This is a genomic window from Mammaliicoccus stepanovicii, from assembly GCF_002902525.1.
Lineage (GTDB): Bacteria > Bacillota > Bacilli > Staphylococcales > Staphylococcaceae > Mammaliicoccus > Mammaliicoccus stepanovicii.
In genome coordinates this window covers 1-57,671 of record NZ_PPQZ01000018.1, presented here as the reverse complement: position 1 = coordinate 57,671, position 57,671 = coordinate 1, and the positions used below count along the sequence as shown (strand labels likewise).

General features: G+C 32.5%; 52 protein-coding genes, 1 riboswitch and 1 other annotated feature (1 of these 54 running past the window's edge). Of the genes, 27 read left to right on the top strand and 25 right to left on the bottom strand.

Going from position 1 to position 57,671, the window contains the following annotated elements:
* Positions 1-722: the start of a histidine ammonia-lyase gene (gene hutH, locus CD111_RS03935; protein WP_095085181.1), read on the bottom strand. 763 nt of this gene lie to the left of the window's left edge; 722 of the gene's 1,485 nt are visible here — the first part of the coding sequence; the start codon lies at positions 720-722; the stop codon falls past the left edge of the window.
* A gap of 90 nt (positions 723-812) precedes the next feature.
* Positions 813-1,250 (bottom strand): hut operon transcriptional regulator HutP, encoded by a 438-nt coding sequence (hutP, locus tag CD111_RS03930; protein WP_095085180.1) that lies wholly within the window; start codon positions 1,248-1,250, stop codon positions 813-815.
* A 220-nt stretch (positions 1,251-1,470) separates the two neighbouring features.
* Between hutP and CD111_RS03925 the strand changes: the two genes are divergently transcribed.
* Entirely contained in the window at positions 1,471-2,283 is an 813-nt protein-coding gene (locus CD111_RS03925; RefSeq protein WP_095085179.1) for an NAD(P)H-hydrate dehydratase, read from the top strand.
* Between the two features lie 60 nt (positions 2,284-2,343).
* Here the strand turns inward: CD111_RS03925 and gyrA are convergent, their stop codons facing one another.
* The 11 genes from gyrA to dnaA form a co-directional block, all read right to left on the bottom strand.
* Positions 2,344-4,932, bottom strand: a complete 2,589-nt coding sequence (gyrA, locus tag CD111_RS03920; RefSeq protein WP_095085178.1) for a DNA gyrase subunit A — start codon at positions 4,930-4,932, stop codon at positions 2,344-2,346.
* Positions 4,933-4,965: 33 nt separating this feature from the next.
* Complete coding sequence (gene gyrB / locus CD111_RS03915) at positions 4,966-6,888, bottom strand: DNA topoisomerase (ATP-hydrolyzing) subunit B (protein WP_095085177.1); 1,923 nt, start codon at positions 6,886-6,888, stop codon at positions 4,966-4,968.
* 22 nt (positions 6,889-6,910) lie between these two features.
* Positions 6,911-8,026 (bottom strand): DNA replication/repair protein RecF, encoded by a 1,116-nt coding sequence (gene recF / locus CD111_RS03910; RefSeq protein ID WP_095085176.1) that lies wholly within the window; start codon positions 8,024-8,026, stop codon positions 6,911-6,913.
* 2 nt (positions 8,027-8,028) lie between these two features.
* Positions 8,029-8,259: a S4 domain-containing protein YaaA gene (yaaA, locus tag CD111_RS03905; RefSeq protein WP_269457379.1), complete on the bottom strand. Its 231-nt coding sequence runs from the start codon at positions 8,257-8,259 to the stop codon at positions 8,029-8,031.
* 321 nt (positions 8,260-8,580) lie between these two features.
* Positions 8,581-8,985 carry a disulfide oxidoreductase gene (locus CD111_RS03900; protein ID WP_188350573.1) on the bottom strand — a complete coding sequence of 135 codons (405 nt, stop codon included), beginning with the start codon at positions 8,983-8,985 and terminating at the stop codon, positions 8,581-8,583.
* Between the two features lie 15 nt (positions 8,986-9,000).
* Positions 9,001-9,735 (bottom strand): DsbA family protein, encoded by a 735-nt coding sequence (locus CD111_RS03895; protein WP_095085174.1) that lies wholly within the window; start codon positions 9,733-9,735, stop codon positions 9,001-9,003.
* A 124-nt stretch (positions 9,736-9,859) separates the two neighbouring features.
* A complete protein-coding gene (locus tag CD111_RS03890) occupies positions 9,860-11,107 on the bottom strand; it encodes an ABC transporter permease (RefSeq protein WP_095085173.1) in 1,248 nt (415 codons plus the stop codon).
* Positions 11,100-11,999: an ABC transporter ATP-binding protein gene (locus tag CD111_RS03885; RefSeq protein ID WP_095085171.1), complete on the bottom strand. Its 900-nt coding sequence runs from the start codon at positions 11,997-11,999 to the stop codon at positions 11,100-11,102. The genes CD111_RS03890 and CD111_RS03885 overlap by 8 nt, the downstream gene beginning before the upstream one ends.
* A complete protein-coding gene (locus CD111_RS03880; RefSeq protein ID WP_095085170.1) occupies positions 11,983-12,243 on the bottom strand; it encodes a helix-turn-helix transcriptional regulator in 261 nt (86 codons plus the stop codon). Before CD111_RS03880 ends, CD111_RS03885 begins: the two co-directional genes overlap by 17 nt.
* A gap of 125 nt (positions 12,244-12,368) precedes the next feature.
* The gene (gene dnaN, locus CD111_RS03875; protein ID WP_095085169.1) at positions 12,369-13,502 is read right to left on the bottom strand and encodes a DNA polymerase III subunit beta; all 1,134 of its coding nucleotides are present in this window, start codon (positions 13,500-13,502) and stop codon (positions 12,369-12,371) included.
* Between the two features lie 165 nt (positions 13,503-13,667).
* Positions 13,668-15,008 carry a chromosomal replication initiator protein DnaA gene (dnaA, locus tag CD111_RS03870; RefSeq protein ID WP_095085168.1) on the bottom strand — a complete coding sequence of 447 codons (1,341 nt, stop codon included), beginning with the start codon at positions 15,006-15,008 and terminating at the stop codon, positions 13,668-13,670.
* 554 nt (positions 15,009-15,562) lie between these two features.
* Between dnaA and rpmH the strand changes: the two genes are divergently transcribed.
* The 8 genes from rpmH to CD111_RS03830 all read left to right on the top strand — a co-directional run bounded on the left by rpmH (position 15,563) and on the right by CD111_RS03830 (position 23,538).
* Complete coding sequence (gene rpmH, locus CD111_RS03865; RefSeq protein ID WP_095090028.1) at positions 15,563-15,700, top strand: 50S ribosomal protein L34; 138 nt, start codon at positions 15,563-15,565, stop codon at positions 15,698-15,700.
* Positions 15,701-15,795: 95 nt separating this feature from the next.
* Positions 15,796-16,140 (top strand): ribonuclease P protein component, encoded by a 345-nt coding sequence (gene rnpA / locus CD111_RS03860; RefSeq protein WP_095090026.1) that lies wholly within the window; start codon positions 15,796-15,798, stop codon positions 16,138-16,140.
* 29 nt (positions 16,141-16,169) lie between these two features.
* On the top strand, positions 16,170-16,937 hold the full coding sequence (gene jag, locus CD111_RS03855) for an RNA-binding cell elongation regulator Jag/EloR (protein ID WP_095090024.1): 768 nt from the start codon (positions 16,170-16,172) through the stop codon (positions 16,935-16,937).
* 112 nt (positions 16,938-17,049) lie between these two features.
* Complete coding sequence (gene mnmE, locus CD111_RS03850) at positions 17,050-18,429, top strand: tRNA uridine-5-carboxymethylaminomethyl(34) synthesis GTPase MnmE (protein ID WP_095090022.1); 1,380 nt, start codon at positions 17,050-17,052, stop codon at positions 18,427-18,429.
* A 15-nt stretch (positions 18,430-18,444) separates the two neighbouring features.
* The gene (gene mnmG / locus CD111_RS03845; protein WP_095090020.1) at positions 18,445-20,319 is read left to right on the top strand and encodes a tRNA uridine-5-carboxymethylaminomethyl(34) synthesis enzyme MnmG; all 1,875 of its coding nucleotides are present in this window, start codon (positions 18,445-18,447) and stop codon (positions 20,317-20,319) included.
* Positions 20,320-21,036 (top strand): 16S rRNA (guanine(527)-N(7))-methyltransferase RsmG, encoded by a 717-nt coding sequence (gene rsmG / locus CD111_RS03840; protein WP_095090018.1) that lies wholly within the window; start codon positions 20,320-20,322, stop codon positions 21,034-21,036.
* Between the two features lie 41 nt (positions 21,037-21,077).
* A complete protein-coding gene (noc, locus tag CD111_RS03835) occupies positions 21,078-21,917 on the top strand; it encodes a nucleoid occlusion protein (protein WP_095090016.1) in 840 nt (279 codons plus the stop codon).
* Between the two features lie 166 nt (positions 21,918-22,083).
* A complete protein-coding gene (locus tag CD111_RS03830; protein WP_095090014.1) occupies positions 22,084-23,538 on the top strand; it encodes a carbon starvation CstA family protein in 1,455 nt (484 codons plus the stop codon).
* 110 nt (positions 23,539-23,648) lie between these two features.
* On the opposite strand, the gene CD111_RS03825 is transcribed toward CD111_RS03830, so the two are convergent.
* The 5 genes from CD111_RS03825 to CD111_RS03805 are packed head-to-tail and all read right to left on the bottom strand — an operon-like array spanning position 23,649 to position 30,730.
* Positions 23,649-24,395 (bottom strand): cyclase family protein, encoded by a 747-nt coding sequence (locus CD111_RS03825; RefSeq protein WP_095090012.1) that lies wholly within the window; start codon positions 24,393-24,395, stop codon positions 23,649-23,651.
* A gap of 21 nt (positions 24,396-24,416) precedes the next feature.
* A complete protein-coding gene (gene metE, locus CD111_RS03820; protein ID WP_188350571.1) occupies positions 24,417-26,666 on the bottom strand; it encodes a 5-methyltetrahydropteroyltriglutamate--homocysteine S-methyltransferase in 2,250 nt (749 codons plus the stop codon).
* The gene (locus CD111_RS03815) at positions 26,660-28,498 is read right to left on the bottom strand and encodes a bifunctional homocysteine S-methyltransferase/methylenetetrahydrofolate reductase (protein WP_095090006.1); all 1,839 of its coding nucleotides are present in this window, start codon (positions 28,496-28,498) and stop codon (positions 26,660-26,662) included. The genes metE and CD111_RS03815 overlap by 7 nt, the downstream gene beginning before the upstream one ends.
* The gene (metC, locus tag CD111_RS03810; RefSeq protein WP_095090004.1) at positions 28,455-29,627 is read right to left on the bottom strand and encodes a cystathionine beta-lyase MetC; all 1,173 of its coding nucleotides are present in this window, start codon (positions 29,625-29,627) and stop codon (positions 28,455-28,457) included. Before metC ends, CD111_RS03815 begins: the two co-directional genes overlap by 44 nt.
* Positions 29,624-30,730 carry a PLP-dependent transferase gene (locus tag CD111_RS03805; RefSeq protein WP_095090002.1) on the bottom strand — a complete coding sequence of 369 codons (1,107 nt, stop codon included), beginning with the start codon at positions 30,728-30,730 and terminating at the stop codon, positions 29,624-29,626. The genes metC and CD111_RS03805 overlap by 4 nt, the downstream gene beginning before the upstream one ends.
* Positions 30,731-30,801: 71 nt before the next feature.
* Positions 30,802-31,113: a binding site (T-box leader), on the bottom strand.
* 179 nt (positions 31,114-31,292) lie between these two features.
* Between CD111_RS03805 and CD111_RS03800 the strand changes: the two genes are divergently transcribed.
* The 5 genes from CD111_RS03800 to CD111_RS03780 all read left to right on the top strand — a co-directional run bounded on the left by CD111_RS03800 (position 31,293) and on the right by CD111_RS03780 (position 35,282).
* Positions 31,293-32,129, top strand: coding sequence for a ParB/RepB/Spo0J family partition protein (locus CD111_RS03800; RefSeq protein WP_095090000.1), 837 nt, complete (start codon positions 31,293-31,295; stop codon positions 32,127-32,129).
* 11 nt (positions 32,130-32,140) lie between these two features.
* Complete coding sequence (locus CD111_RS03795; RefSeq protein ID WP_095089998.1) at positions 32,141-33,025, top strand: mechanosensitive ion channel family protein; 885 nt, start codon at positions 32,141-32,143, stop codon at positions 33,023-33,025.
* 23 nt (positions 33,026-33,048) lie between these two features.
* Positions 33,049-33,246 (top strand): DUF951 domain-containing protein, encoded by a 198-nt coding sequence (locus CD111_RS03790; protein WP_095089996.1) that lies wholly within the window; start codon positions 33,049-33,051, stop codon positions 33,244-33,246.
* A gap of 3 nt (positions 33,247-33,249) precedes the next feature.
* Positions 33,250-34,350: a redox-regulated ATPase YchF gene (ychF, locus tag CD111_RS03785; RefSeq protein ID WP_095089994.1), complete on the top strand. Its 1,101-nt coding sequence runs from the start codon at positions 33,250-33,252 to the stop codon at positions 34,348-34,350.
* Positions 34,351-34,613: 263 nt separating this feature from the next.
* Positions 34,614-35,282 (top strand): exotoxin beta-grasp domain-containing protein, encoded by a 669-nt coding sequence (locus CD111_RS03780; protein ID WP_095089992.1) that lies wholly within the window; start codon positions 34,614-34,616, stop codon positions 35,280-35,282.
* Positions 35,283-35,435: 153 nt separating this feature from the next.
* Here CD111_RS03780 and CD111_RS03775 read toward each other — a convergent pair whose 3' ends face one another.
* Positions 35,436-35,762 (bottom strand): DUF3784 domain-containing protein, encoded by a 327-nt coding sequence (locus CD111_RS03775; RefSeq protein ID WP_095089990.1) that lies wholly within the window; start codon positions 35,760-35,762, stop codon positions 35,436-35,438.
* A 259-nt stretch (positions 35,763-36,021) separates the two neighbouring features.
* On the opposite strand from CD111_RS03775, the gene CD111_RS03770 reads away from it, so the two are divergent.
* The 5 genes from CD111_RS03770 to CD111_RS03750 all read left to right on the top strand — a co-directional run bounded on the left by CD111_RS03770 (position 36,022) and on the right by CD111_RS03750 (position 39,704).
* On the top strand, positions 36,022-37,164 hold the full coding sequence (locus CD111_RS03770; protein ID WP_095089988.1) for an FAD/NAD(P)-binding protein: 1,143 nt from the start codon (positions 36,022-36,024) through the stop codon (positions 37,162-37,164).
* 166 nt (positions 37,165-37,330) lie between these two features.
* Positions 37,331-37,624 carry a 30S ribosomal protein S6 gene (gene rpsF, locus CD111_RS03765; protein WP_095089986.1) on the top strand — a complete coding sequence of 98 codons (294 nt, stop codon included), beginning with the start codon at positions 37,331-37,333 and terminating at the stop codon, positions 37,622-37,624.
* A gap of 31 nt (positions 37,625-37,655) precedes the next feature.
* Positions 37,656-38,183: a single-stranded DNA-binding protein gene (ssb, locus tag CD111_RS03760; protein ID WP_095089984.1), complete on the top strand. Its 528-nt coding sequence runs from the start codon at positions 37,656-37,658 to the stop codon at positions 38,181-38,183.
* Between the two features lie 53 nt (positions 38,184-38,236).
* Positions 38,237-38,479, top strand: a complete 243-nt coding sequence (gene rpsR, locus CD111_RS03755; protein ID WP_025906198.1) for a 30S ribosomal protein S18 — start codon at positions 38,237-38,239, stop codon at positions 38,477-38,479.
* A 388-nt stretch (positions 38,480-38,867) separates the two neighbouring features.
* Positions 38,868-39,704 carry a M48 family metallopeptidase gene (locus CD111_RS03750; RefSeq protein WP_197696914.1) on the top strand — a complete coding sequence of 279 codons (837 nt, stop codon included), beginning with the start codon at positions 38,868-38,870 and terminating at the stop codon, positions 39,702-39,704.
* A gap of 325 nt (positions 39,705-40,029) precedes the next feature.
* Here the strand turns inward: CD111_RS03750 and coaA are convergent, their stop codons facing one another.
* Positions 40,030-40,932: a type I pantothenate kinase gene (coaA, locus tag CD111_RS03745; RefSeq protein ID WP_095089982.1), complete on the bottom strand. Its 903-nt coding sequence runs from the start codon at positions 40,930-40,932 to the stop codon at positions 40,030-40,032.
* Between the two features lie 280 nt (positions 40,933-41,212).
* Entirely contained in the window at positions 41,213-42,070 is an 858-nt protein-coding gene (locus CD111_RS03740; RefSeq protein WP_095089980.1) for a hypothetical protein, read from the bottom strand.
* A gap of 210 nt (positions 42,071-42,280) precedes the next feature.
* Between CD111_RS03740 and CD111_RS03735 the strand changes: the two genes are divergently transcribed.
* On the top strand, positions 42,281-43,798 hold the full coding sequence (locus CD111_RS03735) for an SLC13 family permease (protein WP_095089979.1): 1,518 nt from the start codon (positions 42,281-42,283) through the stop codon (positions 43,796-43,798).
* A 55-nt stretch (positions 43,799-43,853) separates the two neighbouring features.
* Here the strand turns inward: CD111_RS03735 and CD111_RS03730 are convergent, their stop codons facing one another.
* Both CD111_RS03730 and CD111_RS03725 read right to left on the bottom strand, forming a co-directional pair.
* Entirely contained in the window at positions 43,854-45,194 is a 1,341-nt protein-coding gene (locus CD111_RS03730; protein ID WP_095089977.1) for a sodium-dependent transporter, read from the bottom strand.
* 187 nt (positions 45,195-45,381) lie between these two features.
* The gene (locus tag CD111_RS03725; RefSeq protein WP_095089975.1) at positions 45,382-46,041 is read right to left on the bottom strand and encodes a nitroreductase family protein; all 660 of its coding nucleotides are present in this window, start codon (positions 46,039-46,041) and stop codon (positions 45,382-45,384) included.
* A gap of 96 nt (positions 46,042-46,137) precedes the next feature.
* Here CD111_RS03725 and CD111_RS03720 point away from each other — a divergent pair, with 96 nt between their 5' ends.
* Entirely contained in the window at positions 46,138-47,169 is a 1,032-nt protein-coding gene (locus CD111_RS03720) for an NAD(P)H-dependent flavin oxidoreductase (RefSeq protein WP_095089973.1), read from the top strand.
* A 31-nt stretch (positions 47,170-47,200) separates the two neighbouring features.
* Here CD111_RS03720 and CD111_RS03715 read toward each other — a convergent pair whose 3' ends face one another.
* Both CD111_RS03715 and CD111_RS03710 read right to left on the bottom strand, forming a co-directional pair.
* Positions 47,201-47,857, bottom strand: coding sequence for a GNAT family N-acetyltransferase (locus CD111_RS03715; RefSeq protein ID WP_095089971.1), 657 nt, complete (start codon positions 47,855-47,857; stop codon positions 47,201-47,203).
* Positions 47,858-48,008: 151 nt separating this feature from the next.
* Complete coding sequence (locus CD111_RS03710) at positions 48,009-49,424, bottom strand: DUF2382 domain-containing protein (RefSeq protein WP_095089969.1); 1,416 nt, start codon at positions 49,422-49,424, stop codon at positions 48,009-48,011.
* Between the two features lie 252 nt (positions 49,425-49,676).
* Positions 49,677-49,779: riboswitch (purine riboswitch) on the top strand.
* Positions 49,780-49,885: 106 nt separating this feature from the next.
* On the opposite strand from CD111_RS03710, the gene xpt reads away from it, so the two are divergent.
* The 6 genes from xpt to CD111_RS03680 all read left to right on the top strand — a co-directional run.
* Positions 49,886-50,461, top strand: coding sequence for a xanthine phosphoribosyltransferase (xpt, locus tag CD111_RS03705; RefSeq protein WP_095089967.1), 576 nt, complete (start codon positions 49,886-49,888; stop codon positions 50,459-50,461).
* Between the two features lies 1 nt (position 50,462).
* Entirely contained in the window at positions 50,463-51,731 is a 1,269-nt protein-coding gene (locus tag CD111_RS03700; RefSeq protein ID WP_095089965.1) for a nucleobase:cation symporter-2 family protein, read from the top strand.
* 34 nt (positions 51,732-51,765) lie between these two features.
* Complete coding sequence (gene guaB, locus CD111_RS03695) at positions 51,766-53,235, top strand: IMP dehydrogenase (RefSeq protein WP_095089963.1); 1,470 nt, start codon at positions 51,766-51,768, stop codon at positions 53,233-53,235.
* Positions 53,236-53,254: 19 nt separating this feature from the next.
* Entirely contained in the window at positions 53,255-54,799 is a 1,545-nt protein-coding gene (gene guaA / locus CD111_RS03690; protein ID WP_095089961.1) for a glutamine-hydrolyzing GMP synthase, read from the top strand.
* A 654-nt stretch (positions 54,800-55,453) separates the two neighbouring features.
* Positions 55,454-55,690 carry an HTH domain-containing protein gene (locus tag CD111_RS12925; protein ID WP_095089959.1) on the top strand — a complete coding sequence of 79 codons (237 nt, stop codon included), beginning with the start codon at positions 55,454-55,456 and terminating at the stop codon, positions 55,688-55,690.
* Between the two features lie 240 nt (positions 55,691-55,930).
* On the top strand, positions 55,931-57,671 hold a 1,741-nt coding region (locus CD111_RS03680), incomplete at its 3' end, for a lectin-like domain-containing protein (protein ID WP_420866064.1).

Genomic DNA, 57,671 nt, shown 5'->3' with positions numbered 1-57,671 from the left:
TGAACGTGTTCATCATAAGCATCAACTATACCGTTTAATGCTTGGTGTGTTAATGAAGCAATCCATTCAGAATGATACGCGATATTCTCCGCTTCTATATATGCAATAACACCTTGTGCCGTCATTGCTTGTGTACCATTTATTAATGCTAATCCTTCTTTAGCTTGTAACGAATGTGGCTCTAAACCTAATTCATGTAATACTGATTTAGCATTTAATATTTCACCCTTGTAGCTCACATCACCTTCACCAATTAGTGCCAATGCTAAATGTGATAATGGAGCTAAATCTCCAGATGCACCTAAAGATCCTTGTTCTGGTATGACTGGAACAATTCTTTCATTAATAAACGTAACAAGAAGATTAACTAATGATTCTGTTACCCCAGAATGACCTTTCAACATAGTATTTAAACGCAGGACCATCATAACTAATGAAACATCGTTAGGAAATGGTTTGCCAATACCACAAGAATGAGAACGAATTAAATTAACTTGTAAGTCGTTATATTTTTCTTGTTCAATAAGTACATCACTGAATAGTCCGAATCCTGTCGTAATACCATAAACTGTTTCTTTATTTTGAATTATTTTTTCAACTGTTTTTCTACTTTTTCTGACATTAGATAACGCTTCTTTAGATATCGCGATATTCCCTTCTTCTTGTAAAAATACTTTAATATCTTCAATCGTTAAATCTTTACCATTTAATAATAAAGTCACTTAATACACTCCTTTTGGACACAAAAAATACAACAAACTATCATTTGTTGCACCTTTCTCATATCTATTGTCTATTAGGCTATTTATGTCTTATATATGATTTATTCCTAGTCCAATTGTTTCGTGTTCTTTACCTTTGATAGGAGCGCCAATAGTCCCATATAAACTTACAGCAATCCATTCGCCTTCTTCTTGATCTTCATATGGACAACCTCTGACTACAGCAAATTTTAAACCAACTGTTCTCATGATTTCACCGATTGATAATTCACCTCTAGTAATACCATTTACTGCTTCTAATATTGCATGGTATAAAGCATGCGTTTCTCGATAGTGGCTTTCTGAAATAATACCTTCTCTTCTAGCTGCTGTCTCAACAGAAGAAATGATTTTATTCAATGACATCGTACCTATCTTTCCAACAATTATCTGCATTTGTTCACACTGTGGCATCAATTGCTTAGCTGTTTCTTTATTTGTTAATGTTAACAATGTCGCATATTTACCAATTGAAATCTGTTCTGTCATGGATAAACTCCTATCATGTCTAATATCTAATGTCTAAATTTACATTAAGTATACGCTTTCATTATTTTTCTGACAATACCTTTTGCGATATCCGTAACACACTGATTGATTAACAAATTACTAAACTAAAGGATTCTTTAATTATATTTAAAATTATACTGTTCATTTTGAAATATAAGTGGCATAATAAGTCGTACAATTAATTGAAGGTGGGGTAGTAATGAAGACAATATCTTCCGTAACAATTCCAAAAAGAGAACACCAATCACATAAAGGTGATTATGGTAGGATATTATTAATTGGTGGTAATGCAAACTTAGGTGGCGCTATTATGTTAGCAGCAAGGTCTTGTGTATTCAGCGGTAGTGGTTTGATCACTGTATCAACACATTCATCCAATTTCGCTGCATTACATTCTCGTTGTCCTGAAGCAATGGTTTCAGATATAACAGACTTAAAAAAACTAGCTAAGTTGATAGAACAATCAGATTGTATATTAATTGGCCCTGGTCTAGGATTAGATTTTAAAGGTAATAACACGTTAACGTTCTTATTCCAAAATATACAGCCACATCAGACTTTAATCATTGATGGTGATGCCATTACAATCTTAAGTAAACTAAAGCACACTCTACCTGAATGTGAAATCATCTTCACACCACATCAAAAAGAATGGGAAAGATTAAGTAATATTCCCATTGAAGAACAAACTTATGAAAGAAATAAAGAAGCGGTTAAATCTTTAAATGCTACTGTTGTACTTAAAAAACATGGTACAGAACTATTCTTTAAAGATCATGAATATAAATTAACAATCGGTACACCAGCTATGGCTACTGGTGGTATGGGTGATACGCTAGCAGGTATGATAACAAGTTTTGTGGGACAATTTGATTTAGAAGAGGCAGTTATTAATGCGACATATATTCACAGTTCTATCGGTGAAGAATTATCAAAAGATATGTATGTCGTTCCTCCTTCTAAACTTATTGATGAAATACCATATGCGATGAAGTCATTTGAAGAACAATAAATAGACACCCCGTTCAAAATCTAATTGATTTTGAACGGGGTGTCTTAAGTTTAAATAATATTATTCATCTTTATCTTGTTCTTCGATATCTTCATTTACTCGTTCCATGAAGTCTTCTCTTAATTCTTCTTTACCTTCTGCTTCACTGTCTTGTGTTTCTACAGTTTCCTCTAGAACACCTTCAACAGGAGATTCTGCTATTTCATCTTCATCTGGTTCAACTATTGCAACTGTTGCAACATGTTGATTTTCTCCTAAACGGATTAATCTAACACCTTGCGCGCTACGACCATTTTGAGAGATGTCAGATACATGTAATCTGATAATTACACCTGAATTAGTAACAATCATTAAATCTTCGTCACCAGTTACAGTAGTAATACATACAAGATTACCATTTTTCTCAGTTAATGTAGCAGTTTTAATACCTTTACCGCCTCTGTTAGATATACGATATTGATCAGATGATGTTCGTTTTCCATAACCTTTTTCAGTTACAATCAATACTTCATCTGGTTCTTCTTCATCCGTAATATCCAATCCAATAACTTCATCGCCATCGCGTAATGAGATACCTCTAACACCAGCTGCAGTTCTACCTAATGGACGTAATTTTGTTTCATCAAATCTAATTAATGAAGCATGTTTCGTACCAATTATAATTTCTTTTGTGCCATCCGTCAGTCTAACTGCAATTAACTCATCGCCTTCTTTAAAGTTGATTGCAATCTTACCATTTTTATTGATACGTGAGAAATTAGATAATTTAGAACGTTTTACAGTACCATGTTTAGTCGCAAACACTAAGAAGTGTTCCTCACTTGATAAGTCTTTCACTGCTATCATAGTACTAATCATTTCATCTTTATCTATTTCTAAAGCATTTACAATTGGAAGTCCTTTAGACTGTCTAGACATTTCAGGGATTTCATAGCCTTTTAGTTTATATACTCGACCTTTATTCGTAAAGAATAATATGTGGTCATGTGTACTTAGTGTCACTAATTGACTAACAAAATCATCTTCAATCGTATTCATACCTTGTATACCACGTCCACCTCTATTTTGTGAACGATATGTAGATACTGGTAATCGTTTTATATAATTATTATGGCTTAATGATATAACAATTTGCTCTTCCGGTATTAAATCTTCATCTTCAATCTGATCTAAACCAGCTGCTGTTATTTCAGTACGTCGTTTATTGCTATATTTTTCTTTAATTTCAGTAATTTCTTCTCTGATGATTTCAAGAAGTTTTTCTTCATCGTTTAAAATTTCTTTCAATTCTTCGATGAGTTTAAGTAAATCTTGATATTCTTTCTCAATTTTACCACGTTCTAAACCAGTTAAACGACGTAATCGCATGTCTAATATTGCTTGCGCTTGACGTTCAGATAGTTCAAATCGATTTTGTAATCCTTCCATTGCTTCTGAATCACTTTGAGATTCACGAATCAATGCAATGATTTCATCTATATGGTCTAGAGCTATTCTTAAACCTTCTAGTATATGTGCTCTATCTTGAGCTTTTCTTAAATTATATTTTGTACGTCTAGTTACGACATCTTTTTGGTGTTCTAAATAATGATATAGCACTTCACGTAATCCTAATAATTTAGGCTTACCATTAACTAAAGCAATCATATTTACGCCAAATGATGTTTGTAACGGTGTTTGTTTGTATAAATTATTTAATATGACATTTGCATTGGCATCTTTTCTAACTTCTATAACAATACGCACGCCAACTTTTAAACTTGTTTCATCCCTTAAATCTGTAATACCTTCGATTTTTTTATCTCTAGCTAATTCAGCAATTTTTTCAATTAATCTTGCTTTGTTAACTTGATACGGTATTTCTGTCACAATAATGCGCTCTTTACCATTTTTCATGACTTCTATTTCTGTACGTGCTCTCATTAATATAGAGCCACGACCAGTCTCATAAGCGCTTCTAATGCCACTTCTACCCATAATTAAACCAGCAGTTGGGAAGTCTGGACCTTGAACGATATCCATTAATTCATTTGTAGTAATTTCTGGATTATTACTTAACGCAAGGACACCATCGATAACTTCATCCAAGTTATGTGGTGGAATATTTGTAGCCATCCCTACAGCAATACCAGATGTACCATTTACTAATAAGTTAGGAAATCTTGCTGGTAAGACTACCGGCTCTCTTTCATTACCATCGTAATTATCTTGGAAATCAATTGTGTCTTTATTTATATCACGTAATAATTCACCAGTAATCTTTGCTAGTCTTGCTTCTGTGTAACGCATTGCCGCTGCGCCATCACCATCCATTGAACCAAAGTTACCTTGTCCGTCTACTAATGGATAACGATAACTAAAATCTTGTGCCATACGTACCATCGCTTCATAAATTGATGAGTCACCGTGAGGGTGATACTTACCCATAACATCACCAACGATACGTGCTGATTTTTTATAAGGTTTATCTGCAGTCATACCTTGATCATTCATACCGTATAATATACGGCGATGAACTGGTTTTAGACCATCCCTAACATCTGGTAAGGCACGTGAGACAATAACACTCATTGCATAATCTAAAAATGATTCTTTCATTTCTTTACTGATGTTACGTTCACTCACTCTTGATTGAGGTGTTTCTGCCATTAATCATATCCTCCTTAAATCGTAAATAGTGCTTTAAATATCTAACGTTGCGTATTCGGCATTCTCTTCTATGAATTTACGACGAAACTCAACAATATCTCCCATAAGCATTTCAAATGTTTCATCCGCTTCAATTGCATCTGTAAGTGTTACTTGTAGCATTGAACGATGTTCAGGATTCATTGTTGTATCCCATAATTGATCAGCGTTCATTTCTCCAAGACCTTTATAACGTGCTATAGACAATTTCGGTGTTGAGCTTAACTCAGCCTTTAAGTTGTCTAATTCTCTGTCATTAAAGACATAATATTTTTTCTTACCTTGTTCTACTTTATATAATGGTGGCTGTGCAATATATACATAACCAGCTTCAATAAGTGGTCTCATAAATCTGTAGAAGAATGTTAATAACAACGTTCTAATATGTGCACCATCGACATCGGCATCTGTCATAATAACTAATTTATGATATCTTGCTTTACTAATGTCAAATTCTCCACCGATTCCAGTACCTAAACCTGTAATCATTGCACGGATTTCATTATTTCCAAGAATACGATCAAGTCTTGCTTTTTCAACATTTAAAATTTTACCACGTAATGGTAGTATTGCCTGAGTTCTAGAGTCACGACCTAATTTAGCAGACCCTCCGGCAGAGTCACCCTCTACAATATATAACTCACATTCTTCTGGTTTTTTACTAGAACAGTCAGCCAGTTTACCAGGTAAGCTAGAAACTTCTAATGCTGATTTACGACGTGTCACTTCTCTTGCTTTTTTTGCTGCAAGACGTGCTCTAGACGCCATAGTACCTTTATCAACGATAATTCGTGCTACATTTGGATTTTCTAATAGAAATCTTTCAAATAACTCTGAGAAGAGTTTATCTACAATTCCTCTTACTTCAGAATTCCCAAATTTAGTTTTAGTTTGTCCTTCAAATTGAGGATCACCATGTTTAATTGAAACAACTGCAGTCAGACCTTCACGAACGTCTTCACCAGATAGTTTCTCTTCATTTTCTTTAAGGATTTTGTTCTTAAGTCCATAACTGTTTATAACTCTTGTTAATGCACGTTTGAATCCATCCTCATGTGTACCACCTTCATAAGTATGAATGTTGTTAGCATAAGTGAGTAACGTTGTTGAGAAACCACTGTTATATTGCATTGAAATCTCTACTTCAACATCATCTTTACTATCGTGTATATAAATCGGTTCATCAAATAAAACTTCTTTAGATTTATTTAACATTTCTACATAAGATTTAATTCCACCTTCGTAGAAATATGAATCTTCGGCTATATTGTCTTCGTCTCTTTCATCTCTTAAAGTTATTTGAATACCTTTATTTAAGAATGCTAATTCACGAACACGTTTTTGTAATGTTTCATAATCATACTCTGTCGTTTCTGTGAAAATTTCCTCGTCTGCTTTAAAACGAATCGTCGTACCTGTATGATCTGTTTCACCAATTTCTTTCAAATCAAATGATGGAATACCTCTTTCATATGCTTGATGATGAATTTTGTTGTTAAGATGGACATATACTTCTAGTTGTGAAGAAAGTGCATTTACAACTGATGAACCAACACCATGTAATCCACCTGATACTTTATATCCTCCACCGCCGAATTTACCACCAGCGTGTAAGACCGTTAATATAACTTCAACAGCAGGGCGTCCCATTTTTTCTTGAATGTCTACGGGAATACCTCTACCATTATCAGTTACTTTTATCCAATTATCTTTCTCAATTACGAGTTCAATATGATCAGCATAACCTGCTAAGGCTTCGTCGATACTGTTATCCACGATTTCCCATACAAGGTGATGTAAACCTCTTGAAGCTGTAGAACCTATATACATACCAGGGCGTTTACGTACTGCCTCTAAACCTTCTAATACTTGTATCTGATCTGCACCATAACTTACTTCGTTATTTTGTTCTGACACGTATTTCCACCTTCACTTTCATCTACTCAATAATATTGCCTTTAGATACGTTAAATACCTTGGCATTCTTCATAATTTCATGTTCAATTCCATCTACAGATGTAGTCGTAACAAAAGTCTGAACCTTCTCTTGTATTGTGCTTAATAAATGCGTTTGACGTTTATCATCAAGTTCGCTAAGTACATCGTCTAATAACAATATTGGATATTCACCAACTACTTGATTGATTAATTCTATTTCTGCAAGTTTGATAGAAAGTGCAGTTGTTCTTTGTTGACCTTGTGAACCATAAGTTTGAACATTCATATCGTTGACGTGAAAACTAATATCATCTCTATGTGGTCCAAATCTTGCACTTCCACGTTCAATCTCTTTATCCATTGATTCGTTTAACATTTCATAAAATGCCTCTTTTAATTCTGATTCATTATGAATTGTTTCAGACAATTTGATATTTGGTTCATACTGAAGCTTTAACATTTCGTTATTACTCGTAATTCCTTGATGAATTACTTCAGCGATTTTCTCTAGTTCGCTTATAAAATTAGCTCGTTTCAATGTAACTTTTGCAGCTGCGTCTGCAAATTGTTCATTGAATACTTCTAGCATTGTTCTGTCTTTCATCTTTCCAATTTGCAATTGCTTAAGGTAATGATTTTTTTGTTTAAGTAATCTTTGATAATTTGACAAATGACTTAAATAGACCGCAGACATCTGACCGAGTTCCATATCAATAAAACGTCGTCTGATTTGCGGACTACCCTTAACAATATTTAAATCTTCAGGTGCAAACAAAACTACATTCAAATGTCCGATATATTGTGTTAATCGACTTTGCTCAAGATGATTTACTTTCGCTTTCTTGCCCTTTTTCGTAATAATTAACGATATAGGCATAGTTCCATGACGATAACTTAGTTCACCTTCTATTTTACCATACTCTTCACCAAACTGTATGAGTTCTTTATCATTCGAAGTCCTATGACTCTTAGCCAATGCTAAAGTATAGATAGATTCTAACAAGTTAGTCTTTCCTTGAGCATTCTCGCCAATTAATATATTCACATTCGAATTAAATTGAAGTGTGCATTTATTATAATTTCTATAATGTGTTAAAGTGAGTTTTTGTAATATCATATTTATTCACTTTGATGGTTAATGCGAAATTGACCTTCAGAAGGTATTTCAATTAAATCACCATCATGCAATTTTTTTCCACGACGAATTTCTCGCTCGCCATTAATCAATACTTCTTCATCTTGGAGGAACCATTTAGCTTGACCACCCGTTCCAATGACGCCTTCATTTTTTAGGAATTGACCTAAAGTTATATCGTCTTCAACTGAGATATCTTGTATCACTATCTTCACTCCAATCTTAATTAGTCATCTCTATATTATACCTTTTTTCACTAAAAAAATCATGCTTTATAGTACATTTCATTACAATAAACCTAAAGCTTTGAGATATATCAATTAAAACAAAACAACACCGATCAAATATAACGATATACATTTCGCTTATTTACTTTTTCATCCCAAATTAAAAGACATCAAACAACGATTCGTTGGATGATGTCTTTTAATTATTTACATAAACGATACTTCTGTATGGAATTTATAAGTTAAGCAATACAATGCAATGATTCACTAGGCTCGTATAGTTCATTAACCTATGTCAGTTTAACTATTTTAATCTTTTTTACTTATGATTAAAATTAAACTGATTAAGAAGAATGCAGTTCCAGCTAAAAATGGAATCGTAATAAATCCAAGAACATTAATATATTCTGAAGAACAAGGTACGCCTGAAGTGCAAGGCTTGATTTCTGCAAATCCAGGTACCTTTTGTTCTAAATAATGCCAAATAGAAATACAAAGTCCAATTAAAGAAAATGGCAGTGCAATTTTTTTAACATTAAAATCATTTTGAAATGAGCCAATACCTAAAATGATTACTAAAGGATACATAAAAATTCTTTGAAACCAACAAAGTGTACATGGAACGAATTCACGTATTTCACTGAAATACAAACTACCTAATGTAGCAACTAATGCTATTACCCAGGAAATAAAAAGTGCATACTGCTGTCTCAACTTTATCACCTAATTTTATTTATTTTTCTTTTCTACCGCTTCATCAATAGCTTTAGTAACTTTTTCATAGTCCATAGGATCAGATAATACTTTACCATCAACAACGATTGTTGGTGTTATTTCTACATCATATTTATTTGTTAAGTCAGCATCATTTTTCATTTGTTTATATGATTCAGAATTTCTATTCTCAATTAATTGCAGAATTTTATCTTTTTTAGCTTTATCTACTTCTAGGCTATCTACTGTTTTCTTAACTACTTTTTGAGTTAACCATTCATCATCACTTTGAGCATCGTGATCATCTGGTTGTGCTTTGAATAATGCTCTGTGGAAGTTCCAGTATTGTTCTGGTGCAATTTTATACACTGCATGAGCAGATGCAGCACCTAATTCTGAACCATCGCCATGAAATGGTGCGTTAACAAATCTATATTCAACTTTCCCTTTATCTATATAATCTTTTTCAATTTGATCCATATAGTTTGTTTCGAATGCTTTACAAGCAGGACATTTAAAATCACCGAATTCTATAATTTGAACTTTAGCGTTATCCTTTTTGTTTGTAGGGTTATTCTTCGTATCTTTAGATAATTGTTTAGCCTTAACAGTTCTTTCATAAAGACTATTTTCTTTATCTTCCCCATTACCGCTAAATACAACTAGCAATACAATTCCAACTACAATAATAAGTATTGCAATCATCAAAAACATAATATTACTATTACTATTACTATTCTTATTTGCCATATTAATCCCTCAATCTCTTTTCATAGTTAATATAAATTTTATACTATAGTTGTATTAAATTCTATATTGTTCAGAAGAAAATCATTAAGATTTTGTGACAGTTGTTATCTATAACGATATATAATTATGAGCTTTTAGTAAGATTAAGCGCATTTTTTAAATTCTTAACAATACCCTTCTCATAAGTTAATACACTGCCACGATAGGTTCTTGCTGCAAATAACAGTAATAGAACACTCGTTGCAACCGAAATAACAATACCTAGAATTAAATGCCATTCTGGTGTAGTTTCAGATGTTGTTCTCAGTAACATTACCATAGGCGACAACATTGGAATGAAACTTGTAATTTTAACAAGTAATGTGTCTGGGTTTGAAATACTAAATATTGCGATATAGAACGAAGCAAGCGAAATAAATGTTACTGGCATCATAGATTGAGCTAGATCTTCTATACGGCTTGTTAAAGCACCTAGAATGGCCGCTAATGAAATATAGGATATAACACCTAAAATTAAATAAACTAACCCATAAATGATGATTTTAGTCGTCTCAGGGCCATATTCAACACCAGCTGTTTCAAATAATCCTTTTAAATCAAATGCAAAGATACTAATAACGATCGCTGAGACTACGAAAAGTATTTGTGTAAATGCAACTGAGATTATGGCCAATATTTTAGCAGCAATGTGTACGGATGGTTTTACACTTGTTACAATCATCTCAATGACACGTGTTGTTTTTTCAGTAGCAATTTCTGCACCAATTTGATTAGCGTAATTAAAAGTGATAGAGAATGATAAGAATAAAATGATATAAACCACTGCCATATTCAGTGCTTGTACTTTCGGATTGATATCCCCAGCTTGATTGTTATCTGATTTTATTTCTTTTGTTTTGATAACACTAGGTGTATTAAGCATTTTTAAATCTTTTTCAGATAAGTTAAGCTTTTGGGCTGTTAATGCTGACTGCATTTGGCTTAGCGTAGTTTTTAACTTTAATTTCTCATCTTCACTTACATTATCTTTTTCATAAATTGTTCCGTTTACTTTTTCACCTTCAACTTTCACTTGAATAAGACGTTTATACTTTTCATTTTTAACGCCTTTCTTTCCCTTTTCAAACGATACTTTTTCGACTTTATTTACATCATCACCTTGTTTGTATTGTTTTTCTAACGATTTATATACCAAGTTATTATCTGTTTGTATTGCGACTGTTTTCGGACCATTATCAAAAAGTTCTATAATTTTATCGACATTACTTAATGCAAAAATAAATATCATGAAAATAGCTGTCATAATGATAAATGATTTACTTTTGATTTTTTGAAAATAAGTTAAATTAAAAGTTGTCAAAAATTTATTCATGATGCTCACCTACCTTAGCTATAAATATATCATTCAGTGAAGGCTCAGCAACTTGGAATCTCTTTAGGTAACCAAGTTTTATAACATCTTTATAAATTGGTTCTGCATATTGTTCGTTTGCTATTCTAATCTTCACGCCTTTTTTAGTTTCTTTATATACTTCGACACCTTCATAATCTTTTAAGAAATCAAATTTATAATTACCCTCGATATATATATCTTTTTTACCAAAATCATCTTTAACTTTATCTATATCGCCTGAAACTACGGCTTTTCCTTTATTCATAATACATATATGATCACAAAGTTCTTCAACATGTTCCATACGATGAGAACTAAAAATAATGGTTGTACCTCTCTCTTTAAGATCTTTTACAGCAGATTTAAGCAATTCAACATTAACTGGATCTAGTCCACTAAATGGTTCATCTAATATTAACAATTTAGGCTTATGAATAATTGATGCAATTAATTGGATCTTTTGTTGATTCCCTTTAGATAGCGCTTCTATTTTCTTTTCTTTATTTTCTAATGCATCAAATCTCTTTAACCAATAATCTAATTCTTTATGAATTTCTTTCTTCTTCATGCCTTTTAGTTCAGCTAAATATTGAATTTGCTTCCATACTTTTAGTTTTGGGTTTAATCCTCTTTCTTCAGGTAAGTAACCAACTGTATCTGTCATAGAGTAGTCTATAGGTTTGTCTTTAAAAGTTATAACACCTGTTGTTTTTGGTAATAATCCTAAAATCATTCTAAATGTGGTTGTTTTACCAGCTCCATTACCACCTAAAAATCCATACATTGTACCTTCTGGAACGGTTAAATCAACACCATGAACAGCAGTAAATTCATTAAATTTTTTAGATAAATCTTTAATTATTAGTGTCATGTTTAGCCTCCTTTTTATGATATTTAATCATTTCAAAATTGATATTTTCGTCATCTTCAAAAATAAATAGGTCATCAATCGTTATTTCAAAAATTTGTGAAAGCTTATGTGCAAGCACTAATGTTGGATTAAATTTAGACCGCTCAATAGAATTAATTGTTTGTCTTGATACATTCACTATACGAGATAGTTCACTTTGCGTCATATTCATACGGGTTCGATACTCATACACTCTATTTTTCATACCATCACTTCCTGTCAAGTTAACTTTACATTATAAGATTTATTGTTGTATGTCAAGTTAGCTTGACATACAACAATAAAAAAAAGAGTTTAGGAATTTTTCATCCTAAACTCAAGCATTTTAATCTAATAAGTTCTAATTGGAAGTATTAACTGAACAACACTTTCATCATTTTTAGGTTTTAGTATGAATGGTCTCATTGTTCCAAAGAATTCAACTTGAACTTCATCATTGTCTATTGCTTTTAATGCATCCATCATATATTTAGAATTGAATGATATCTTTAAAGACTCACCTTCAACATCTTCAGTAGTTACATCTTCTTTAACAGTACCAATTTCTGGTGAAGTAGATGACAACTCTAATTTATCAACATCAGTTGCTAATTTAATAACGTTGTTTCCGCCTTCTCGTGCTAATAAAGATGCACGATCAATAGCATGATAAAACTCACTATTATCGATTGTTAATTTTGTTTCATAATTTTCAGGGAATAATCTCGATGTATCTGGATAATTTCCTTCAAGTAATCGAGATATGAAGTTAATTTGTCCAACTTTAAACAATACTTGATTACTCGCAAAGAATATATTGATATCTTCTTCAGAATCCGAAACAATTTTATTTAATTCAGAAAGTGCTTTTCCTGGAATGATTACATTTTTATCTTCAATTTGAGCATCTTCTAATTTTAACTTTCTTAGTGCAAGTCTATGTGAATCTGTTGCAGTACAGATTAATTCATTATTTTGAATTAACCAATTAACCCCTGTTAATACCGGACGTGTTTCTGAGGTGGACACTGCAAAGTTCGTTTGTGCGATAATGTTCTTTAGAACTTTAATAGGTAATTTAATTGCATCATCTTCAGAAACTTGTGGTAATAATGGATATTGATCTGGATCTAATCCACTTACATTAAACTCAGAGTGTCCTGACGTAATTAATGTTTTGAATTGATCATTTGTTGATAAATTTACAGTTTTAGCTGGTAATTTTTTTACGATATCAACAAAGAAACGTCCTGGAAGTACTACAGAACCTTTTTCTTCTATGTCTACTATCTTCTCACCATCGATATTTTCTGGGATTGTAATTTCAATAGAAATTTCAGAATCAGATCCTGTTAATATGATACCTTTATCCGTTGCATCGATTTTGATACCTGTAAGGATCGGTAATGTAGTTCTTGGTGATATTGCTTTTAATGTATCATTCAATTGATTTAAGAAATAATCTCGTTGAATTGTAAATTTCATAACTTATAAAACTCCTTCCAGTCGTTATATATTAATTATATATCTTTTAAAATCATAGTAATAGTCATAGGGGCTGTGGATTGGTGGATAAATGGGTCAAAGACGCATCATGAAAGTTATACACATGTTAATAATCTGTGTATAGATGTGCACAACTTATCCACATTATCCACGGATTTGTTTTTCTAGTTGCTCTAGATCATTTTTTAGTTCTGGGTTATTTTTAATGTCTGTTTTGATTTTATCGTGTGCGTGTATGACAGTTGTATGGTCTCTACCACCAAATTCTTCTCCTATTTTGGGCAATGAAAAATCAGTTAACTCTCTTGATAGATACATTGCTATTTGTCTAGGATAAGCGATTGATTTAGTACGCTTCTTAGCTGAAAAATCTTCTATACGAACGTTGTACATCTTGCCAACAACTTGTTGGATGTCAAGAATTGTAATTTTTGTAGATCTTGGTGTAGATATAATATCTTTCAAAGCTTCAGCAACTAAGTCAGTTGTTATAGGTTGTTTTCTAAGCTTCGAGTAAGCTAATACTCTAGTTAATGCGCCTTCTAATTCACGAATGTTTGATTGAATAGAATTAGCGATATAAGTGAGGGCTTCTACAGGTAAATCAAGGTTTTCTTCTTCAATTTTCTTCTGCAAAATCGCCATCCTAGTTTCGAAATCAGGTGGTGTAATGTCTACGATTAGTCCCCATTCAAAGCGCGTTCTTAATCGATCTTCAAGAGTTGGTATTTCTTTAGGTGGTCGATCACTTGAAATAACAATTTGTTTTTTATTTTGATGTAGGTCATTGAAAGTATGGAAGAATTCTTCTTGTGTTTGTTCCTTTTTTTGTATGAATTGAATATCATCTATTAATAGAACATCAATGTTTCGATATTTATCTCGAAAACTTTCTGTATCATTTTTTCTAATAGATTTAATAAATTCGTTCGTAAACTTTTCGCTGGAAGTGTATAACACATTGGCATTTGGATTTTGCTCTAACACATAATGTCCAATTGCATGCATCAAATGCGTCTTTCCTAAACCAACGCCACCATATATAAATAGTGGATTATAAGCATTTGCAGGTTCTTCTGCAACTGCTAATGAAGCAGCATGAGGAAATTGATTTCCAGGGCCAATTACAAATGTATCAAATGTGTTATTACTATTTAATTGACTATTGGTTGTTTCTTCATACGTTTCAATTTCTTTAGGTTTTGTAGTGGTTCCTGCAAAATCTTCACTTTCTAAATCTTCTTCTGATATAAATTTAACTTGAACTTTGTCACCGATGACATCATAGATAAAATTTATTACATGTTCATGGTACTTGTTGGTTAGCCATTCAGCTACAAAAGGACTTTGAGCAACGATAATTGCACGATTACTATCTATTTGATGTAAATAGGTACCTTTGAACCAAGTATTATAACCAGCAGAAGCGATTTGATCTTCGGCAATAGATAATACCTGCTCCCAAATTTCTTCTTTTGAATTCATAAAATGCCTCTTTCCAATTAAAAATTTATTGAGTTATACACTGTAAATAGAGTTGTTGATAAAGTAAATAACAGGGTGTTAACAATTATCCACACCTTATTAACAAACGGTGGATAACTTCCCTTTCACTTTCCCTTGTCCACAATATATACAACGGGTATTTCATAAAATAATACTAGCAATATCAATGCTTTGTACAACTTATCCACACAATTATACTTTTAAACAAAAGCAGTTGTCAAATACCTGTGAATATGTGTAAATTTATTAGATTACGCTGTGAATAAGAAATCGTTAATAAATAATTATCCACAAAATAATTGTGGAGTGCTGTGAATAAGTGGATAACTCTATAATTACAAGTTTAAAATTTTTCTTGATTTTTAAATTTTCATTTGTTATAGTTTAGTAGTTATTGAAATTGTGACAACTCAAGTGTATGGTATAAATAATTTTGAATTTAATCTTCTGATATATATAAATGAATATCATACAAACAATAATCTAATCGTAATAGTTAGATGTATAAGAATAAATAATGGAGGTGTTCTTAAATGGTAAAACGTACGTATCAACCAAATAAACGTAAACACAGTAAAGTTCATGGCTTCCGTGCACGTATGAGCTCAAAAAACGGTCGTAGAGTATTAGCTCGTCGTCGTCGTAAAGGTAGAAAAGTATTATCAGCTTAAGATCACTGAAGAGCAGTGGTCTTTTTTTTGTTTTAATTGAAGTAATTGTTTTGTATAATAAACAATAATTAAGTGATGTATTGTGGAGTGATGTTGTGGAAAAGGCTTATCGAATTAAGAAAAATAATGATTTTCAAAGAATTTATAAACAAGGTAAGTCAGTTGCTAATCGACAATTCGTTATTTATACTGCAGAAAATGATAATGGACATTTTAGATTAGGTATTAGTGTTTCAAAGAAATTAGGTAACGCTGTTACGAGAAATCGAATTAAAAGGTCAATTAGAGAATGTTTTAAGCTTCATAAAGAGAATATTATTGCTAAGGACATCATTGTTATTGCTCGTAACCAATCAGTTGATTTGGATGTTGCAGAAACTAAAAAAAGTTTAGAGCACGTATTGAAGATTGCAAAGGTTTTTAATAAACGTATTCCCTAAGTATTTATAAATTACTAGGAGGTTGCAGGATGCTTAAATCACGCTATGATGGACAATCAGTAGAACAAGCACTACAACAAGGTTTAAAAGATTTGAATGTTCAAGAAAACCAAGTGAGAATTGATGTTATTAAAGAAGGTAAAAAAGGTATATTTGGGTTCATGAGGCAAGATGCACTTATAGAATTAACGATAATAGATCCTGAATTAAAGAAATTTGATTCTTTAGAAGCTTTAAAGCAAAGAAATAAACAATTAAATCAAGAAGTTAATATCATTCAAAACAAAGAAACAGAAATCCATACACAAGAGAAGTCAGCAGAAGTAGAAAATCATAAAAAAAGTAATTTAAATGATGTAGCTAAAGATACATTAGAATATGTACTTAATGTTATTCGAGCAATGAATATTAAAGTTGAAGGTACATACCAAATTAAATCCAATACTATCTATATTAATATGAAGTCTGAAAATGCATCTTATATTATAGGTAAGCGTGGGCAAATTTTAAACGCATTACAGATAGTTGGTCAAAATTATATGCATCAGTTTGTAAAAGGATATTACACATTGATTCTAGATATCGAATCTTATCGTGAAAAGCGCAAAGAAACTTTAGAACAGTTAGCAGTAAATATGTCTAAAAAGGCTATCCAAACAAAAAAACCAATAAAATTAGAGCCAATGCCGAATTTTGAACGGAAAATTATGCATCAGGCTTTAAGTAATATCGAAAATATTGAAACGTACTCTGAAGGCAGAGAACCACATCGATATTTAGTCATCAAGAATAAATAAAAAAGTCGGAGTGAGATTTCTCGCTCCGCATTTTTTCGAACAATATATTCGATAAATAGAACAAAACCATTTACAATCAATAGAATAGTTAATAATGGTGGAGGAGAAAAACATGGAATTTGATACAATTACGAGTATCTCAACACCTATGGGTGAAGGTGCGATAGCAATAGTTCGTTTAAGCGGTCCGGATGCCTTAAACATTGCAGATCGTATTTATAAAGGAAAGAATAAACTTGCGTCTGTTGCGTCGCATACAATTAATTATGGTCATATTATTGATCCATCAACAGATGAAGTTGTTGAAGAAGTAATGGTAGCAGTTATGAAGGCACCAAAAACATTTACGAGAGAAGATATTGTCGAAATAAATTGTCATGGTGGATTAGTTACAGTAAATCGTGTACTTGAGTTAACGTTATCAAATGGCGCACGAATGGCCGAACCTGGTGAGTTTACGAAGAGAGCATTTTTACATGGAAGAATTGATTTATCTCAAGCAGAAGCGGTAATGGATTTCATTAGAGCTAAGACGGAGCGCGCATCGAAGGTAGCCTTAGGGCAGATGGAAGGGCGTCTAAGTGAACTGATTAAAGGATTAAGACAATCAATACTCGAAATACTTGCTCAAGTGGAAGTAAACATTGATTATCCGGAGTATGATGATGTAGAAGAAGCAACAAATCAATTTCTACTAAAAGAAGCTAAATATATAGAAACAGAAATTGATAAACTTTTAAATACAGGTCAACAAGGCAAGATTATGCGTGAAGGATTGTCTACAGTAATAGTAGGAAAACCAAACGTTGGTAAGAGTTCTATGCTTAATAATTTAATACAAGATAATAAGGCTATTGTAACTGAAGTAGCCGGTACTACTCGAGATGTACTTGAAGAGTATGTTAATGTTCGAGGTGTACCGCTTAGATTGGTAGATACAGCAGGAATTCGAGAAACAGAAGATATAGTAGAAAAAATAGGTGTAGAACGATCTAGAAAAGCACTATCAGAAGCTGATTTAATTTTATTTGTACTAAATTATAACGAAGCATTAACAGAAAATGATTATCAGCTATTTGATATTATTAAAGATGAAGATGCAATAGTCATAATAAATAAAATGGATTTAGAACAGAATTTAGATATGAATGAATTAAAAGAAATGATTGGAGATCATCCTTTAGTACAAACTTCTATGATTGAACAAAAAGGAATCGATGAATTAGAAGAGAAAATTTCTGAGCTATTTTTCGGTGGACAAGTACAATCTCAAGATATGACTTATGTATCGAATTCAAGACATATTGCACTATTAAAAGATGCTAAATCATCAATTAACGATGCTATTCATTCAGCTGAAGATGGTATTCCAATTGATATCGTACAAATAGATTTAATTAAGACATGGGAATTACTAGGTGAAGTAATCGGAGAAGAGGCGAGAGATTCCCTCATTGATCAATTGTTTAGTCAGTTCTGTTTAGGAAAATAAAAAGGAGGAAAAATTTTGACACAAAAATATGATGTTATTGTTGTCGGTGCTGGACATGCAGGTGTTGAAGCGGGATTAGCTTCAGCAAGACGTGGAGCAAAAACGTTAATGTTAACGATTAACTTAGATAGTGTTGCTTTCATGCCATGTAACCCATCAGTAGGTGGACCAGCAAAAGGAATCGTCGTAAGAGAAATCGATGCACTAGGTGGTCAAATGGCCAAGACGATAGATAAAACGCATATCCAAATGCGTATGTTAAATACAGGTAAAGGTCCTGCAGTTAGAGCATTACGTGCACAAGCAGATAAAGTTTTATATCAAGAAGAAATGAAACGTGTCTTAGAAGATGAACCAAATCTTGATATAATGCAAGGAATGGTTGAGCGTTTAATTATAGAAGATAATAAAGTAAAAGGCGTAGAAATGGTTATTGGCTCAACATACGAAGCAGATGCTGTTGTATTAACAACAGGAACATTTTTACGTGGGGAAATTATATTAGGAGATTTGAAATATTCAAGTGGACCTAATCATCAAATGCCTTCTATTAAATTGGCAGAGCATTTGAAAGAATTAGGATTTGATATTGTACGCTTCAAAACAGGAACACCTCCTCGTGTAAATGGCCGAACAATTGATTATAGTAAAACAGAAATTCAACCTGGTGATGAAGTGGGTAGAGCATTTAGCTATGAAACGACAGAATATATATTAGATCAATTACCATGCTGGTTAACATATACAAATGAACAAACACATAAAGTAATAGATGATAATCTACATTTATCTGCTATGTATTCAGGTATGATTAAAGGCACAGGTCCAAGATATTGTCCTTCAATCGAAGATAAATTTGTAAGATTCAATGATAAACCAAGACATCAATTATTCCTAGAGCCTGAAGGTCGTAAAACACAAGAAGTGTATGTTCAAGGATTATCAACAAGTCTCCCAGAACATGTTCAACGTAAGATGTTAGAAACAATTCCGGGACTTGAAAAAGCTGACATGATGCGTGCAGGATACGCTATTGAATATGATGCAATTGTACCAACACAATTATGGCCAACGTTAGAAACTAAAGTTGTTACGAACTTATTTACTGCCGGTCAAATAAATGGTACTTCTGGATATGAAGAAGCGGCAGGACAAGGTTTAATGGCTGGTATTAATGCTGCTGGTAAAGTATTAGGAAAAGAAGACGTAATATTAAGTCGTTCTGATGCATATATAGGTGTATTAATAGATGATTTAGTAACAAAAGGTACAAATGAACCATATCGATTATTAACATCAAGAGCGGAACACCGTCTCCTATTAAGACATGACAATGCAGACTTACGATTAACAGATATAGGACATAAAATCGGTATGATTTCTGAAGAGCGATATGCTAAATTTAATCAAAAACGAGACGCAATTAAAGCTGAACAAGAAAGACTAAAAAGTATTCGTGTGAAACCAAATGAACATACTCAAAATGTCATTGAAAGTCGTGGTGGTTCAGCACTTAAAGACGGTATATTAGCTTTAGATTTATTGAGAAGACCAGAGATGGATTATCAAGCAATTATGGAAGTATTAGAAGAAACATCTCCTGTTTCAGAAGATGTACAAGAACAAGTTGAAATCCAAACGAAATATGAAGGATATATTCAGAAATCATTAGCACAAGTTGAGAAAGTAAAACGTATGGAAGCTAAGAAAATACCTGAAAATATCGATTATGATGCGATTAATAGTTTAGCAAGTGAAGCACGTGAAAAATTAAAAGAAGTAAATCCACTAGATATAGCACAAGCATCACGTATTTCAGGTGTGAATCCAGCTGATATTTCAATTCTACTTGTTTATATTGAACAAGGTAAGATTCAGAAGGTGAATTAAATGAATGAACAAACATTTATAGATACGCTTAAAAAAGCACAAATAGAATTAACAGATTACCAAATAAAACAATTTGAAACGTATTTTGAAATGTTAGTTGAATGGAATGAAAAAATTAATTTAACAGCTGTTACAGAAAGAGAAGAAGTATATTTAAAACATTTCTATGATTCTGTGACACCGAGTTTTTATTTAGATTTTAATAATATACATTCGATTTGTGATGTTGGTGCTGGTGCAGGGTTTCCAAGTATACCTTTAAAGATCATATATCCACATCTACAAGTGACAATAGTAGATTCATTAAATAAAAGAATTAAGTTTTTAAATGAATTAGCAAATGCGTTAGAACTAGATCAAGTCAATTTTGTACATGATAGAGCTGAAACCTTTGGTAAAGGTAAAAATCGTGAAACGTATGATTTAGTTACGGCACGTGCAGTTGCAAGATTATCTGTATTAAGTGAGCTATGTATGCCACTAGTGAAAAAAGGTGGACAGTTTGTTGCATTAAAAGGTTCACAAGGTAATGAAGAATTAGAAGATGCACAATTTGCTATTAAAGTATTAGGTGGAAAAGTGAAGCATGTAAATGAGTTTAATCTACCATTAGAAGATAGCAAACGACAAATCATTCAAATAGATAAGTTGAAAGAAACACCTAAGAAATATCCACGTAAACCAGGAACACCTAATAAAGAACCATTAACAAATTAATTTCCTGGGAAATATGTATTAATGAAAGTAGGCAGATTGTAATGAAAAAACCTTTTTCTAAATTATTTGGACTTAAAGACAAAGAGTTAGAACACATAGAAGAAGCAAGAGCGGAAGGCAATGTAGCGGTAATTTCAACAGAAAAAATTGTGCCTAATCGTTATCAACCTAGAAAAATCTTTGATGAATCAAAAATTAAAGAGTTAGCACAATCTATAAAAGAACATGGATTGTTACAACCAATTGTTGTTCGTCCAATTGAAGAAGGTATGTATGAAATTATTGCCGGAGAACGTAGATTTCGTGCAATAAAGTATAACGATTTACCTGAAACTGAAGTTATAATTAAACCTTTAAATGATAAAGAAACTGCTGCTGTTGCACTTATAGAAAACATACAACGTGAGAATTTGTCAGCAATAGAAGAAGCTGAAGCCTATAAGAAATTATTAGATTTAGAGGGTATTACACAACAAGATTTAGCTGTAAGTATGGGTAAAAGTCAATCGTTTATTGCCAATAAATTGAGACTTCTCAAATTGTCTGAACCAATATTAATTTCGTTGCAAAAAGGTGAAATTACAGAGCGTCATGCAAGAGCTTTACTTGGTTTAGATGATAAAGATCAACAAGAAGTATTAAATACAATCCAATCTCAAAACTTAAACGTTAAACAAACAGAAGAACGTGTAAAAAAATTAAGAGGCTCTGAAAAAGTAAAAGCAAAACAATTTCAATTTGAACAAGATATTACTGAAGCACTTGATGTATTAGGACAAAGTATTAAAAACGTTGAAAAAGAAGGCATTAAAGTAAAGCGTATTGATGAAGAGCATAAAGATTTTTATGAAATCACAATAAAAGTCTATAAAAGAAAATAGATACAAATAAAGAACTCTACACTAACAAAAAGTTGGTGTAGAGTTCTTTATTTGTAAAAAATTAATAAAACAATTAAATATAAGAATAATTAGAGAAGTATTGTATTTTATAAATAACTAACTTATAATTTTCATATGAAACCGTTTTCAGACAAGGGGGATATTTATGATTACATTTTTAGTTTCAATTGTATTACTTATAGTAGGGTATTTTACATATGGCAAGTACATTGAAAAGATGTTTGGTGTTAAAGATGAAAGACCAACGCCGGCGCATGATCAAAGAGATAATATCGATTATGTTCCGATGACTACAAATAAGAACTCTCTAATTCAATTATTAAATATTGCTGGTGTAGGACCTATATTTGGACCAATTATGGGTGCGTTGTATGGACCGGTTGCATTTATTTGGATTGTATTAGGTTCTATATTTGCTGGTGCAGTGCATGATTATTTAACCGGGATGATTTCAATTAGAAATAAAGGTGCACATTTACCGGAATTAGCTGGTAAATTTTTAAGTAATGTTATGAAACATTTCGTTAATGTTTTTACATTATTATTATTGTTACTTACAGGAACAGTGTTCGTAACAAGTCCAGCCTTACTCTTACATTCATTAATGGATGGAAAAATAGCACTTGGTATTATTATATTTGTGATTTTCTTATATTACTTCTTATCAACCGTTTTACCAATTGATAAAATTATTGGTAAAATTTACCCGATTTTTGGACTAATCTTAATGATTTCTGCAATAGGAATATTTGTTAGATTATTGATGACTGGAGCAGAAATTCCAGAATTAACGTTGAAAAATATGCATCCTGATTCTGCACCGATATTCCCATTATTATTCTTTACGATTACATGTGGCGCATTATCTGGATTCCATGCTACTCAATCGCCAATTATTTCTAGAACAACAAACAATGAAAAAAATGGTCGAATGATTTTTTATGGCATGATGATTGCTGAAGGTATTATTGCGATGATTTGGGCAGCAGCAGCAATGAGTTTATTTGGTGGATATGGTGGTCTTCAAGAAGTACTAGCTAAAGGTGAAGCGGCACTAGTAGTAAGTGAAGCGTCTACTATGCTTCTCGGCTCTGTCTTTGGCACGTTAGCTATTCTAGGGGTTATCGTGTTACCAATTACAAGTGGTGATACATCGTTTAGAAGTGCAAGAATGATTCTAGCAGATTACTTTAACTTTGGTCAAAAGAAAATATGGAAAAGGTTCGCTATTGCAATTCCAATGTTCGTAATTAGTTTTATTTTAACTAGAATTGATTTCACGATTTTATGGAGATATTTCTCATGGGCCAATCAAACTACGGCAACCATAGCATTATGGGTGGGTGTCATGTATCTATTATTGGCAAATAAGAATTTTTATGTGGCATTAATTCCAGCACTATTTATGACTTGGAATATTTTCACTTATATACTGAGTCAGCCGATTGGATTAGGAATGGATTTAACTTTAAGTTATTGGTTATCAATAGGATTAACAATACTTTGGTCTATGTATTTCTATTATCTTTACCGTAAAAATAGTGAAAATAATATAGAATTAGAACATAAAATTGGATTATCTACTGTATCTAAATATTAATAGAACAAACCCCATTCAGGAACTTGTATAGAACCTGAATGGGGTTTGTTTTATGAATAGAAAGTCTATAAGACAAATCATACTCGCTCAAAAATAGATATGACCTTAGACTACGTGTTAGGAGAAATAGCGAATGCACGGACGGGGAATCCTGGTGCATTCTTTGGTTTTGGACTAATGGTTAATATTACTGAACCACGAGTTGGTAATTGATCTAATCCGGTTAACAGTTCTATTTGGAAAGTATCCAATCCAAGTACATAACGCTCACCAACAATATCACCATTCTTACGAATATCAATGGAAGCATCCGTATCAAATGTTTCATGCCCGATAGCTTTGATATGTCTCTCTTCAAATAAGTATTGTAAAGCATCTAGTGACCATCCAGGAAGATGCTCTTGTCCGTCTTTGTCTTTATTCTCAAACTCGGTTTTGTTTGGCCATCTTTTTGACCAATCACTTCTAAATGCTACAAAAGTGTTGCTTTCTATTGGACCATGTTTAGCTTCCCAGTCGAGAATATGAGTTTTTGTTAATCTAAAGTCAGAGTCTTTTTTGACTTCTTCAGAAAAATTTAACACGATCAAAGGTAAAACAGTTTCTTTCAAACCTAATTCATGTAAATATCTTTTATGTTCTACGAAGTGTATGGGCGCATCAATATGCGTGCCATATTGTGTAGGAAATTGCCAAGACTGGGCAAAGAATCCATCATCTTTCACCTTATATAATGTTTTTGTTTCTGCATTTTCAAATGATGAAAAATGAGGTGATTCTGAGTCAAAGGTATGTGTTAAATCTACCCATTTAAACTCTTTCAAATGATTAATTGTATTCCATAACGGATATGACATAATATCACCTCAAATGATTAATTAATTTGGTTGTTTAACAGCGTTGTCTTGACGAATCTTTTCAACTGATTGAACTAATATGTTAAGTGCTTCTTTTACTTCATCTTCTTGTCTTGTTTTAAGGCCACAGTCTGGATTTACCCAGAATAAAGAACGATCTATTTCTTGTAATGCACGATTAATAGCAACAGTAATTTCTTCCTCTGTTGGTATACGAGGGCTATGGATATCATAAACGCCTAAACCGATACCTAAATCGTAAGTGATATCTTCAAAATCTTTAATTAAATCTCCATGACTTCTAGATGTTTCAATTGAAATTACATCAGCATCTAGTGATTTTATAGCATGTATGATTTGGCCGAATTGTGAATAACACATATGCGTATGAATTTGTGTTGAATCTAAGACAGAAGATGTAGATAATCTAAATGAATGTACGGCTTTATCTAAATATTTTTCATGGTACTCAGAACGTAGAGGTAAGCCTTCGCGCAATGCTGGTTCATCTACTTGGATTACTTTAATCCCTGCTTCTTCAAGTGCTAGTACTTCTTCATTTATTGCTAATGCGATTTGATCTTGAACTTCACTTTTAGGTATATCTACTCTTTCAAATGACCAGTTTAAGATTGTTACTGGACCTGTAAGCATACCTTTAACAGGTTTGTCCGTTAAACTTTGAGCATAAAGTGTTTCTTTGACTGTTAATGGTTCAGTCCATTTTACATCTCCGTAAATAATTGGTGGTTTAACAGCACGTGAACCGTAAGATTGAACCCATCCAAATTTCGTAACTAAAAATCCGTTTAATTTTTCACCAAAGAATTCAACCATATCATTTCTTTCGAATTCACCATGTACTAATACATCTAATCCGATTTCTTCTTGAATATCAATCCATCGTTTAATTTCGTTTTGTAGGAATGTTTCGTATTGTTCATCTGAAATTCTATTATTCTTCCAGTCTGCTCGATATTTTCTAACTTCTCTTGATTGAGGGAATGACCCAATTGTTGTTGTTGGTAAATCTGGTAAATTCAATACTTGATCTTGAACGATTTTTCTCTCTTTAAATGGTGTAGTTCGTTCTGATTTAACTGAATCATAATCATATTCAAGTTGTTTGAATGATTGATTTTCAAAACGTTCAAATTGTTCTTTTAATTGATTGTATAAAGTATCGTCTTGTTCGTTAAATAATTGTTTCAGTGCATATAATTCATCTAGTTTTTCAGTAGCAAAGCTAAGTCCGTCGCGTATAGAGTTGTCTAACGTTTCTTCTCCTAGTGTGACTGGTACATGTAATAATGAAGAAGACGGTTGAATAACAATTTCATTTACATATGATTGTAGTGTTTCGATTAATAATTTTTTCTCTTCAATATTTGCTGCCCAAACATTTCTACCATCTATTATGCCTGCAAATAAAACTTTATCTTTAGGAAATAGTCCATCTTTAATTTGTTGTAGGTTGTAACCATTGTCATGAACGAAATCTAACCCTAATCCACACACTGGTAATTGTGCGACGAAACTTAAATCTACACGTTCAAAGTACGTTTGTAATACGATTTGAGTTGATGGTGTCTCCTTATTAAAGAATTCATAAGCTTCTTTAGTAATTGCTTGTAATTCATTTGCTTGATCAGTTACAAGAATTGGTTCATCTACTTGAATGTATCCAGCACCAGCTTTAGTAAGTGACTCAAAGACTTCATTATATAAAGGTAGTAAAGTTCTTACTTTCTCGTCAAAGCTTTGTTCTCCGCCTTTTGATAATGCAACGTAAGTTATCGGTCCTAATATAACAGGATGAGCGTTTACACCTTGTGCTTTAGTGAAATTAAACTTTTCTAGTAGGACATTATGATTCAATTTAGGCGAAACATTATCCCACTCAGGAACGATATAATGATAATTCGTATTAAACCATTTAATTAATGCACTAGCTACATGATCTTTATTTCCTCGAGCGATATCAAATAATAATTCATCATCAACTGGGCGTCCTTGGAAACGTTCAGGAATGATGTTAAATAATAATGATGTGTCTAGTACATGATCGTATAATGAAAAATCTCCTGCTGGTATTTGGTCTACGTGATGGTCTTTTTGCACATTTATAATTTCTTTGTGCAAATCTTGTAGTGTTTGATCTAATTCGGCTTTGTTTATTTTTTGTGCCCAGTAACTTTCAATTGCTTTCTTCCATTCTCTCTTTTTACCTAGTCTTGGAAATCCTAAATTTGCTGTTTTAATTGTCATAATATTGCCTCCTTAATTTGTGTACCAGTTATGGATTTTGAATACTTTGCTAATTCAACTGTCATATCATATTTTAAAAATGGTGTAACTAAGTACAAACCATTAAAATATTGATGTATTGCGTCTATTAATTGTTTGCTCATACTCATGCTGAGCCTTCTTGTAGCATCTCTATCGTCTTTCACTTTTTCGAATGCGTTAAGTACGCTTTCTGATAATTTAATACCGGGAACTTCATTGTGTAAAAACAATGCGTTATTATAATTAGTTATAGGCATGACACCGATAAATATCGGTGCATCTATATGTTTTGTTGCTTCGTATATTTCTTTAACTTTTTCAGGTTCATATACTGGTTGTGTTATGAAATATTCCATACCAGATTCTATTTTCTTCTCTAGTCTCTTTACTGCAGGTTCTAGACGTCTTACATTTGGATTAAATGCACCAGCTACAGAGAAGTTCGTATTACTTCTTAAAGTGTCACCATCCGCATTAATACCTTGATTGAATTGTGTTATAATTTCTGCTAATCCATTTGAATTGACGTCGAATACACTTGATGCACCCGGAAAGTCACCTACTTTTGAAGGGTCACCAGTTATGGCCAAAATATCATTTATACCTAACAGTGAGAGACCCATTAGATGTGATTGAAGACCGATTAAATTTCTATCTCGACAGGCTAAGTGTACGAGGGGTCTTATTTTATAATGTTGTTTAATAGCACTTGCAGCTGCAATGTTAGAAATTCTAACGCTCGCTAATGAGTTGTCGGCTATTGTTACAGCATCAACCTCAGCATCTTCGAGTGCCTGTATGCCTTCAAAAAATTGTGATGTATCTAAGTGTTTAGGTGTGTCTAATTCGACAATAACGGTGGGTCTATTTGTAACAAGTTCTTTTATACTTGGTTCTATCTTATTTTGTTTTTTATATTGTTTAGTTTTGATAGGTACGACATTTTTATGTGTGATAGGTTTTAAATTTTTTGTGATTTGTTTAATTTTATTAATATGTTCAGGTGTTGTTCCGCAACATCCTCCTATTAATCTGACGCCTTGATTGACAAGTTCTTTAGCTGCATCTGAGAAATATTCTGCATTATTGCTATACTTTAGTTCGTTTTCTTCTAAATCTAATAAACTTGCGTTTGGATAACAAGATAGATATGCATGATTTGGAATGTCGATGTGTTTAAACGTTTTTAGCATATGATAAGGACCGTGATGACAATTTAAACCGACAACGTCTGCTCCAGCTTTAAGTAAGGATTCTAATGCCTCTGGTATAAGCGTACCGTTTCTTAAATAATTAGTATTACTTGCTGTGAGTTGAGCAATTATCGGGATGTCGTATTTTGCTCGAGTATGTCTAAGTACTGTCAGTAGCTCGTCTAAATCATAATAAGTTTCAAACAAAATACCATCAACGCCTTCATTTATGAGCGTTTCGATTTGTATTTCGGTGTGATATTGAATTGATTCAATAGATAAGTCGCTTTTCTTTATGTTGCGAAAACCACCAACTGTTCCAAGTATATAAGTGTTCTTATTACTTGCACGCTTTGCAATTTGTACTGCTGCTTTGTGTATATCTTTTACACGATGTTCTAAATGATAGTCTTGTAATTTTTCGAAATTAGCACCGTAAGTATTCGTTTGGATAACATCTGCACCAGCTTCAATATATGAGCGATGTATGTGTTCGATTTTTTTTGGATGTGTTAAGTTGTAACTTTCCGGGCAAGTATCTAAACCTTCAGAATAAAGGATTGTGCCTATAGCACCATCAGCTACTAAAATTTGGTTCTTTAATGCTTCTGTTAGATTCATACAATGCCTCCTTTAAAGCCCAATCGATATCTGTAATTAATTCTTTGACATCTTCTAAGCCAACCGAGAGTCTAAATAATCCATTTGAAATGCCACGTTCTGATCTGATTTCTTCAGGTATGGCAGCATGACTCATAGTTGCTGGATGAGAAAGGATGGTTTCCACACCACCTAAACTTACAGAAACAAGTGGTATATTGAGATGATCGACAAAAGTTTGTGCTTTCGATTCATCTTTAAGCCTAAATCCTAATACAGCACCACCATTTTTAGCTTGTCTTAAATGCGTGTCATTTGTTATTGGGTAATAGACTGCCTCAATTGCTTCATGATCTCGTAAATATCTATAAACATGCTCAGTATTTTGAACGCATTGTTTAAATCGAATAGGTAAAGTTTTTAAGTGTTTTGTTAAGGTCCATGAATCATAGACGCTTAATCCTGAACCTGTTCCATTTTGAATAAGATAAATATCATCTTTAAGTGTTTCGTCATTTACGATAACTGCACCTGCTATAAGGTCACTATGCCCGCTTAAGAATTTGGTAGCTGAATGAATCACTATATCTGCACCAAGTCGAAGCGGTGATTGACCTAGCGGTGTCATAAATGTGTTATCTACAGCTAATAATGCATTGTTTTTGTGTGCGATTTTCCCTACTTCATCTATATCTGTCACTTTAAAAAGTGGATTAGAAGGTGTTTCTACATAGATAAGTTTTGTATTATTTTGTAAAGCTGATTCTACTTGTGATAAATCAGTTTGATCTACTGTCGTAAACTCTATATTAAATTTTTTGAGAATTTGTTCAGTTAATCTAAAAGTCCCACCGTATACATCATCAGGAATAATGACATGATCTCCTGGTTCGAGTGTTAAGAAGACGGCAGTTATAGCAGCTATTCCTGAACTAAATGCGAATCCATAGCGACCACCTTCTAGCTGGGCTAGTTTTTCTTCAAGTAATTTACGATTGGGGTTACCACTTCTTGCATAATCAAATTCTGCATTCCCACCTAACGTGTTTTGATGGAAAGTTGATGAATAATATAATGGTTGATTGCTAGATAAATGTTCTTGTCCGCGTGTAGAATCGAGAATTAGTGACGTTTCTTTTGAATAGCTCATAATGACACTCCTTCTTTTTTTGATTTTTTTAGAGCTTGAAGTATATCTGCATAAATATCTTCGTAGTCTTCAATTCCAATTGATAGTCGTAATAAATATTCATCTATGCCTCGTTTATCCTTCTCTTCATCTGCCATGTCCACATGGGTTTGAGTATAAGGAAATGTTATAAATGTTTCTGTACCGCCTAAGCTTTCTGCGAAGATACATAATTTTATATTTTGTAAAAATGAATCGACACTATAATGAGTGTTTAAACGAATGCTTAGCATGCCAGTTTGTCCAGAGAATAGGACTTCATCTATGCTGTCTAATTGATTTAATGCGACAGATAAATGTTTTGCGTTTGAAGTTGCTCGATCCATTCTAAGATGTAAGGTTTTTAACCCTCTTAATAATAAGTAGCTATCGAATGGAGAAAGTGTTGCGCCAATCATATTATGAAATTGTCCAAGCACTTCTCCTAAATAGTCATCATATACTGTCACAATTCCAGCAAGTACATCATTATGACCACTGATATATTTGGTAGCTGAATGTAATACAATATCTGCACCGTCTTTTAATGGTGTGGATAAATAAGGTGTTAAAAAAGTATTATCGATAATGGTTAAAATGTTGTGTTCTTTAGCTATTTGATAAAGTGGGTCTAAATCGACCGAACACATTAACGGATTAGAAATAGGTTCAATGAAAAATGCCCGAGTATTCTTGTTAATAGCTACATTTATTTCTTCAATATTTGAAAAATCTACGTATTTAAATTTGATATTGTATTGTTGTTCATAAAACTCAAACAGTCTAAATGTGCCACCGTATAAATCAAAGGAAACTAGAATTTCATCATTTGGTTTAAATATATTGCAAATTAATTGAATGCTTGCCATTCCACTAGATGTTGCAAATGAATATTTACCCCCTTCAAGTTTCGCAAAAGCTTCTTCAAATTGAGATCGAGTAGGATTTTTTGTTCTTGTATAATCAAATCCAGTTGAACAACCTAATTTTTCATGTTGATAAGCAGTAGAAAGGTATATAGGATTGGTAGTTGCACCAGTATGATCTTTAGTTAAAGAAATTTGAGCAAGTTGAGTAGCTTTCATGGATAACAATCCTTTCTGATAAAGTTTAAAATAAAAAAAGCTTCCGTCCTTTAAACCCGAATATATCGGATGTAAAGGACGAAAGCTTAGCTCGCGGTACCACCTTTGTTCGTAATGGCATTTCTGACATTACCTCAATAAGTACGTCATCTCATATAAAAATGTATAAAATGGCAGTAAAATTAGTGGTTAATTCCAGTACGCCATCAACATTAAAGAGACTTTAATACTGTATCGCTATAACGGGCGAACCCGTTGACACCTCATATCGATGTCACCACTCCAAGGCCATTTTCAATCTTTCTTTCAATATTCCCTTTCAGCAAATGGGAACTCTCTGGTGAATGCAGTGTAAGATTTACTTTCCTTTTTATCGTGCTTTTATTTCTTATGTTGTTGTTGATATATTACACAATACTATGCTTAAATTTTTTTGTCAACAACTTTTCTGAATATTTTAATTTATCTATCAATTTTTCTTTTGTGCATATCAGCATTAAAATTGTTATAATCTAATGTGGATGTTTTACGTGAAACAAAATAGATATGACGTGGTGATGAGATGAAAGAAAGGAATCAAGAACTGGCTCAGAAGATTTCTTATAATCACAGTAATGATCAAATTATAGATATACCATTAAGTAAATTAAGAAGAAATCCTTATCAACCTAGACATTACTTTGATGAAGAAGCTTTGAAAGATTTAACACAGTCGATTGAACAACACGGAGTATTACAACCTATTGTCGTAAGAGAAACAATTAAAGGCTTTGACATTGTTGTAGGCGAAAGAAGATTTCGTGCTAGTAAGTTAGCGGGAAAAGATACAGTACCTGCTATAATCAAAGTGCTAACAGACGAAGAAATGCTTGAACTTGCAATTATAGAAAACTTGCAACGTGAAAATCTCAAGCCTCTTGAAGAAGCAAAAAGTTATGCAACAATGATGGAAGAACTTAACCTTAAACAACAAGAAGTTGCAGATAGGCTAGGGAAGTCAAGATCATACATTGCAAATGTATTAAGATTGTTGAACTTACCACCAAGTGTTAAAACATTGATAAATGACGATAAGATATCAAGTGCTCATGGTAGAACACTATTAGGACTTGAAAGACAACAATCGATACCACATGTGGCGCAGAAAGTAGTCTCTGAAGGAATGAGCGTTCGTGCATTAGAAGAATACGTCAAATTGCTAAATGCCAATAAAAATACAAAGCAACATCATAAAAATGATAAAAAACCACAATTTCTTGTAAAACATGAACATAAATTAAAAGAAAAATATGGAACTAACATTGAAATTTCAAAAACAAATAAAAAAGGTAAGATTTCTCTCGAGTTTAACTCAGAGTCAGAATATAAGAGAATTATAGAATTATTGTTAGAAGAATAAGAGGTGTAATTTTGAATAAAATAAATCATATCATTCATAAATTAATCGACCCATTTATGAATCCAGACAATTGGCAAAAATGGATTGAACAAATCATCATCGGGATATTATATATCGTCATAGCTTTTATTGTTATTAAATTACTTCAAAAGGTTGTCGAAAAATTCTTCACTACGAAATATGGAACTAAGAGGGTAGGGAAGTCTGACAAGCGTGCTAAAACACTCGTGAACTTAATACAAAATATCATTTCATATGTTGTATGGTTTATTGTAGCTACTACAATTTTAGGTAATTTAGGTATTAGAGTTGAAAGTATCATTGCTGGTGCTGGAGTAGTCGGATTGGCTATAGGTTTTGGTGCACAGACACTTGTGAAAGATGTTATAACAGGATTTTTCATTATTTTCGAAAATCAATTTGATGTAGGAGATTATGTAAGAATTAATACGACAGGAACAACGGTTGCTGAGGGTACAGTTCAGTCTATAGGTATGAGATCGACTAGAATTTTATCTTTTGCAGGAGATTTAACGATACTACCAAATGGTACAATGAACGAAATTGTTAACTTCTCTATTCATAACGGTATGGCGATTGTTGAAATACCTGTATCAAATAATGAAGACTTAGATGTAGTAGAAAGCAAACTAGAAAAATTCTTGCCAACTATAAAAGAAAAATACGAAATATTTATCAAGGATCCTGAAATTTTAGGTGTAGAAGCGGTAACAAGCAGTGAATCTACTATTAAAGTGACAGGTGAAACAGAACCAAATACACATGCAACAGGTGCACGTATTTTAAGAAGAGAAATAAAATCATTCTTTGATAGAGAAAACATAAAAGTACCATCACCAACTATGGTTTCTTATAACCCTAAAAATATACAATAATCATCCAAAACGGAGGTTGTATCATGAGTAAAGTGTATAATTTAAATGATATAGTAGAAATGAAAAAACAACATGCATGTGGGGTTAACAGATTTAAAATCATAAGACTCGGTGCAGATGTTAGAATTAAATGTGAGGAATGTGCACGTAGCATTATGCTACCAAGACATGAATTTGATAAAAAACTAAAAAAAATTATTGAAAAAGGACAAGGTGAATAACAAATGGCATTAACAGCTGGCATAGTAGGATTACCTAACGTAGGTAAATCAACATTATTTAACGCAATAACAAAAGCAGGAGCATTAGCAGCAAACTACCCATTTGCAACAATCGATCCAAACGTAGGAATAGTAGAAGTACCAGACCATCGTTTACAAGAGTTAACAAAATTAGTTAAACCGAAGAAAACAGTACCTACAGCATTTGAATTTACAGATATAGCAGGTATCGTTAAAGGTGCTTCTAAAGGTGAAGGTCTTGGAAACAAATTCTTATCACACATAAGAGAAGTCGACGCAATATGTCAGGTTGTACGTGCTTTTGAAGATGAAAATGTAACACACGTATCAGGTAAAGTAGATCCAATCGATGATATCGAAGTTATCAATATGGAGTTAGTCTTAGCCGACTTAGAATCAGTAGAAAAACGCTATGATAGAGTAGTGAAAATGGCAAGACAAAAAGATAAAGATGCAGTAGCAGAAGAAAAAATATTAGCTAAAATTAAAGAAACATTAGAAAATAACGAACCAGTTAGAAGTATTGAATTTGCTCCTGAAGAAAAAACAATCGTGAAACATTTAAGTTTATTAACAGCAAAACCAATGCTATATGTAGCGAACGTAGCAGAAGAAGAAATAGGTAATCCAGCAGATAACGAATTCGTTAAAAAAATAGAAGACTACGCGCATAATGAAGGCTCAGAAGTTATTGTAATTTCTGCAAAAATTGAAGAAGAACTTGCAACACTAGACGAAGAAGATAGAGAAATGTTCTTAGAAGACTTAGGAATAGAAGAAGCCGGCTTAGATAAACTAATCCGTGCATCATATAATTTATTAGGATTAGCAACTTATTTCACAGCAGGTGAACAAGAAGTTAGAGCTTGGACATTTATAGAAGGCATGACAGCACCGCAATGTGCAGGGATTATTCATACAGACTTCGAAAGAGGATTCATTAGAGCAGAAACAGTAAGTTACGATGATTTATTAAGCAATAATGGTATGACAGGTGCTAAAGAAGCAGGGAAAGTAAGATTAGAAGGTAAAGAATACTTAATGAAAGACGGAGACGTCGTACACTTTAGATTTAACGTGTAGAGATAAATAATGACTATTCAATAAATGAACCAGCGGCATAATGTCGCTGGCTCATTTGATTATATAGGATTAATAGATACACTTTCTTTCAACATTTTATTCAGTTGAGAGGAGGTGTTTTTTTACATTAATTCTTAAATGTAGTTAAGAATTAATTTATATTTATTTAATACTATTATTATAATTTTGTTTGTATACTTATCTAGTATTGGCTAGGCATAATATAAAATATTGATAACTATACAGACATCGGAGGAATAACAATGAATAAATCAAGTTTATTAAAATTTGGATTAGCAGTTGGCATATTAACAACAACAGGTAATGTATTAGAAAATCAAGAAGCATCTGCAGCTTCTACACAATATCAAAATTATAATAATTTAGATTTATATAGTTACTACACACAAAGAGGTACATCTATTTCAAACCTTGAAGTTTATAAAGAAAATAATAATGTCTTAGAGTTCTTACTTCCCGGCGGACCAGTTATTCAAGCAAATGTGACAAGTGGTTTTTATAACAGTGTGACAGAAGGACAAGGGAAATATGATGTCTTTGTAGTTAATGAAACGACAAATAGAGGTACAGTTGAAATCAATATTGGTGGTGTAACGAAGTCAGGTAAATTGAGTAATCCAAAGTCATTCAAAATTAATATTAAAAATGACAAGAACCCGTTAGAAGATCTCAATATTAATATAGATAAAGAAGAAATATCACTCAAAGAATTAGACTTTAAAATTAGAAAAATGTTAATCGAGAAAAAAGGATTATATAAAGATGGCGTTAATGGAGGTAAAATTACGATTCAGCATAATGGAGATGAAAAAAACAAAAATACATTTGAATTACACAAAAAATTACAAGAACATCGTATGAGTGATGTCATCAAAACGGAAAGTATTAAAGGGATAGAAGTAGTATTATAAAAGTGGATTGGCCAAGGCCATTCCACTTTTTTTAATACATATATGACTATGTGTAAGGATTTATTAGAAATATTTATTGCAATTCAGTATAGAAGATGCTGAATTGCATGGTCAGTTTTTAACAGGAAGAAGCACAACATTTCTTATTCACCCTTATTTTAATGTCTTTTCTTCTTTGAATATTCGGTTTGTCTGTATATGCATTCTCAATAATCCCAATATAAATAAAAATCCCATAATAATATAAAATATTTTTGAATCTATTGATTCGAAGTAATTCATTCTAATGTAATCTAGGATTTCTAACGCACCAGTTAATATCACAAAGGTTCCTACTGCTTTTCCAAGTAATTTACTTTGTGAGTTTGTTAAAGAAACTTGGTTATATCCAGCTATCAAAAACATTAATTTATGATTTTTTAGGCAGATACCTATGAGTATAAATAAAATTCCTAATAATAGAATGCCAATTTCTTCCATAATATCCTCCTAAATGAGTTAATAGATAACTTATTACTTTGTCATTTTCTCTATATAGTCATGTCTTATCGCCATTAAAATCCATTTATTTACATTATAAGTGAACGATAAGGAGAGAACAATTAAATAAATATTGAAATTAAAGTAGAAATTATATGCTTTGAATCTTGCCTTTTTTAATAAAAGATGATATTTTTACTATTATTCAAAACGAAACGATTACGATTTATAATGTAAATTAATAAATAGAGGTGAAAGTATGAAGTGGTGTATTGTAGGTGGTGGTATTCAAGCAATTACGATTGCTTTAAAATTAAGGATTTTAGGTCTGGAGCATGAGAATTTAACCATCATTGATCCAAATAATCAATTATGTAGTCAATTTAGTAGGTTTACAGAAAGAATAAGCATGCCTTATTTACGTTCTCCAATTGTGCATCATGTGCATCCTAATCCTTTTCATTTGAAACAGTATTGTAAGAAGAATGAATATAGTGGTGGGATGTATGGTCAGTATAAACGACCTCAAAGGAATATGTTTATGGATCACATAGATGATTTAATTAGGGAATATCGTCTGGATGAATGTCACGTTTGTGATGTAGCAATAGATATTCATCGTATGGGTAAGATGTGGGAAGTTGTATTAGAAAATAGACAGAATTTGGAAGTGGATAATGTCATTATAGCTTCAGGTTGTAATCATAAACCATATATTCCTGAAATCTTCACACAACATGAAGATATTCAGCATATCTTTGATGATGGAACTATAGAATACGACAAAACATCTCATATTGTAGGTAGTGGTATTTCTGCTATACATTTAGCTATTAAATTGTTAACGGAAAATGAAGATAAGCATATACATTTATGGACTAAAAAACCTTTAGAAGTTCATGATTTTGATGCAGATCCTGGTTGGTTAGGTCCAAAGTATATGAAAGGATTTTTAAACATGGAAAGTTCCATAGAAAAAATGAATATGCTACTGAATGAACGACATAAAGGTTCGATGCCTCAAGAATTATACTTACGTATTAAGAAATATATATTTTCAGGTAGGTTAACTATACATGAAAATGCATGTGCTAAAATAGAGAACCATTCTATTATTACACATGACGGAGACGTATATGATTATGATCATATATTATTAGCAACAGGGTTTGAAAATACATTGTTAAAACAACCTTTAATACAATCACTTATTAATAAATATGACGCTCCGTTAACAGAATGTGGTTATCCAGAGATATCATACAATCTTGAATGGTTAGAAGGGTTATATGTAGCTGGAGGACTTGCCGATTTACAACTTGGTGCGTTTGCTAGAAACGTTATGGGTGGAAGAGAAGCGGCAAATCGAATTAGTGAAAAATATGCACGTATTAGTTCTTAAGAAATATATCGTTTTAAAAAATTAGTAGAAATAGCATAAAACAGTTATGAAACTCATTGTAAAAAGTAAAGTATTATGCTATAATTCTTGATTGTGAGTAATGAAAATTATTCCTTGCTTAATACTAAGTTATTAGGCCGCATAGACCACAAGGAGGTGTAAATTGATGAGAACATATGAAGTAATGTACATTGTACGTCCAAATATCGAAGACGATGCTAGAAAAGCTGTCGTTGAACGTTTTAAAGGAATCTTAGCTTCAAACGGTTCAGAAGTCATCGAAGAAAAGGATTGGGGTAAACGTCGTTTAGCTTATGAAATCCAAGACTTCACAGATGGTTTCTACAATATCGTTCGTGTTAAGTCTGAAAATGACGAAGCAATCAGCGAATTTGATCGTTTAGCTAAAATCTCTGACGATATCATTCGTCACATCGTAGTACGCGAAGAAGAAAAATAATATTAATTTTTAAGATATTGGGGGAGATTAAATGATTAATCGTGTTGTCTTAGTCGGTCGATTAACTAAAGATCCGGAATACAGAGTAACACCCTCAGGCGTTCAAGTTGCTACTTTTACTTTAGCTATTAATCGTACTTTTACGAATCAGCAAGGTGAAAGAGAAGCTGACTTTATCAACTGTGTTGTTTTTAGACGTCAAGCTGAGAATGTAAATAATTTCTTATCTAAAGGCAGTCTAGCAGGTGTTGAAGGTCGTCTACAATCTCGTAGCTACGAGAACCAGGAAGGTCGTCGTGTTTATGTAACTGAAGTTGTTTGTGATAGTGTTCAATTCCTTGAACCTAAAGGTACAAACCAACGTCAATCTGGTAATGATAATCAATCATATAATCAAAATAATAACGAGTTCCAAAATTATGGACAAGACTATGGTAGTAGCCAACAAGGACAAAAGGCGCCTTCAAACCAACAGTCAAATAATAATCAACAATCAAACAATCCATTTGCGAATGCTAATGGACCAATAGATATTAGTGATGATGATTTGCCGTTTTAATAGTTGATAAAAACGTATATATAAACATTTAACAAGAAGGGAGGAACACATTCATGGCAGGTGGACCAAGAAGAGGTGGTCGTCGTCGTAAAAAAGTTTGTTATTTCACAGCAAACGGAATTACACATATCGACTACAAAGATACTGATTTACTTAAAAAGTTTATCTCAGAAAGAGGTAAAATTTTACCACGTCGTGTAACAGGTACTTCAGCAAAATACCAACGTATGCTTACTGTAGCTATCAAACGTTCACGTCACATGGCTTTATTACCATACGTTAAAGAAGAACAATAATATATAACGTATAGCAACCCCCTCTAGCAATCAGGCTAGAGGGGGTTTTGTGTCTGTTTTTATAAAAATCTATAGAAAACGAACATTACATGAGAAATAAAAATTGTATATCCATATTATTGAATGAAGATAAGTATTTTAACTTAAGTAATGAGCATGCCAAATATGTAAAAAGTTAATTGAGAGGTTGTCAAAAAAACTTGGAATGTTATCGGCTTTCTAGATGTTTTAAATTAGGTTCTCTAATACATAATAAAACATATTAATTGTAAAAATTGTTAATATTTAAGAAATAGTTTATTTATATTTAAGGGAATATACGGTATATTTATTTGTGAGAACACAGGATACAAATTTAAAGAATAAAAGTAATAGGAGTGAGAAATGTATGGAAGAAAATACACACATAAAAGTATCCAAACTTAGATATAAATATGAAGTGCCTATGATAATAATTGGTTTTATTGCTATATTCGTTTATATATCAGTATTTATTGCATTAATGTATTCATCTATAGATATACCTGAATGGCTTTATGGTGCTTTAATAGGGCTTTCACTTCCGTTTGTCGCTATTTTCTCTATCAGATATTTATATTGGAATAGTATTTCAAATGGTGTTGAAATTAATAAAAATCAACTTTCAGAAGTATATGACATGTATTATGAATTAGCAACTGAAATGGGATTTAATACTAAAAAGTTGAAAATGCCAAAGTTATATTTAGTAAATGGTAATGGTGTTATGAATGCCTTTGCAGCAAAATGTACCCTAAAAAGAAGATACATTGTCATTCATAGTGATTTGTTGGATTTGGCATATAAGTTTGATGAGATGCCTTTAATTAGATTTGTACTGGCTCATGAGCTGGGTCACCATAAATGTGGACACACTAATATTTGGCGCTTGATTTTCTCACCATTTTTAACTCCGTTATATTTGGATAAAAGTTTAACTAGAGCGCAAGAATATACAGCAGATAGAGTTGCATTATACTATGCACCAGAAGGCGCTTTAAGTATGATTTATCTTTTTTCAGGAAAATATATGGGTTCTAGAATTGAAATAGAAGAGTATTTTAAAAGTATAGATTTACATGATGAATCAATATGGCTTAAATTAAGTAATTTTCTATCCGATCATCCTGTAGGGTTTAGAAGGATGAAAGCGTTGAAAGAAGCGAAAGAAAAAGGGACGTGGGATGTTCACGGCAAATTCCTATGATTATAAATAAGAATATAAGTTTAACAATATCTGCTGTTATTTAGGTTTTCAAATTATGGGTAGACGATTCATATCTTAGATTTAGAAAGTAAAGCATTTAGAGCGTTTTATGGTTATAGAAAATCTTATGAATCGAGTATAAAATAAAGTCTGAGACATCATGAATGAGTCTCAGACTTTTTATATTGGCAGTAGATGACTGAACTGAAAATACGCTTTATATCAAGCTTTTTTCAATTCTAGTCATCCTTGCCAGGGTGGGACTAAGAAATCTTTATTGATAAAATAAGATTTCTGTCCAACTCCCATATGTTTTGTAGATATATTAAAATTTATTAAATTTTAAGTTTTCGATAACATGCTTTTCATTTTTGTATAATATAAGGTCGGATCTATTTTTAGTTGGTAAAATGTTTTCGATAAGATTGACTTCATTTATATTCTCCCAAAGATCTTTGGCAATCGTAATGGCTTCTTCTTTAGGGATATCTTTATATTTGTAGAAATGTGAATCTGGTTTTTGGAATGCTTCTTCTTGTAAGAGTAAGAAACGTGTGATGTACCATTTTTTCATATTTTCGATTGTTGAATCTAAGTAAATTTTATAGTCGATATAATCACTTACAAGTTCTTCAGCGTATGGACTAACTTGGAAGATATTTACACCTTCGATAATTAAGATGTCTGGGTTATCGATATTATGATATTGATCTTTCAGTCTATCGTATGTGATGTGCGAATACGTATATGTAGGTATATTTGGCACGTTGTTTTTTATTTTCTTTAGATGGTCGATTAAAATTTTTGTATCATAGCTTTCTGGGAAACCTTTTCTTGATAATAGGTCTTTAGAGATAAGCTGTTGTTTTGGCATGATATAACCATCTGTCGTAATTAGATCAACTTTCCAATCTGAATTATATTCTTGTAGCAACTGGAGTAAAAGTCTAGAAACCGTACTTTTACCTACAGAAACGCCACCTGAAATACCAATTATAAATGGTGGTGTATTGTTTTTCTTAAGTAGTTTACTGTTAATGTTCTTTGAGTAATCTTTATAGAAGTGGACTTTGTTTGATAGAAATTGGGTAAGTGGTAAATAAACTTCATCAATTTCTGAAATTGTTAAATTGTCATTTAAACTAATAATTTCATCTAGCTTTAAATGACTGATATCCATATCGATTTTAAAATTTGTATTGTGCCATTCTTCTTTTGTGAATTTCATAATGAGTTCCTTTGCTTTAAGAATTTATCAAGATTTAAGTGTACCCGTATAGATTAACATAAAATTTAGTATATGTGACTTACTTGTTTTTTATTTTTACCTGGATAAAGTGTTCTACAATATTTATCGTATATATTTGATATTGTAATCTATTATATGTTGAATTTGTAGTATTATGTTTATATCGTTAGCAGACGTTTGAAACTGTCATATTTAAGAATAAAAATGCCCTGAACAAATCGAGTGATTTTGTTCAGGGCTGAATGTTTCGTAATAATAATTATATATTAAACAAGCGTTGGAAGAACCCTTTTTTCTTAGGTTCTTCTTCTTGTTCAGAAGTAGAAGGTTCACTTGTTTCTGTTGAAGGTTTGCTAGGTTCTTCTTTGTTTGGATCTTCTGATGTAGAGTTTGAAGTACTTTCAGAAGAAGTTGATGATTCTTCTGACTTAACCTCTTTCTTGTCGGTCGTTTCAACTGATGATTGAGAAACTTTGTTTTCTTTGTTGTCGCTTACTGCTTCTTCCTTATTTGCTTCATCTTTCGTTGTTGCATTACTTTCAGCAGTAGGCTTAACTTCTTCTTTCGTTTCAACTGTTACTTTAGATGGATTCTCATCTATAGAATCTGCCTTAATTTGCTGAGTTGTTGTAGCAGTTACATTCTCTTGGCTAGTTGATTTAGGTTCTGTTTTATGAGTATCTTCTTGTTTAACGTCTTCTTTAGGCTCTTGTAAAGCAAGTGTTTGTTCAAGTTTCTGTTGTTGTATATGAACTTGTTGCAACATTTCACCTAACATTTGTCTTTCTCTACGCATATGTTGAACTTCCACTCTTAATTCATCGATTAATTGTTGAAGCTCTGGTGTTTGTTGAGTAGGTGTATCTTTAACAAGTACTTGTAAGAAGTCCTTTTCTTTTTCAAGCGTTTCAAATGCTTGATCATAGCTGTTTGTTTCTTTAACTTTTTCAGCGATTTCTTGGAATAGTTCAATATCTTCTTCTTGGAAGTCAGTTGCTTCTCTTCCTCGGTATTCTGTTTTAGAAAGCTGGTATCCTCTATCTTCTAGGTGTTGAACAATTTTTCTTACTTGTTTTTCACTAAGACCGACTTTAGTAGCAAATTCTTTAGTTAGCATATTTATACTCATCCTTTGTTTAACAGTAATTTTATAGGTAGGGTTGTCTATCGGCAGACAACCGTCACACTTCCCTTAATACATTACATGTAATTATAAGAAAGTTCAAGTATTTATTGTATTAATTGTGAAAATTATTATATACATATAAGGAATATGTTATTATTTAGGAAATTAAATCATTTAATAATAAGTTTGGAGCTGGTTAAGATGTCAAAGAGTACTGAGAAGAAAGTGTTTAAACCGTTATGGGTTATTGTGAGTTTTGTTGTATTATTTGGAATTTTATTATTACCTACACCAAATGACTTACCAGTAATGGCGAAATGTGCGCTTGCTATTTTGGCGTTTGCAGTCATCATGTGGGTTACAGAAGCTGTTACTTATCCTGTATCTGCAGTGATGATTGTTGGACTTATTGTGCTGTTGATTGGATTTAGTCCAGTACAAAACTTAAGTGATGCTTTGGGGAATCCTGCATCTAATGGTAAAGCATTACAAGGAGATGCCTTGTTAGGTACTGGTAATGCATTGAAAATGGCCTTAAGTGGATTTTCAGGTTCAGCAGTTGCACTGGTTGCAGCAGCATTATTCTTAGCGACAGCCATGCAAGTCACGAATTTGCACAAACGATTAGCACTGCAAGTACTTTCCATAGTAGGTAATAAAACAAATAGAATTGTGATTGGTGCTATAATTGTTTCGATTATATTGGCATTTTTTGTACCTTCCGCTACTGCAAGAGCTGGAGCAGTCGTGCCTATTCTGCTTGGTATGATTGCTGCATTTAATACTTCTAAAAATAGTAAATTAGCTGCACTGTTGATTATTACAGCTGTACATGCCGTTTCAATTTGGAATATTGGTATAAAAACGGCGGCAGCTCAAAATATTGTTGCAATTGGATTTATTAATAAATCAATGAAACAAGACATTTCATGGGGTGAATGGTTCATATATGCAGCACCTTGGGCAATTATCATGTCGGTTGTTCTATACTTTGTCATGATCTTGATTATTAAACCCGAGGAGAAGGAAATTGAAGGTGGAACAGAATTAGTAAAAGCACAATTAAAGGAATTAGGTCCTATTTCAGCTAAAGAATGGAGACTTATTATCATTTCTGTCTTGTTATTATTATTCTGGTCGACTGAAAAAGTGCTGCACCCGATTGATTCTTCATCCATAACGGTCATTGCATTAGCCATTATGTTAACACCAAAAATTGGTGTGTTTACATGGGATGAAGTTGAGAAGAAGATACCATGGGGTACTGTGATTGTATTTGGAATTGGTATTTCTTTAGGTACAGTTTTACTTGAAACAACAGCAGCGCAATGGTTAAGTGATAAGACGTTTGGATTGATGGGGCTAGATCATATGCCACTGATTGCAACGATTGCATTAATTTCGATATTCAATATTTTGATTCATTTAGGGTTTGCTAGTGCAACAAGTTTATCTTCGGCGTTAATACCGGTCTTTATTGCATTAACTCAAACTTTAAATTTAGGTGATCAAGCAATTGGATTCGTGCTGATACAACAATTTGTCATAAGTTTTGGGTTCTTATTACCAGTGAGTTCACCACAAAATATGTTAGCGTATGGAACTGAAACATTTACAGTTAAAGATTTCATAAAAACAGGTATCCCGTTAACAATCATCGGTTATTTACTTATTATATTGATGAGTATGACTTATTGGAAATGGATAGGATTATTATAAATAGTCATATTAGATAAATAAAAAACCAAAAGCGATTCGCTTTTGGTTTTTTAATTTATAGTAATTGGCCAATAAACACGGCAATGATAATGATAGGTAAAACAAATTTAACTAAGAAGTACCATGTATCAACAAATGATCTTCCTAATCTAGTATTGCTCAAATTGAGTTCTTTCATAATTGTGTCTTTATTAAATATATGACCAACAAAAATCGTCACACCAAATGCACCAATAGGCATTAAAATGTTAGAAACTAAAAAGTCCATATTATCGAAGAAACTACCAACCCCGAATGTGAAATGTTGTAATAACCCATTCGATAGTGCTGATGGGATGCCAAATATGAAAACTAAAGACCCAATTATATATGACCATTTTTTTCTATTTTTATTATCATTTTTAGTGATGTTTGAAATATTCAATTCTAATAATGAAATAGAAGATGTGATGGCAGCAAATAAAAATAAAACTAAGAATAATAAGTAGAATAATTGTCCTAAGAACATTTGATCAAATACTTGTGGAAGAATAATGAATAGTAATCCAGGTCCTTGGTTTGGTTCTAATCCAAACGCGAATATCGCTGGAAATATAGCTAGTCCGGCAGCTACAGATACTAGAATATTCATCCAAACAATCGCATTTGCACTTTTAACGATGTTGGTTTTTTTATCTAAGTAAGATGCATAAGTCATCATACCGCATGTACCTAATGATAGTGCAAAGAATGATTGTCCAAGTGCATATAATACACCTTCAGAACTTAAATCAGATACTTTAGGTTTTAAGAAGTATTCAATACCCTCTAACGCACCGTCTAAAGTTATAGATCTGATAATAATGATGACAAACGAAATGAATAGTAGTGGCATCATTATTTTTGAAGCTTTCTCGATACCTTTTTCAACACCTTTACTGACAATGAAAACAGTAAACAGTATGAAAGCGAATTGGCTTGCCATAGCATAAAGAGGATTAGCGATATAATCAGTGAATATCAACCCATAGTTATGAGAATGTGTTAATCCAACAATGTCTAGAAGTGTTCTTATTATATAGAGTATAATCCACCCACCAATTACACTGTAGAATGAAAATAATACAAAGACAGTGATGTTACCTAACCAACCAATTATGTTGAATGATTTTTTGCCTGAAACTTTTCCAAATATATTTGTTGAATAAGTTTTCCCGTGTCTACCCAAAATAAATTCACTAAGTAGCAGTGGTAAGCCTACAAGTAGTGTGAAAATGATAAATATAAATAAAAATGCACCACCACCATAATTACCGGCCATGTAAGGAAATTTCCATACAGCACCAAGCCCAATAGCAGACCCGGCACTAGCTAATATAAATCCTAAATTAGATGACCATTGTGATAAGTTTTTCATGTTTGATCCTTCTCCCGATATTTATATACTTTAAAGCGGTAAAGCTTTTGTGTAAAAAAATAAAACTCACAGAAGTGAATTTTACATGATGTTTAAGATGATTGCAACAAAATTTATAGACATTTGTAACGCATAGAATAAATATAAATGAATCTATTCTATGCATGTACAAATTCTGTAATGCTCATTACTTGCCTATTACACCATTACTTTCATCATTCCAAGCCAATACACTTTCAATAGGTAATCTGCTTGAATCATGTGGTTCTTTTACACCTTTACCTATTGCTAGTAAATGTGCAGGTACATATCTAGTTGTATCAATATTTAATGCTTTTAATAATTCTTCTTTTTCAAATCCACCAATTGGATTTGTGTCGTATCCTCGATCAGTTGCAATAAGCATTAATTGCATAGAAGCTAAGTTTGCATCCATTAAACCTTGTGATGTAAAGTAACTATCGTCTGCACTACTAATTAAATTAGAAATTGTTTCAACGAAGTAATCTTTAGAATTTTCATCCATATAACCTAGTTCAACATTTTTTTCATAAATTTCACTAACATAGTCTGCATGTTTTAAATCTGCAAGAATTAAGATGATAGCACTTGAAGAATGGAGTTGTCTTTGATTAAATCTTACAAGTTTGTCTAATTTTTGTTTAGTTTCTTCATTATCTACAACGACAAAACGCCAAGGTTGTAAATTGATTGATGAAGGTGCTTTAGTAGCGAGTTCTATCATTTCAGTTAATTCTTCTCTTGGAATTTTGAAATTAGGGTCGAATTCTTTAACGGATTTTCTTTTATTTATAATTTCTGTTAAAGATAAGTTGTTTTGTGACATTTTAATACTCCTTTTAGTATGATGTAACTATAATGCACCAATTTAAACATAAAATAAAATATTTAGCTCAAAGTAGAAAGCTAGGAGGTTATATTAATGAACGGATGCGACTTATTAGCAAAATTAGAAATGTCGAGCCCTATTTTCTTAGCAGGTATGGCAGGTGGTGTCACAACACCGGAATTAGTGTCGCAAGTTAGTGAATCTGGTGGATTAGGTCAAATTGGTGCAGGGTATATGACGCCAGAATCGTTAAGTAATGATATAGACAGAATTAGAACGTTAACAAGTAAACCTGTGGGAGTTAATTTATTTATCCCGGAATTTCCAAAAATTAACCAAAGTGAAGTTAATCAGATGAATGAAATATTAAAGCCTATAGCAGAAAAACTAAATTATGACCCTGGTTATAAGGTCATTATTGAAAATTGTTTTGATGAAATGATAGATATTATTATAGAGAAAGGTATTGAACTTGTAAGTTTCACTTTTGGTAAGCCAGAAGAATCACTCGTTAGAAAATTACAAAATCATCGCATCGTTGTAGTAGGTACAGCAACTAATGAATTGGAAGCTAAAGCGTTATATGATATTGGAGTTGACGCGGTTGTCTTGCAAGGTAGTGAAGCGGGAGGTCATAGAGGGTCGTTTAATCAAACATTACCGGAAAAATTATATACAACAGAATCGTTATTTGATGTGGTTAGCCAGCAATTAGACATCCCTTTGATTGTAGCAGGTGGTATTACAACACCTGAATTAGCGAAAGTATTCCTAAATAAAGGTGCTACTGCGGTTCAACTAGGAACAGCCTTCCTAACTACTAAAGAAAGTGGTATACCGGAAGTGCATAAAGAAAGTATTCTAAATGCTAAGTCAGATGATATTTCATTAACAAAAGCATTTAGTGGTCGTTATGCCAATGGAATTCATAATACATTCATTCACTATTTGGATCAATTTGAGGATGAGATTTGTAGTTACCCGATACAAAATATATTAACCCAGCCTATGAGAGGGCAGTCTAAAAAAATGCAAAACCGTGAGTTTATGAATCTTTGGTGTGGTACAAATCCAGAAGGTGCTAGAAAAGAAACTGTCTCAGAACTGATGAGTAGATATAAATAAAAAAGCTAGGCGTTTATCCTAGCTTTTTTATTTATAAATTCATATCTTCTAATAATTTATATACAAACTCTCTATCATTTTCATTGCCATGTATATATTTATTAATATAACAAGAGCGAATGCTCGGTGAGATAACATCCTTTTGTAGAGGAAGGTATTGTTTGATAAATAAATCTATTGGTGTTGGTGGTAAAGATTTTTGAGGATTAGGTTGTATATAGTCTAAGTCTTGTAATATTTCATATCCGTGTCTATTAAAGAAACCTTTACGCATGTTCGCTTGCTCTTTTCCGGCTTCATCATCATAAGAATCTTCACCGAAGGACTCTAACATGATCATATTTGCATCGCGCCCATGAACTGATTGAGCATGTTTATGGAGCTCTTGTTCAGTTCTTTCTAAAGTTTGGACGCCAATACGTTGGTTTCTGTAATCAGGATGCACCATTAAGTAAATGATAAATGCTGAATTTGTAGTTGGCTCGTAATGTCCAGTAGATAAACTTATAACTTTGCCATCAAGTAATCCTACTAAAAATAAATAATGCTGCTTAATATATTTAGAAGTTAGAGAATGAATAAAGACGTGTCTGTCTTCTCTAATTTCTGCTTTAAAAATATCTTCATACATTTCTAATGCGGTTTTAAATAGTGGATCATCAATTGATGTAACGACTTCAAAATTCATAGTTATGAACCCCTCGACTCAAGATTTAATCATATTATAACATAAGATAATAACTACAGATTAATAGGATTAAGGTAATTATATAAAAAAGTCCGAGACATTTATATTTGTCCCGGACTTTTTTCAATTGAAAAATTGCTATCCTTACGTCTTATTTATCTGTATTGTCAGTTGGGTTATCAATATCAGCTTCTTCACGTCTTACTTTCTCAGAAATATGTTCAGTATCTTGAACTTTATTTTTCTTAACGACAATTTCTTCAGAGACGACATTTTCTTTATTTACATTAACACGTTCCTCATGTAATGGAATATGCACTGAATCATCTTGATTTGAATCGAAGTCGCTATCTACTTTTTCATTTACTGGACGACGTTCAATAGTGACTTCTTCTCTTTCTACAGGTACGTCGAATTCTTTCTCTTCTTCTACGACATGTTTATCGATAGAAGCCTCTCCAGTTTCAACATTTTCCTTGTTAACATGAACACGTTCTTCATGTAATTTGACTGCTTCTTCATCTGTTTGTTCATTGCGATTAGCAGGCTCATCGCTCGTTGAATGAGTGTTTAATGTTTCATTGTTTGTTACTTCGTCATTTCGACCTAGTGCGTCGTCATTACGATTATAGTTTAATGATGAACGTTCTGATTCAACATTATCATCATGTACTCTCGTGAATTCGGACTCATTTTCACGTGTTAAATCTTCTTGGTCTTGAACATTGTCTGTTTCACTAACGCGAGAAGTAGGTTCAGCTTTATCACGATTATCTAATGTTTCTAAGTCTCTTTCATTATCATTAGTGTAAACATCTTGATTATTTTCCTTTTCACCTTGTTGAGAGGCATAGCCAGCAGCACCTAAACCAGAAGCACCAGCTAAACCTGCAGCTGTAGATTTGTCATCAACATCATCGTGAGCATTGTTTTCATCATCTATAGCATTTCCATAACGATTTGTATCATCAGTCACATCTTCTTGATTATTTAAAGAAGATTCTTTCGTTAAATCTTGTTCTTGAGTGTCATTGTCGTTTGAATTACTAGCATCAAAGTCATTCGGTTCTTTAGTTTCGTCTTTATTTGCTGCACTTGCAGCGCCAGCTCCAACTGCTCCAGCACCAGCGCCTTCAGCAACACCGTTATTCTTGCTTTCATCGTTTGAGAATGGTTTTGTATTGTCATAATGTTCATTACCTGATTGTGAGTCTTTAGGATGTCCGGAATCGTAATTTTCAGTTTGATCATTATTATCATTATCTACATATAATAAAATTTTTCCTTCATTTAAATCATTTCTGTACTCTTCTAATTTTTCGTCAGGAACATTTAACCCTGATAAAACTCTTTCTTCAGCACTTTCACCTGAGAATAGGGCAGTAATCTTGTCACTGAACGAACCTCTAGAATTTTTGAATTTAACATCAGTGTAATCTAAAGAATTATCATCAAGTTTGTGTTCGGAGATAACTTGTAAATCTCCTTCGTTTGCACCTTCTTGTTTCAGTTGATCAATACGTTGCAATAAATCACTTTCGTTATTAAACTTTTCTATTTTACCCATACTAAAAACCTCCATTATTTGTAATGTGTAAAAACTTGTGAAATAGTGATTATGCTCTAGATGTAAAATTAATAAATATTGTCTTTATAAATACAATATAATTCACAAATACCCTTCTCTAAACGAATCAAACAAAAAAGTATGGCTTTATCTTATTATTATGACTATTCTGTCATTTTAGATACTCGTTAAATAGCTCAACTATAAGGTTTTGCCTATTGTAAAAATGCTTATACTTTGTTATTATCAATGAATAATTTATTACTAAAAACTCATATAATCTGAAGAATATGGCTTTAGAAGTTTCTACCGTGTTGCCTTAAACGACACGACTATGAGTAAATGAATAACTTTAGAATCGGCCATAAGACTGGTGTGGTTTTATCTTATTTTTTACTCATCTTACCTAATTTCTAGGATTAAGGTGTGTTTTTTTTAATCTAAATGAGGAGGCGAGTAGTGTGAAGACGCTACAAAATAGGGTTAAAGAAGACGGTGTGGTCATTGATGAAAAGATACTTAAAGTTGATTCATTTTTAAATCACCAAATTGATGCAAAGCTTATGTATGAAGTGGGCAAGGAAATTACAGAACATTTCAAAGAGAAAAACATTACAAAAGTATTAACGATTGAAGCTTCGGGTATTGCACCAGCAATTATGGCTTCCTTACAATTAGATGTCCCATGCTTATTTGCTAAAAAAGCAAAACCTTCAACAATGACATCTGAATTTTATCAAACAGATATTCACTCATTTACAAAAAATACGACAAGTACAGTTGTTGTGTCTAAACAATTTTTAGATAAAGATGACCATGTACTTATCATTGATGATTTTCTTGCTAATGGTGAAGCATCATTAGGGTTACATCGACTTGTGCAAGCTGCTAATGCTACAACTAGTGGTATCGGTATTGTAATAGAAAAAAGCTTTCAACCAGGTAGAGAAAAATTAGAATCAGAAGGGCTAGATGTTTTATCTTTATGCCAAGTTGAATCATTATCTGGAAACAAAGTTAAGTTGATGGGAGAATAAGATGAAAAATTTCATACTCAGTGTTCAACATTTACTCGCAATGTATGCTGGCGCAATTATGGTACCAATCATCGTTGGATCAGCACTTAAATTTTCACCTGAAGAAGTTGCATATTTAGTTGCGATAGATATTTTCATGTGTGGTGTTGCTACATTTTTACAAGTTTATAAAGGCATTGGCATTGGATTACCAGTTGTATTAGGGTGTACATTTACAGCTGTAGCACCAATGATTCTTGTTGGAAACACACATGGTATTGGTGTATTGTACGGCTCGATTTTCTTATCAGGTATTATAGTTGTTGTGATTTCACCATTCTTCTCATATTTAGTAAAATTTTTCCCACCTGTTGTTACAGGTAGTGTAGTAACAATTATAGGTATTACGTTAATGCCTGTAGCAATGAACTATTTAGCGGGTGGAGAAGGATCAAAAAATTATGGTGATAGTAAAAATATATTCTTAGGTGTATTTACATTAGTTATTATTCTACTTATACAAAGACTTTCAAAAGGGTTTATTAAATCAATAGCTATATTATTAGGATTAATAATAGGTACTGTAGTTGCCTCTTTCTATGGTCTAGTGGACACATCAGGTATTCATTCATCAAACTGGTTAGAGTTACCTCGACCATTTAGATTTAGTGGATTTGAATTTGAATTTGGAACGACTATTGTATTTGTAATTATTGCAATCGTTAGTTTAATTGAATCTACAGGTGTATATCATGCACTGAGTGAGATTACGAAACAACCTATTTCAAGAAAAGACTTATCTAAAGGATATAGAGCAGAAGGTATAGCGATTGCGCTTGGTGCTATCTTTAACGCATTCCCTTACACAGCATATTCTCAAAACGTTGGGCTAGTTTCATTGTCTGGAGCAAAGAAGAATCAAATCATGTATATGATGGTTGCACTATTAATTATATGTGGTTCTATTCCAAAGTTAGGTGCTTTAGCAAGCATGATTCCATTCCCTGTGTTAGGGGGCGCAATGATAGCGATGTTTGGTATGGTAATGGCTTACGGTGTTAAAATGTTAGGTGGTATAGACTTTAACAAACAAAATAATTTACTCGTAATTGCTGTTTCAGTAGGTATCGGTGCAGGTATCACTGCCGTTCCAGAAGCTCTTAAAACTTTCGGTGAAGAATATGCATGGTTAACTCAAAATGGTATTGTTTTGGGAACATTTTCAGCTATTTTATTAAATATTTGTTTTAATGGATTAAATCGTGAACAAAATGGTGAAAGTGTGAAATAATATAGATGATAAATATAAAGTGGAGGTTATATTCATGTGGGAAAATAAATTTCAAAAAGAAGGTTTAACATTCGATGACGTACTATTGGTACCAGCGAAGTCAGAAGTATTACCAAGTGATGTAGATTTAAGTGTCAACTTATCAAAAAATATTAAGTTAAACATTCCGATTATATCTGCAGGTATGGATACAGTTACTGAAGCTAAAATGGCTATCGCAATGGCAAGACAAGGTGGCTTAGGTGTTATTCATAAGAATATGTCAATTGAGCATCAAGCAGATGAAGTACAAAAAGTTAAGCGTTCTGAAAATGGCGTTATTACAAATCCGTTCTACTTAACACCTGATGAACAAGTTTACGCAGCAGAAGCTTTAATGGGTAAATATCGTATTTCTGGTGTGCCAATTGTAAATAACGACGAAGATATGGAATTAGTAGGTATTATTACAAACCGTGACTTAAGATTTATTGAAAACTTCTCAATTAAGATTTCTGATGTTATGACGAAAAAAGACCTTGTCACTGCACCAGTTGGTACAACGTTACAACAAGCAGAAGAAATTTTACAAAAATATAAAATCGAAAAACTTCCATTAACATCTGAAGACGGGAAGCTTAAAGGCTTAATCACAATTAAAGATTTAGAGAAAGTAATCGAATTCCCATATGCAGCAAAAGACAGTGAAGGACGTCTACTTGTGGCAGCAGCTTTAGGAATTGCGAAAGATACTCCAATTCGTGCACAAAAGTTAGTTGAAGCGGGTGCAGATGCGCTTGTTATTGATACAGCTCACGGACACTCTAAAGGCGTTCTTGATGTTGTGAAAGAAATTAGTGAAGCTTATCCAGAAATAACAATTATCGCAGGAAATGTTGCTACTCAAGAAGGAACTAGAGCTTTATATGAGGCAGGAGCAGATGTAGTTAAAGTAGGAATTGGCCCGGGATCAATTTGTACGACACGTGTTGTTGCAGGTGTGGGTGTTCCACAAATTACTGCTATTTATGATTGTGCAACAGAAGCACGTAAACATGGTAAAGCTATTATCGCCGACGGAGGCATTAAATTCTCAGGTGATATCGCTAAAGCATTAGCTGCTGGCGGTCATGCGGTTATGCTAGGTAGCCTTCTTGCTGGTACTGAAGAAAGCCCTGGTCAAACTGAAATATTCCAAGGACGTCAATATAAAGTTTATCGCGGTATGGGATCACTTGGTGCGATGGAACAAGGTTCTAAAGATAGATACTTCCAAGAAGATACAACTGCCAAAAAATTCGTACCTGAAGGCATTGAAGGTAGAATTGACTTTAAAGGACCTCTTCAAGACACAATTTACCAATTAATTGGTGGTATTAAGAGTGGTATGGGTTACACAGGCTCAAGAAACTTAGAAGCATTAAGAGAAGATGCTCAGTTTATTAGAATGACAGGCGCAGGCCTTAAAGAATCTCATCCTCATGATGTTCAAATAACTAAAGAAGCACCAAATTACTCATTTTAATTAAAGGAGCATGACAATTATGGAAATGGCTATGGAACAAGAAATGATTCTTGTATTAGACTTTGGTAGTCAATATAATCAATTAATTACGCGTCGCATAAGAGAAATGGGCGTGTACAGTGAGTTGCATGACCACGAAATATCAATAGACGAAATTAAGAAAATGAATCCTAAAGGTATTATTCTTTCAGGTGGGCCAAACTCAGTTTATGAAGAAGGTTCATTTACAATTAATCCAGAAATATTTGAATTAGGCGTGCCAGTATTAGGTATTTGTTACGGTATGCAGCTTATGACTAAGTTATTAGGTGGCTCAGTTGAAAGAGCTAATGAACGTGAATATGGTAAAGCGACGTTAAACGTTAAATCAGATGATGAATTGTTCTTCGGTTTACCAAATAGTCAAACAGTTTGGATGAGTCATAGTGACAAAGTCATAGATATCCCTGATAATTTCGAAATCATTGCAGATAGCCCAAGTTGTCAAAATGCAGCGATTGAAGATAAATCAAGAAAATTATATGGCGTTCAATTCCATCCAGAAGTGCGTCACACAGAGTTTGGTAATGATTTATTAAGAAACTTTATCCGTCGTGTTTGTGATTGTACAGGTAACTGGACAATGGAAAACTTTGTAGACATTGAAATCCAAAAAATTAGAGAGCAAGTTGGCGACCGTAAAGTATTATGTGCGATGAGTGGTGGTGTAGATTCATCAGTTGTTGCAGTATTACTTCACAAAGCAATAGGTGATCAATTAACATGTATATTCGTAGATCATGGACTTCTTCGTAAAGGTGAAGGCGATATGGTTATGGAGAACTTTGGCGAAGGGTTCAATATGAATATCATCAGAGTTGACGCTAAAGAAAGATTTATGTTGAAACTAAACGGCGTATCAGATCCAGAACAAAAACGTAAAATTATTGGTAATGAATTTGTGTATGTATTTGATGACGAAGCATCTAAATTAGAAGGTGTAGACTTCTTAGCACAAGGTACATTGTATACAGATATTATTGAGTCAGGTACAAAGACAGCACAAACAATCAAATCACACCATAATGTTGGTGGATTACCTGAAGATATGCAATTCCAATTAATCGAACCAATCAATACTTTATTCAAAGATGAGGTACGTGCATTAGGTATTGAATTAGGAATTCCAGAACATCTTGTATGGCGTCAACCATTCCCAGGTCCAGGACTTGGTATTAGAGTGTTAGGAGAAATCACAGAAGATAAATTAGAAATTGTTAGAGAATCAGATGCAATATTACGCGATGTAATACGAGAAGAAGGTTTAGAAAGAGAAATCTGGCAATACTTCACAGTATTACCAGACATCCGTTCTGTCGGCGTAATGGGAGACTACCGAACTTATGACTATACAGTCGGCGTAAGAGCAGTAACATCAATAGACGGTATGACAAGCGACTTCGCAAGAATCGACTGGGAAGTCTTACAGAAAATCTCAAGTCGTATCGTAAACGAAGTAGACCACGTAAACAGAGTAGTCTATGATATCACTTCAAAACCACCAAGTACGATTGAGTGGGAATAGAAACGTGAAAATAAGGAACCCTTTAACCGCAATGGTTAGAGGGTTTTTTAGTAACAATAAGATCCATTCCCCCATACTTCTTCCTTTCATCTGTTTACCTACTCACTCTATCTAATCATTATTCTTTTCTTCATTTAATCATTTACAAGATTAAATATTTATAAGAGGTTCTATATTCTATATAATTCACATTCGGTATTTTAATGAATAAAGTAGTTAAATATTCGTTTATATATATTTCTTGTGGTAAAAGTTATTTTATTAAAATTAGTAGGAAAATTATCAATACAATTCAGAAGTTACTTTCAAATTGTATTATAGAGTGATTAGGGGTGAAATCTATGTTACAAACATCCGATTAGTAATATTTGGAATTTAAATTGGATTAGACTGTGTATTTCTATAATTGACAAATATTGTATATTTTCAATAAATTGTAAAAAAATATGTAATTTTTTCCATAAACAATAAGTCTATAAAATAAATTAATGTATTATTTTATAATAATAATGCAACTTATTTAAAATTCGAATTGCGAAGTTTGTGTGTGTGCATTTAAAATAATTAACAAAATATAAAAAAAATATATAGTTATGCCGTTATGTGTCCTAGGTAGATAGTAGAATAAGATTACCAAGAAAGAAGGTGACTTAGTTGAATCGTTCGCATCGGCTGTTAAGCATTTATACTCGATTTTTACAAAGAGAAGAATTAGACAAGGTAGAGCTGTCTTCTGAGTTTCAGGTTAGTGAAAGAACTATTATAAGAGATATTCAGGAAATCAGAAATTATTTTTATGATAATGAGGAGTGGATTGAAAAAAAAGAAATTTATTATGATTACAGAAGGTACAAATATTTAATTAAAAACCAAAGAGAACTGAATTTTTAATTAATAATTTAGAAGGTATTGCTTTTATAAATGATGATAATAATTAATTGAATTGCAAGTCGAATTATGGAGTTGACAAATGTTAATACAATGAAAATTTTTGAATGTTGACAGTTAGATAAGAACAAAATTTGTGAATTCAACTTATGTGAACTAACTTATCAACATGCGATAAGTTGACTTCTTGGAAATTTATAAAAGGAGAGAATTGATAAGGTGTGCGGTAAGAAGATGTCCTTTTTGTCAAATAAACTAAATAAGTATTCAATTCGTAAATTTACAGTTGGTACAGCATCAATACTAGTTGGTGCAACCTTATTTCTAGGATTGAATAATGAAGCAGCAGCACAAGAAAATCACGAAAATAATATTGAAATCAAGCAAAGTAAATCAGTAAATGATGGTAATCCAATTGTAAAAGAAGAAGTTTCAAGTGAAGTAGAAGCAGATAATGCACCAGTAGAAAACAGCAAGAATACAGAAAAAGCAGTATCAACAGAAGAAAAAGCAGATAATGCACCAGTAAGAGACAGCAAGAATACAGAAAAAGCAGTATCAACAGAAGAAAAAGCAGATAATGCACCAGTAAGAGACAGCAAGAATACAGAAGAAGCAGTATCAACAGAAGAAAAAACAGATAATGCATCGGTAAGAGACAGCAGGAATACAGAAAAAGCAGTATCAACAGAAGAAAAAACAGATAATGCATCGGTAAGAGACAGCAGGAATACAGAAGAAGCAGTATCAACAGAAGAAAAAACAGATAATGCATCGGTAAGAGACAGCAGGAATACAGAAGAAGCAGTAAACAATCGAAAAATAATTAGCAATAATTTATCAAAAATTTCTAATAATGAATTGAAAGAAAATGAAAAAGCAACAATTATTGATAAATTAGAGAAAACTATAACTGATTTAAGTGAAAAAGAAATTGAAAAGGTTATTACATCTGAAGTGTTAAAAAATTATAGCAATAAAAAAAATAATCAACCTACTATGGCATTGCGCTCTATGCCTAGAAGTATAACTTCTGAACCCGAAAATAAATCATCTCTACGTTTAGCTAGGTCTGCAAATGATAATTCGGTTACAGTTAAAGGAACAGATAATTTTAATTTTTATGGAGATGTTATACAAAGAACATATCCAGAAGAGTTTCCTGATAAAGATACTGTTGTTGCAATTAACCCAAAGAATAAACCTTCAACAGGATCAAAAGGTGCTTTAGAATATAAAAATAAAATAGATTTTCGAAAAGATTTCACAATTAATATTCCAATAGCTAACAATAATCAAGGTAACACAACTGGAGCAGATGGTTGGGGATTCATCTTTACAGAAGGAAATGGTCAGGACTTCCTAAATAAAGGTGGTATATTAAGAGACAAAGGGATTGCAGATGCATTCGGTTTCAAGATTGATACATCATTTAATAATGTTCTTGGTACTACTGATCCTATAGACGCAGATAAGAAAAATAATCTTAGCCAAATTGGTGGAGCATCAAAAATTGGTTACGGTGCATTTGTCCGCAATGGTGCTGATGGAATTAGTAAGCAAGTTGGATCAAATGCTTTAGGTTCTAAAGATAAACCAGTAAATAAAATTCAATATGCTGACAATACTACGAATATTTATGATGGCAAGTTCCATGGGCAAAGGTTTAATGATGTGGTATTAAGTTATAATGCTGATAACGGGAAACTCACAGCAACTTACGCTGGAAAAATATGGGAATCTACTCTTAGTGACTTAGGTGCTGATAAAACTAAAAATTATAATTTTCTAATTACATCAAGCCATATGATAAACAGATATTCTTATGGCATAATGAGAACGGATTTAGAAAGTTTAACAATTACTACACCTCAAGATTCTGTAATTGCAGGCACACCAGAGGTTCAGACAGAAGAAGTACCATTTGAAACAAAACGTGAATTCAACCCAAATCTTGAGCCAGGTACAGAACAAGTTAAACAAA

Bases quoted from the DNA above. Each gene is read 5' to 3' on its own strand.
- hutP (WP_095085180.1), bottom strand. From the start codon at position 1,250: ATGACAGAACAGATTTCAATTGGTAAATATGCGACATTGTTAACATTA.
- CD111_RS03925 (WP_095085179.1), top strand. From the start codon at position 1,471: ATGAAGACAATATCTTCCGTAACAATTCCAAAAAGAGAACACCAATCA.
- gyrA (WP_095085178.1), bottom strand. From the start codon at position 4,932: ATGGCAGAAACACCTCAATCAAGAGTGAGTGAACGTAACATCAGTAAA.
- recF (WP_095085176.1), bottom strand. From the start codon at position 8,026: ATGATATTACAAAAACTCACTTTAACACATTATAGAAATTATAATAAA.
- CD111_RS03895 (WP_095085174.1), bottom strand. From the start codon at position 9,735: ATGGCAAATAAGAATAGTAATAGTAATAGTAATATTATGTTTTTGATG.
- CD111_RS03890 (WP_095085173.1), bottom strand. From the start codon at position 11,107: ATGAATAAATTTTTGACAACTTTTAATTTAACTTATTTTCAAAAAATC.
- CD111_RS03885 (WP_095085171.1), bottom strand. From the start codon at position 11,999: ATGACACTAATAATTAAAGATTTATCTAAAAAATTTAATGAATTTACT.
- CD111_RS03880 (WP_095085170.1), bottom strand. From the start codon at position 12,243: ATGAAAAATAGAGTGTATGAGTATCGAACCCGTATGAATATGACGCAA.
- dnaN (WP_095085169.1), bottom strand. From the start codon at position 13,502: ATGAAATTTACAATTCAACGAGATTATTTCTTAAATCAATTGAATGAT.
- dnaA (WP_095085168.1), bottom strand. From the start codon at position 15,008: ATGAATTCAAAAGAAGAAATTTGGGAGCAGGTATTATCTATTGCCGAA.
- rpmH (WP_095090028.1), top strand. From the start codon at position 15,563: ATGGTAAAACGTACGTATCAACCAAATAAACGTAAACACAGTAAAGTT.
- jag (WP_095090024.1), top strand. From the start codon at position 16,170: ATGCTTAAATCACGCTATGATGGACAATCAGTAGAACAAGCACTACAA.
- mnmE (WP_095090022.1), top strand. From the start codon at position 17,050: ATGGAATTTGATACAATTACGAGTATCTCAACACCTATGGGTGAAGGT.
- rsmG (WP_095090018.1), top strand. From the start codon at position 20,320: ATGAATGAACAAACATTTATAGATACGCTTAAAAAAGCACAAATAGAA.
- noc (WP_095090016.1), top strand. From the start codon at position 21,078: ATGAAAAAACCTTTTTCTAAATTATTTGGACTTAAAGACAAAGAGTTA.
- CD111_RS03830 (WP_095090014.1), top strand. From the start codon at position 22,084: ATGATTACATTTTTAGTTTCAATTGTATTACTTATAGTAGGGTATTTT.
- CD111_RS03825 (WP_095090012.1), bottom strand. From the start codon at position 24,395: ATGTCATATCCGTTATGGAATACAATTAATCATTTGAAAGAGTTTAAA.
- CD111_RS03815 (WP_095090006.1), bottom strand. From the start codon at position 28,498: ATGAATCTAACAGAAGCATTAAAGAACCAAATTTTAGTAGCTGATGGT.
- metC (WP_095090004.1), bottom strand. From the start codon at position 29,627: ATGAGCTATTCAAAAGAAACGTCACTAATTCTCGATTCTACACGCGGA.
- CD111_RS03805 (WP_095090002.1), bottom strand. From the start codon at position 30,730: ATGAAAGCTACTCAACTTGCTCAAATTTCTTTAACTAAAGATCATACT.
- CD111_RS03800 (WP_095090000.1), top strand. From the start codon at position 31,293: ATGAAAGAAAGGAATCAAGAACTGGCTCAGAAGATTTCTTATAATCAC.
- CD111_RS03790 (WP_095089996.1), top strand. From the start codon at position 33,049: ATGAGTAAAGTGTATAATTTAAATGATATAGTAGAAATGAAAAAACAA.
- ychF (WP_095089994.1), top strand. From the start codon at position 33,250: ATGGCATTAACAGCTGGCATAGTAGGATTACCTAACGTAGGTAAATCA.
- CD111_RS03780 (WP_095089992.1), top strand. From the start codon at position 34,614: ATGAATAAATCAAGTTTATTAAAATTTGGATTAGCAGTTGGCATATTA.
- CD111_RS03775 (WP_095089990.1), bottom strand. From the start codon at position 35,762: ATGGAAGAAATTGGCATTCTATTATTAGGAATTTTATTTATACTCATA.
- CD111_RS03770 (WP_095089988.1), top strand. From the start codon at position 36,022: ATGAAGTGGTGTATTGTAGGTGGTGGTATTCAAGCAATTACGATTGCT.
- rpsF (WP_095089986.1), top strand. From the start codon at position 37,331: ATGAGAACATATGAAGTAATGTACATTGTACGTCCAAATATCGAAGAC.
- ssb (WP_095089984.1), top strand. From the start codon at position 37,656: ATGATTAATCGTGTTGTCTTAGTCGGTCGATTAACTAAAGATCCGGAA.
- rpsR (WP_025906198.1), top strand. From the start codon at position 38,237: ATGGCAGGTGGACCAAGAAGAGGTGGTCGTCGTCGTAAAAAAGTTTGT.
- CD111_RS03750 (WP_197696914.1), top strand. From the start codon at position 38,868: ATGGAAGAAAATACACACATAAAAGTATCCAAACTTAGATATAAATAT.
- coaA (WP_095089982.1), bottom strand. From the start codon at position 40,932: ATGAAATTCACAAAAGAAGAATGGCACAATACAAATTTTAAAATCGAT.
- CD111_RS03740 (WP_095089980.1), bottom strand. From the start codon at position 42,070: ATGCTAACTAAAGAATTTGCTACTAAAGTCGGTCTTAGTGAAAAACAA.
- CD111_RS03735 (WP_095089979.1), top strand. From the start codon at position 42,281: ATGTCAAAGAGTACTGAGAAGAAAGTGTTTAAACCGTTATGGGTTATT.
- CD111_RS03730 (WP_095089977.1), bottom strand. From the start codon at position 45,194: ATGAAAAACTTATCACAATGGTCATCTAATTTAGGATTTATATTAGCT.
- CD111_RS03725 (WP_095089975.1), bottom strand. From the start codon at position 46,041: ATGTCACAAAACAACTTATCTTTAACAGAAATTATAAATAAAAGAAAA.
- CD111_RS03720 (WP_095089973.1), top strand. From the start codon at position 46,138: ATGAACGGATGCGACTTATTAGCAAAATTAGAAATGTCGAGCCCTATT.
- CD111_RS03715 (WP_095089971.1), bottom strand. From the start codon at position 47,857: ATGAATTTTGAAGTCGTTACATCAATTGATGATCCACTATTTAAAACC.
- CD111_RS03710 (WP_095089969.1), bottom strand. From the start codon at position 49,424: ATGGGTAAAATAGAAAAGTTTAATAACGAAAGTGATTTATTGCAACGT.
- CD111_RS03700 (WP_095089965.1), top strand. From the start codon at position 50,463: ATGAAAAATTTCATACTCAGTGTTCAACATTTACTCGCAATGTATGCT.
- guaB (WP_095089963.1), top strand. From the start codon at position 51,766: ATGTGGGAAAATAAATTTCAAAAAGAAGGTTTAACATTCGATGACGTA.
- guaA (WP_095089961.1), top strand. From the start codon at position 53,255: ATGGAAATGGCTATGGAACAAGAAATGATTCTTGTATTAGACTTTGGT.